Source organism: Stappia sp. (assembly GCF_040110915.1).
Lineage (GTDB): Bacteria > Pseudomonadota > Alphaproteobacteria > Rhizobiales > Stappiaceae > Stappia.
The window spans coordinates 2,278,360-2,332,686 of sequence record NZ_CP157793.1 but is presented as its reverse complement, the minus strand read 5'-3'; the positions used below and the strand labels follow the sequence as shown (position 1 = coordinate 2,332,686).

Genomic DNA, 54,327 nt, shown 5'->3' with positions numbered 1-54,327 from the left:
AGCCCGTAGTAGCGGAAATACTCGCGCACGGAGGGAATGAAGGCGCCGGCCATGCGCTCGCGCTGCAGGCGCAGCATCATCACGATGTCGGCGTCGGCAAGCCCTGCGCGCATGTCGTGGAAGACCTCGACGCCCATCTGGGCGATGCCGGCGGGCAGCAGGGTCGACGGCGCGACGACCTTGACCCGCGCGCCGAGCGCGTTGAGCAGGATGATGTTGGAGCGCGCCACCCGCGAATGCAGGATGTCGCCGCAGATCGCCACCGTCAGCCGGGCGATCTTGCCCTTGTGGCGGCGGATGGTGAGCGCGTCGAGCAGCGCCTGGGTGGGGTGCTCATGCGCGCCGTCGCCGGCGTTGATCACCGAGCAGCCGACCTTGCGCGCGAGAAGCTGCACCGCGCCGGCGGCATGATGGCGCACGACGATGATGTCGGGATGCATGGCGTTGAGCGTCGCCGCCGTGTCGACCAGCGTCTCGCCCTTCTTCACCGAGGAGGAGGACACCGACATGTTCATGACGTCGGCGCCGAGCCGCTTGCCGGCGATCTCGAAGGAGGATTGCGTGCGGGTCGAGGCCTCGAAGAAGAGGTTGATCTGCGTGCGGCCGCGCAGAACGGACTTCTTCTTCTCCACCTGCCGGCTGACCTCGACGGCCGCGTCGGCCCGGTCGAGCAGGGCGAGGATTTCGTGCGGCTGGAGACCTTCGATCCCGAGCAGGTGACGGTGCGGATAGGCATCCGCGAGGGGGGAGGTTTGTGCGCTCATCAAAGCCCACCCTATAGGCCGATCCCCGGGGGCGCTCAAGCGTCCGCGCGCGCTTTTCCCGCGATTGCCGTCCGGCGGGTGTGGCTTACAAGGTCAGGTACAGGGCAAGCGGCATGGTCAGGGCCGCCACCAGCGTCTGCAGGGTGAGGATTTCCGCCATCAGCTTGGCATCGCCCCCCATCTGCCGGGCGAGCAGATAGGAGCCGCTGGCGCTCGGCACGGCCATGGCGATCATCACCACGGCGAAGGCCGGGCCGGTGACGCCCATCAGGGTTGCGAAGCCGAAGCCGAGCGCGGGCATGACGGCGAGCTTAAGCACCAAAGAGCTGGTCAAGGCCGGGCCGGGCCGGCGCAGGGCGGCGAGATCGAGGCCGGCGCCCACGCAGACGATGCCGATCGGCAGCGCCGCGCTGCCCAGGATCTCCAGCGTCGACCAGGCGAAGCGCGGCAGCGGCAGGCCCGAGAGGTTGAGCAGCAGCCCGACGGCGGTCGACCAGATGAAGGGATTGCGCCCCAGATCGAGCAGGATCTTGCCCGGCCCCGGCGTCGTGCCGCTGGCGAAACGCGCCAGCACCAGCACGTTGACGATGTTGAGCAGCGGGATCATCGCCACGATGGCGACGGCGAGCAGCGCCAGCCCGTCGGCGCCGAGCATCTCGTCGGCGATCGCCAGCGCGACGAAGGTGTTCCAGCGCGTCGCGCCCTGGAACACGGAGGAATAGCGCGGCCCGTCGAGCCCGAAGACGCGCGTCAGCAGCGGATGGAGAGCGAGCGTCAGCGCCGCCATCGCGAGGATGGAGAGCATCAGGGTGACGCTCATCTCGAAGGCCGGCAGCGCCATGAAGTCCGTCTGCGCGACGGTCGCGATGATGATCGCGGGAAACAGCACGAAATAGGCGATGCGCTCCACGCCGCGCCATTGCTCGCCGGTGATCAGCCCCATGCGGGCGACGACATGACCGGCCGCGATCACCAGCAGGACGGGCAGAAGCGCGTTAAGCACACTGGTCACGGCGTCGGCGCCCCGTCCTCCTCCGCCGGGCCCGTGCCCGGAGCGGGCAGATTGGCCAGCCGGTCGAGAAAGCCCTGCAGGATGTAGGAGGCGGCCATCTTGTCGACGAGTTCGGCCCGGCGCGCGCGCGAGCGGTCCGCCTCGATCAGCGTGCGGGTGACGGCGGCCGTCGACAGGCGCTCGTCCCAGGCGGTCATCGGCAGGTCGGTGAGGGCGGAGAGATTGCGCGCGAAGGCGCGTGTCGCCTGCACGCGCGGGCCTTCCGAGCCGTCCATGTTGAGCGGCAGGCCGAGCACCAGGCCGCGCACCTCGTGCTTGCGGCAGATCTCCAGAAGCGCCTGCGCATCCACGCCGAACTTCTTGCGGCGGATCGTCTCCAACGGGCTGGCGATGGTGCGCGCGGCGTCGCAAAGCGCGAGGCCAATGGTTTTGGTGCCGAGATCGAGGCCGATCAGCCGGCCATAGGCGGGCAGGCGGGCGGCGAAGTCGTCGAGGGGAAGGAGGGCGGGCTGCGTCATCGGGCCGCTTTAGCACGCGCGGCCGGCGGTGAGTATCCCGATTCGCGTCGCGCCGGGTTCCGCTCAGCGCACGAAGATGCGCGTCAGCTCCGCCTTGTTGCGCACGCGCAGCTTGTTGAAGGCGGAGCGGATGTAATGGCGCGCCGTTGCCGGGGCGACGCCGAGATCCTGGGCGATCTCCTTGTAGGTCCGTCCGGTGGCATAGAGTTCGGCCACCACGTGTTCGCGCGGCGAGAGGTCCGACAGGTGCGAGCGCTCCTGCGCGCGCACCAGCGTCACCCCGTCCGTCTCGCGAAAGTCGAGCCGCAGCCGGCGGCCGCGCAGGTCGCGCCGGCGCGCCAGCGCGGTCATGACCGCCTCGGGCAGCCGGGGGCCGCGCCAGCGCGGCCATTCCAGGCTCATCAGCCGCGCGAAATGGTCCTCCGCCGAGAGGATCAGCCCGCTGGCGTCGCAGATCGCGCTGGCCCGGGGGCGCGCGTCCGCATCCGTGCTCGACACGCTCGTTTCCAGATGCCGGCGCCAGGTCTGGTGCAGCGCGGCGTGGAGATGCGGGGTCACGGCCTGCTTGAGGCGCCGTTCGGCCTCCGTGAAGGGCGCATGGGTGCGGTAGAGCGAGACGAAGGCGAAGAGCTCCAGCGCCGGCTCCGTGGTCTTGGTGCACAGCACGTGGTGGACGTCGTAGCCGGCGAGGGTGGCCTGCAACTCCGTGTAAGGCGCCAGCGCATCGGCGTTGAAGCAGACGGTGACGCCGGGGGCGCGCGTCGTCGCCGCGGCGATCGGATCCGCGAGTTTCACCCGCTCCCAGGAGCCCAGATAGCTGTCGGGCAGATTGTGCCGCACCTCGGTGTGCACGCTGACGCCGGAGGCCAGGCCCCACCAGGCCGCGTCGAAGGGCAGCGCGCCGGCGAGGAGCGCCAGCGCCTCCGCCTGGAACTGCGCGAAGGCCACGCTGTGCGACAGCCGATGCAGGGACAGGAGCAGGCCGCTCAGGTGCTCCAGATCTCCGATCGCCGGCGCGCTACCGTTCATATGTAGGGGTCCACATGGTCGTTTTTCTTGTTCCTCGTGATTTCTAGCATGTCCTCGTCAAATCCAGAAAGGGAGGAATGGAATGACACGGACGGGATATGTCTTTCACGAGAAATACATGTGGCACAACACGGGGCAGGGGGCGCTTTTCCTTCCCGCCGGCGGTTTTGTGCAGCCCGACATCGTGCACGGCGAGAGTTCCGACAGCAAACGGCGCATCGACGGGCTGATTTCGGTGTCCGGCCTCAAGCCGCATCTCACCATCCTGGAGGAGTTCGCGGAGCTGACCCACGACCAGCTCGCGCTGTTTCACACGCCGGAGTATCTGACGCGGATCAAGACGATGAGCGACGAAGGGGGCGGCAACGCCGGCGAGCTGACGCCCTTCGGGCCCGGATCCTACGAGATCGCGGCGCTGTCGGCGGCCGCGCCGCTGGTCGCCGGCCGGGCGATCCTCAAGGGAGAGCTCGACAACGCCTATGTGCTCAACCGCCCGCCGGGGCACCATGCGGAGGCCGATATCGGGCGGGGCTTCTGCATCTTCGCCAATGGCGTTCTCGCGGCGATGAACCTGCGCAAGGAATTCGGGGACCTGCGGATCGCCATCCTCGACTGGGACGTCCACCACGGCAACGGCGCGCAGAAGGCCTTCTACGACGATCCGTCGACGCTCGTCATCTCCATGCACCAGTATCAGAACTACCCGCAGGATTCGGGCTTCGTGGAGGAGATCGGCGAGGGCGCGGGGCGCGGCTACAACCTCAACATCCCGCTGCCACCGGGCTCCGGCCACGGCGCCTATCTGCACGCCATGGACACGGTCGTCGCGCCCGCCATCGACGCCTTCCGCCCGGACATGATCTTCGTGCTGTCCGGCTTCGATGCCGGGGCGACGGATCCGCTGGGGCGCAACATGGCGCATAGCGGCACCTACCGCGAGATGACCGGGCAGGTGATGCGCCTCGCCGACGCCCATTGCGGCGGCAAGCTGCTGGTGATGCACGAGGGCGGCTATTCGCCGGCCTACACGCCGTTTTGCGGGATCGCGGTCCTGGAAACGCTGTGCGGCCGCGCGAGCGGGGTGGAGGACCCCTTCCTGCCGGTCGTGTCCAATTTCGGCATGCAGGAGCTGCAACCCCATCAGGCCGACATGATCGCGCGCTCGGCCGAAATCGTCCGGCTGATCGGCGCCTGATCGGCCTTCGTCTTCAAGGGAGGAAACCATCATGACGGAAAAGCGCATTTCCGCGTTTGCCTGGTGCGTGCTGTTCGCGAACCTGGGGCTCATGCTTCTGCCGCCGGTGCACGATGTCTTCGTGCACGGCTCCATGCCCATGGCGCTGACCTATTTCTTCGGCAGCGGGCTCGTTCTCATCGCGTCCATGCTCGTCCTGCGGGCGCGCGATGCCCACGCCGGGGAGGAGTGAGCGATGATCGTGTTGGGATACGGGCTGGTGGCCCTGTTCTTCATCGGCGTGGTTGTCGTTCTGGAGCGCTCGCACCGGGGCGAGGGCGGCTTCTCGGAGTTCGCCGTGGCGGGTCGCTCCTTCGGGTCGTGGTTCCAGACCATGGCCTTTCTGAACACCTGGCTGCCGGGAACCATGTTCATCGCCTTCGCCGGGATGTCGGCCTCGGCCGGAGTGATGGGCTATTACGTCATCTCCTATTCGCTGATCGCGGTGCTGCTGATGTTCTACATGGCGGACCGGGTGTACGACTGGGGCCACAAGCTCAACCTGAAGACCCAGTCCGACTTCGTCGGCGCGCGCTACAATTCCGATACGGTGCGGGTGATCGCCGCCGTCATCGGGGTGGTGTCGATGTTTCCGTGGCTGGTGCTCGGGTTCCAGTCGCTGGGCCTCGTGTTCTCCTATCTGTCCTTCGGCCTCGTCTCGCCGAAGATGGCGGTCGGGATCGGGATCGCGGTGCTCGCGGTGCGCCAGATCTGGACCGTGCGGATGGGCATGCGCGGGATCGTCATCTCCGACATGATCCAGGGCACGTTCGCCTATGGTGTCGGCAGCGTGCTGGCGCTGGGCTTCATCGTCTGGCTGCTGTCGACGGGGCACGGCTTCGACAAGCTGCCGGCGGCCTTCGCCACCCTGCCGGGCGCGGGCAGCGATCTCGGGCCCTACTACTACGCCTCCATCGTCGCCACCGGGGCGCTGGGATCGTGGTGCTGGCCGGACATCTTCGTGCGGCTGTTCACCGCGCGCAGCGCGCAAACGGTCAAGAACTCCGCCTTCAAGGCCGCGCCGCTGATGTTCGGCTTCCTGGCGCTGCTGCTGACGGCGTCGATGCTCGCCGCCTCCCGGCCCGATGTGGCGGCCGCGCCGGACAACGTCTGGTTCCTGCTTGCCGCCAACGCGGGGCCGCTGGTGCTGTCGCTCGCCGGCATCTGCGTGCTCGCCGCCACCATCGGCAACATCAACGCGCTGACGCAGGCCGCCGGCGTGCACGCCGCCCAGGACATCTTTCACGTGAAGGGGGCGAGCGACAAGCGCATCACCCGCACCGCGCGCTGGACCATCGTGGTCACCACCGCGCTGGCCGTGGTCGGCGCGCTGGCGACCGCCGATCAGACGAGCGGTCTGCTGTTGCTGGCGCTCCTGGCCTATCAGGGCATCGTCCAGCTCGCCCCTTCGCTGTATCTCGGCATCTTCTGGCGCGGCGCGACCGCGGCGGGCGCTGCCGCGGGCATGATCGTCGGGGTGGTCGTGGCCGGCGTGCTGCAGGTCTATTATCCGGTCTCGATCCCGGAACTCGGCGGCCTGACCTCAGGCGTCGTCGGCGTGATCTGCAACACCGCCGTGCTGGTGGGCGTGTCGCTGATGTCCCGGCGCTGTGCGCGGGAGCGGGCGCGCGTCGACGGGCTGTTCGCCTGACGCGGACGGAACGGCCGCCGCGCGTGCGGCGGCCGGTGCTCCACAGGGCGGCGGGGGCATTGTCGCGGCGCGCGAACGCGATAGAGTGCGGACAGCCCATGCCGACCCAATCGGAGGAACCATCTCATGAAACTCACCTTTCTCGGTCATGCCGCCGCCCGCGTCGACATTCCCGGCGCCTCGATCCTCATCGACCCCTTCCTGAGCGGCAATCCGGCCTTTCCCGAGGATCTCAGCGTGGAGAGCGTTAGCGAGGGCGTGACCCACATCGTGCTGACCCATGGGCACGACGATCACATCGGCGACACCCTGGACATCGCCAGACGCACGGGCGCGCAGGTCACCGCGAACTTCGAGATCGCCATGTGGGTGCAGTCGCAGGGCCATGAAAACATCAACCCGATGGGCTGCGGCGGCTCCATCGACGTCGGCCCCTTCACCGTGTCGCTGACCCAGGCGCATCACACCTCGTCGTCGCTCGCCGGCGGCTGGCCGCCGGTCTACATGGGGCAGCCGAACGGCGTGGTGATCCGCGCCGAGGGGGAGCCGACGCTCTATCACATGGGCGACACGGATCTCTTCGGCGACATGGCCCTCATCCAGGAACTGCACGCGCCGAAGGTGGGCATCGTGCCGATCGGCGACCGCTTCACCATGGGCGCGAAGACGGCGGCCATCGCCTGCACCCGCTTCTTCGACTTCGAGACCATCCTGCCGTGCCATTTCGGAACCTTCCCGATCCTCGATGCGTCGGCAGATCGCTTCCTTGCAGAAATGGGCGCGCAGGCGGACCGCGTGAAGGTCACCGCGCCCGGCGGGGTTCTGGAGCTGTGACCGACATGTGAACTCGGCGGACGACCCGATGCAACCGGCTGGACAGGAGTTCAATGTTCTTGTAATGTTCTCGTCGTTGTCCAGCCGGAGAGCCCGTCATGCCGCCCGCCGCGTTTCGAAATCGCCTTGAGGATTATCTCGCCCGCCTGGCTGGCGGCGATCTCGACGGCGCCTGCCGGACGCATTTCGCGCAAGAGGTGCGGCTTGTCGACAATGGCGTGACCGTGGCGCGGGACCGGGTGTCGGCCTTGCGCAAGCTGCAGCCGGTCGCGCGCCGCTTCGTCATGCTGCGCGGAACGGTCGAGGACCTTGCCTGCGCGCCTGCCCGCGCGCAGGGCGCCGGCAGCGTGCGGTTCGTCTGCCGCTTCGAGGGTGTCGACGTCGACGGACGGCTGGTGCGCGAGACGGTGAGCTACCGCCAGACCTGGCGGGAGGGGCGAATCGTGGAGGAGCGCCAGACCCGCGGGGCCGGCATCGCGCCGGCCGCGAGCGATGGCAATGCGCCGGCCGCGATTGATGGCATCGCGTCGGCCGCGATCGATGGGGACGCGGCGCGTGCGCTACGTCGCGCGGGGCTCCGTCCGCGCCCCGCACGCGCACCGGGCATCATCGCGCAAAAAATCCCGGCCTGAGTTGCGGCGCGCGCTCGCGGCGGGCTCCCCGGCAAGCAATGGGGAGCAATGGGGCGCGATGGGGAGCCTTCGCCCGGCTCGCGGCGGGCTTTGGCTTGCGGGCGCCTTCGACCGGGTGATATAGGCCGTGCGACAGGCGGGGTGCGGGGCGCGCCCGCCGGCTTTCCTCATCGCCAGGGCGGGATGCCCGTTTTGGGCGATCCGGGGCCGGCGCGTGCCGAGCGTGGCCCGGCAGCCTTCCCGATACACATCCATCCAGGCGGGTCGCGCCGCGGCCCAACGTGCGGAGAGCGAGAATGTCCGTCGATATCGACACGGTGAAGCGGGTGGCGCATCTGGCGCGCATCAAGGTCACGGACGAGGAGGCCGGCAAGATGACCGGCGAACTCAACACCATCCTCGCCTTTGTCGAGCAACTCGACGAGGTCGACGTCAGCGGCGTCGAGCCGATGACCTCCGTCGTCAAGCAGGACATGAAGAAGCGCGCCGACGTGGTCGACGACGGCGGCTACCCGGACCGGGTCGTCGCCAACGCACCGGCGTCGGAAGACGATTTCTTCATGGTTCCCAAGGTGGTGGAGTAATCCATGGCCGTCGCGGTCGGCATCGCGGATCCGCTTGGCGCGGACATTCGGGCGCTGATCGACGAGTTGAACGCCGTGCTGTCGGCGCTTTCTCCGCCGGAAGCCTGCTACATGATGAGCGTCGAGGACATGGCCGAGGCCGACACCACCGTCTTCATCGCGCGCGACGCGGAGAGCGGCGCGGCGTTGGGCTGCGGCGCCTTGCGCCGGCATGCGGCGGGCACCGGCGAGGTGAAGCGCATGTACACGCGTCCGGCCGCGCAGGGGCGCGGGGTCGGCGGCCGCATCCTGACCGAGATCGAGGCTTGCGCGCGCGCCGAAGGTCTGGCGCGGCTGGTGCTCGAGACCGGCGACCGGCATCCGGCGGCCTGGCGTCTCTACGAGCGCGGCGGCTTCACGCGCTGCGGCCCCGTGCTCGACTATCCCGCCTCTCCCTATTCGGTTTTCTACGAGAAACCGCTCATTCCTCACGCCTGACGCGACAAGCCAGCGAGACACGTCATGACCGAGTTGTTGAACCTCACCCTTACGGATGCGCGCGACAAGCTCGCGGCGCGCGACATCAGCGCGCGCGAACTGACCGACGCCTATCTGGCGGAGATCGAGGCGGGCAATTCCGCGCTCAATGCCTATGTCGCGGTCACCGCCGACGTGGCGCGCGAAATGGCGGCGCGGTCCGACGAGCGGCTCGCCAAGGGCGAGGGCGGGGCACTCGAAGGCATTCCGCTCGGCATCAAGGATCTCTTCGCGACGAAGGGCGTGCACACCCAGGCCTGCAGTCACATTCTCGACGGCTTCCAGCCGCCGTATGACTCCACCGTCACCGCCAATCTGTGGGCGGACGGCGCGGTGATGCTCGGCAAGCTCAACATGGACGAGTTCGCCATGGGCTCCTCCAACGAGACCTCCTACTACGGGCCCGTCACCAACCCGTGGAAGAAGACCGGCTCGGACGCGGCGCTGGTGCCGGGCGGCTCGTCGGGCGGGTCGGCGGCGGCCGTTTCCGCCGCGCTGTGTCTCGGCGCCACGGCGACCGACACCGGCGGCTCGATCCGCCAGCCGGCCGCCTTCACCGGCACCGTCGGCATGAAGCCCACCTACGGGCGCTGCTCGCGCTGGGGCATCGTCGCCTTTGCCTCCTCGCTCGATCAGGCCGGCCCGATCACCCGCACCGTGCGCGACAACGCCGTCATGATGCGCTCCATGGCCTCGGTCGACGCGAAGGACACGACCTCGGTCGACGCGCCCGTGCCGGACTATGAGGCGGCCGTCGGCAAGTCGGTCAAGGGGCTGAAGATCGGCATTCCGGCCGAGTATCGCGTCGACGGCATGCCGGACGAGATCAACGCGTTGTGGCAGCAGGGCATCGACTGGCTGAAGGCGGCCGGCGCGGAGATCGTCGACATCGAGCTGCCGCACACCAAATACGCGCTGCCGGCCTATTACATCGTCGCGCCGGCGGAGGCCTCGTCCAACCTCGCGCGCTACGACGGCGTGCGCTACGGGCTGCGCGTCGACGGCGACAACATCGCGGACATGTATGAAAAGACCCGCGCGGCCGGCTTCGGCACCGAGGTCAAGCGGCGCGTGCTGATCGGCACCTATGTGCTGTCGGCGGGCTATTACGACGCCTATTACCTCAAGGCGCAGAAGGTGCGCACGCTGATCAAGCGCGACTTCGATCTCGCCTTCGAGGCCGGCGTCGACGCGATCCTGACGCCGGCGACGCCAGACGCGGCCTTCGCGCCGGGCGAAATTACCGATCCGGTGGCCATGTATCTCAACGACATCTTCACGGTGACGGTGAATATGGCCGGTCTGCCGGGGCTCGCCGTGCCGGCCGGGCTCAACGGCGACGGGTTGCCGCTCGGCCTGCAGCTGATCGGCCGTCCCTTCGACGAGGAAACGCTCTACAGCCTCGGCGCGGTGATCGAGGACGCGGCCGGCCCCTTCAGGCCCACGCGCTGGTGGTGAGCGGCGGGGCGGGCCGGCGGCGTTTGCCGTCGCCCGCCTCCCGCTGTCACGCGGGCGCGCGTTTCCAGGTCGCGGCCAGCAGGCCCGCGCCGATCATCAGCGATCCCCCGGTGCGGTTGACCAGACGCTGCACGGCGGGCTTCTGGATCGTGCCGCGCGCGGCGGAGGCCAGCAGCCCGTAGGCGGCGGCGTTTGCCGTGGCGAGCGTCAGGAAGGTCAGCTCCAGGATCACCATCTGGCTGAGGAGCGGGCGGGCCGGATCGATGAACTGCGGCAGGAACGCCACGAAGAAGACGATGCTCTTGGGGTTGAGCGCGGTGACCGCGAAGGTATGCAGGAAGATGCGGCCCGCGGGATCTCGGGTCGGCTGCGCGGTGTCCGTCGGCGTTACCATCGGCGCGGCCGGCGCGCGCCACAGCTTGATCCCCAGATAGACGAGATAGGCGCCGCCGATCCATTTCAGCGCGGTGAAAAGGGTGGCCGAGGTCGCGAGCAAGGCGCCGAGCCCCAGCATGGAGGCGGTCATGGCGGTGAAGTCTCCCGCCGCCACGCCGGCGACCGTTGCGGTCGCGACCTTGCGCCCGTGTCCGAGGGCGTAGGAGACCACCAGCAGGATGGTCGGGCCGGGGATGGCCAGCATCACGGCGGAGGCCGCCGCGAAGGCGAGCCAGGTTTCAAAGGTCATGGAGGGCTCCCGATCTGGTTGTCCCGACAGCCATCCACATCCGCGCGCGTTTGGCAAGACGGAACGGCCGCCCGGTCGCGGTTGCGACCGGGCGACTGCTTTCCTGTCTTGCGTCACCGGTTGTCGGGTTGCGCGCGCACGCGAAGCAGCCCAAGCCGCGTGATGCGGTAGGGGCCGCCGCCTTGCGACGCGATCATGCGACGCCGTTTCAGTTTGCGGAAGAGCGCGAGATCGAGGGCGGGCGCATGCCAGCCCTCGCGTGTCACGCAGTGCGTCTCGACGATACGGCCGGTGGCGTCCTTCTCGACGCGCACCACACCGCCTTGCGCCAGCAGGTGCAGCACCCGCTGTTCGGCTTTCGATATGTCCATGGGATGTCTTTGAAGTCTGGATGCACGGACCCCGTCGCCCCAGCCGGAAAACGCATGAGGCGTGCGGGTCGGTCTCTCAGGCCCGGGCGCGTGTCCCGGGCGTCAGCGGGCCTCTCGGCGCGAGCTGCGGATCTGCATCAAGTCTCCATCGATTGCCCGGATGAGATGCGTGTTCGCGCGTCTCGATGCAAGACGCCGCGCGGCCGCCTGCGGCGTTTGGCCCGCGCTGTGGCGCGAATGCCGCACAGCGCGCGCGGGGCTTGCGCGATTGCGGTTTTCTTTTTTCCGTCATGGCCCTAAAACCGGGGCATGACGCCTGAAGACTCGCTTTCCGTCCTGTTCGGCCTCGCCGGCCTCGTGAACCCCTTCGCGCTGCTGATCGGCGCGGTGCTCGGCTGGTATGCCGACAGCCGCAAGAAGCTGATCATCGCCGGCTTCGCGGCCGCCGCGCTCAGCGTGCTGCTCGATGCCTCGCTCAACATGGGCGGCATCGCGCCGGTCGGCGGCTATGAGGGCGGCCCGCTCGCCGTTCTGCCGTTCCGGTTCGTCGGTGCGGTGCTGATCGCCGGCCTCGTGCACGGCGCGCGCAAACGGATGCGCGGCGCGCGCTGATCGGGCTTCCCGCCCGGCATCCGTCCCCCAATCCTGCCGCCTCGACCATCCCCGCCGGGACACGGCGGCAAATGGCGGAAGACCCGCGCGTGAGCCCGGTTCCCGGAGCGGGGGCGGGGCACACGAAAGCCGTGCAGCAGCGGCCGACAGGCCCGGCCTGGTTTTTCGGCTTGCCGGCGGTGCAATCGCGGTTGTGAACATACCGGCCGGTCGGTATCCTGGCGACATGGAGACACTGAACGAAACCGGCGGGGCCGAAACCGACGGGGCCAAGAGCGACAGGGCCAAGAGCGGCAAGGTGAAGAGCGGCCAGGCCAGGACCGCTCCGATCAGGACCGCTCCGGTGAAGACCGGCCAGGGCAGGGCGGGGCGCGCCGCTGCGCCCAAGCCCGCGCCTGACTCTGCGCCCAAGTCTGGGTCGAAGTCCGGGTCGAAGTCCGGGCCGAGGAAGCAGCCGGACGTGGTCCGCCGCCGCCTGATCGAGGGGGCCGAGGCGCTGATCGTCACGCGCGGGCTGTCGGATCTGACGCTGGCGGCCGTGGCGGCCGCGGCCGGCGTGACCAAGGGCGGTCTGCTGCATCATTTTCCGTCGAAACAGGCGCTCGTGCGGGCGCTTTTCGCGGATTGTCTGGCCCGTCTCGACGCGGTGATCGACGCCGCGCTCGCACGTGACGGCGCGGCGCACGGCCGGTTCACCCGGGCCTATCTCGATTCGGTGGTGGAGGCGGATGCGCGCACCCGCGACGTCTGGGCGGCGCTGTCCATCGCGCTGCTCAGCGACCCGGCCCTGCGCGCCGACTGGTCGGACTGGGTGCGCGCGCGCCACGTCCGCCATGGCGCCACCGACGACGACCCGCGTCTGGCCGCCGTGCGCCATGCGGCGGACGGTCTGTGGCTCGCCGATCTCCTGCATGAGGAGGGCGGCGCGGCGGAGCGCGCCGCCGTGGTGGCCGCCCTGCGCGCGCTCACGCGCGCCAAAGATGACGACGACAAGGAGACGCGTGCGTGAGTGTTCCGTTTGGCGCCTATGCCGTGCTGGCCGTGGCCATCGTCTTCGAGGTGGTGGGCACCTCGTTCCTGCAGCAATCGCAGCAGTTCACCCGCCTGTGGCCGTCGATCGGCGTCGTCGTCTGCTATGTGGCGGCGTTCTACTTCCTGGGGCTGGCGCTGAAGACCCTGCCCGTGGGGATCGCCTATGCGCTGTGGGCCGGCCTGGGGATCGTGCTGATCTCGGCGATCGGCGTGGTCGTGTTCCGCCAGTCGCTGGATCTTGCGGCCTGGATCGGCCTGTCGCTGATCGTGGCCGGGGTCATCGTCGTGAACGTCTTTTCCAAGAGCGTCACGCACTGACCGCCGGTTGGTCCTTTGCTGCGGGCACCTGAGGGGCATCAACGCAAGACGCCGGCGCGGGGCCGGCGTCCGAAAAGCGTTTGGTGTGGCACACGCGCGGGTCTCAGCCCTGCGCGCGGGCGCTCCATTCGGCGAAGAGGTCGGCATTCGGGCAATAGTCCGGCGCCCGCGCCGCACCGTCCTGATGATCGTCCAGCCAATGGGAGCAGGCCTCGGGCTTCTCGCAGCCGAGGCAGCGCTGGGCGGCGGAGCGCAGCGTGTTGCCGAGCGTGACATCCGCCGGCATGCCGTCCGCCGCGCCCACCGTGCGCATCATCCGGCCCATCAGGTCCGCGCGCTCGTCGAACCGCTTCATCATGCCCATGGCTGTCTCCCTCGTGCTCGCCCCGGCCGCTGCGGCCGACTGTCGAGGGGCATCCTGAACCAGTTACAAATGAAACGATTTGAGCCAGATCAATTTCCGCGCGAAAGACCGGCGGTGCGCGCGAATCGTGTAATCTCCTGTCAAGGGGCAAGATCGGCCGAACCGTCGGAGCGCGATGTCGCGGGGACGTCAAATGTCACGGCGACCCCAATGTCGCGATGCCTCGGCCCGGTGTGCTTGCGGCGCGACCCGCTCCTGACAGGGATGCCGATCCAGCAAGGGAAAGGGAGAGCGCGATGGTGTCGCGTGTCTCGACACCCGCCGGCGTCGTCGCGGTGACGCCGACCACCCGGTTGCCGCCCCTCTCGGTCGGCGACGTCATTGCCATGCGCGTGGCCCGGCATCTGGGCGACGGCGTGATGCGGCTGATCTCCGGCGGCTTCCAGATGGATGTCGCGGGGCAGGAGATGTTCCCCGTCGGCGCCCGCGTTTCCTTGCAGATCGAGCGGGGGGCGGCGGGGCCGCGCTATCACCTGCGCGCCGATCCGGAGACCCCGGTCGCCCCATCGCGCGAGGCGGCGGCACTCGCCCGCCTGACCGGGCTGACGGCCGGGCTCGCCGCCGATCAGGATGGCTTCGCGCCGCTTTACGCCGGCCTGTCCGCCACGGCCGCCGCGGCGTCGGGGGCCGGTCGGACGCTGTCGCTTCCCCCGGCCCTGATGAGCGCGATCGCCGCCGTTCTCGGGTTCCGGATGCCGGCCGACGCCGGGCTCGACGGCGCGCGGCTGCGTGAGGCCTTGCGGCGGCTCGCGGGTACGGGCAAGGGCACGCCCGGGGCAAAGCCCGGATTGCTCGACCGGCTCGACGATCTCGACCGGGCCCTTGCGGCCCGCGCCGAGGGGCGCGACGCCGTGCCCCGGCAGGCGACCCCGCCGCCGCCGCCCGGGCTCAACCGTCATCCGCGCGGGCAGGCGCCGGAGGCGATCAGCACCGACCTTCTGGAAGCCCTGGGCGAGGGCGACGCGCGCGCCGTCGCGGCGCAACTCTTGGCGAAGTCCAAGGGCGCGACCGCGCGCGCCCGCCTTGCCGCGCTGGTTTCCGCCGGGCTGACCGGACAGGAAACGGCGGGTCTCTTCGATCTGACCCTCGATCTGCCGATCCGCGTCGGGCCGGAAACGGCCGTCCTGAGCCTTCAGATCGGCCGGGACGAAACGCCGCCGCGCGACGGAGAGCCGGCCCATCCCGCCTGGCGCCTGCGCTTCGGCCTCGATCTCGACGAGACGGGTCCGGTCGAGGCGGTGGTCGGGCTGGACGGCGCGCGGGTGTTTGCCACGCTGTGGGCGGAGCGGACGGAGACGCGCGATGCCTTCGCGGCGCGGCTGGCCGACCTGCGGGCGACGCTTGCGGCCCAGGGGCTCGAGGTGGTCGATCTCAAGGTTCTGGCCGGGCGGCCGAGCGACCCGCCGCTAGCCTCCGGCCGCTACGTGGATCGACGCTCATGAGCGCGGGCGAAACGGGGGGCGGCGGAAAGGGGAGCGGCATGCGCCCCGATGCGGAGCCGCTCGCCGTGGCGCTGCGCTACGATCACGCCGGGGCGCCGAGGGTGACCGCCCGGGGGCGGGGCGAGGCGGCCGCGCGCATTCTGGAGGCGGCGGCCGCCCACGGCGTGCCCATCGAGGAAGACGCGGCGCTTGCCGTTGCTCTTGCGCGGGTCGAGATCGACGAGGAAATCCCCCTCGAGCTCTACGAGGCGGTCGCGGCGGTGCTGCGCTTCGTGCTGGGCATGCAGCGATAGCTCCTTCGAAGTCCTGCGTTCGCGCGGCAATGTCAGGTGTCGTCGCGGTCGCGCGCGTAGTGATGCGCAAGCGGAAACGGCGGCAGCCAGCGCTCGCGGCGGATGGTCCACAGCTCATAGGTCGGCGTGAAGCGATCCGGCGCGTCGAATGTTCCCAGATGCAGCTCGATTTCCGCGCCGCTGCACGAAAACACCGAGGATCCGCAGCGGGGGCAGAAATGGCGCCCCTCATAGGCCCGCGTTTCGCCGGTGACCGTCACGGCGTCTTGCGGGTAGACGGCGGAGGCGTGAAACAGGGCGCCGTGGTGCTTGCGGCAATCGAGACAGTGGCACAGGCCGACCCGGTCCGGGCGTCCCGTCGCCACGATCCGCACGGCGCCGCACAGGCAGCCTCCCGTGTGATTTTCCATCCGGCATCTCCCGATACGGGCCGCAGGGGCCGCTTCATCTTCAGCCCGGACCCTAGCAGAAACTCACCGGCAGGCACCCGGTCGGGCGGGCGGCGGGGCCTTGCGGTGTCGCGGTCAATGCGGGATGGCGAGCGACAGGACGCCGACGAGGATCAGGCTGAGTGCCCAGACGAGATCCAGATTGAACCAGCTCCTGGAGAGAAACCGCAGTCCGAGCCAGCGGTAGACCCCGAGCGCGATCAGCCCGCCCGACAGCGTCATCGCGAGCGTATGGACGACGGCGACCACGAGGGCGAGGCCGGCATTGCCGGCCATCAGGGCGGCCGCCGCCGCATGGCCGGCGTCGGTTTCCACCGTCCGGCAGATGCCGAGGTAGATCGGCACCAGCATCAGCCCCGCGCCATGCGCCATGGCGGCGAGAAACGACCACAGCGCCAGCCGCGAGGGCGGCACGCGCGCCAGAAAGCGCGGATGGCGGCGGGTGATCAGCAGATACACCCCGAGCCCGATGACCAGCGCTGCTGCGGCGATCTGGATCTCGCGCTGCCACTCCGCCAGCACGAGCAGAACGGTGAAGGGAAAGAGCACCGCCGCCATGGCCGCCAGATGCCCGGCGGCGAGCGCGCCGAGCGCCCGCAGGAGACTGCCCGGCGCGCGCTCCATCAGCGCGGCCGACACCGCCAGCGGCCACCCCATGCCGGGGTTGACGCCGTGATAGACCCCGGAGACGACGACGGCGCCCCACAGGGCCGTCGCCGGCGCGATGCCCTCCACGCCCTATACCTCCACCGGACCGGACGCCGACCGCGCCCTCAGACGGAGGGGTAGCAGAAGCTGTCGGTCGAGCAGTCGCCGCCCTCCAGCCGGATCTGGTGGCTGCGATAGCCTTCGGGGAAGTCGACCCAGAAGTCCTCGGCCAGTGTCAGTCCGCCGTTCTCGCCGACATGGGCCATGACCATCGCGGCCCCGCGCTCGCCCGGATAGAACTGATCGTCCCAGGTGGAATAGAGCGAATTGGTCCAGTAAACTCGCTTGCCGTCGCGGCTGATCTCCACCATCTGCGGCCCGTAGCCGAAGGTCTTGCCGTTGGGGTGCGGGGTCTTCTTGACGATGCCGCCGATCTCGACCTTGCCCGCGAGCTTCGGGTTCATCGGGTCGGAGACGTCGTATTGGTGCATCTCGCCCGTGCCCCAGCAGGACACGTAGAGAAACCGGTCGTCGAGGCTGAGGTCGATGTCGGTCACCAGCGGCGGCACCGCGCCGAAGCCCTTGAGCAGGTCGGGCAGATCGTCCGCATCGGCCGGCTGCGGGTCGATGGTGATCGTCTTCTTCGCCTCGAAGCTGCCGTCGTCCTTGCGCCACCAGGTGAAGATCGCGCCCTGCAGGTTGGTCGTGTCCACCACCACGCCGACGAAGCCGTAGTCCTTGGCCGGGTCATGCGCCGGGCGGATTTCCAGCGCCATCTGGTGGTTTGCGCCGAGATCGATCGTCTGGACGTTGCGCCGCGCGCGCAGGTTCCAGAAATGGATCTTGTGACCGTATTTGTTGGACAGAAGATCGTCCGGCACGACGCCGTTCTCATATTGCGGCGGCAGGGCCCATTCGGAACTGACCATGTAGTCGCGCGGCAGGTTCCACCAGAAATCGTAGTGCTTTTCCTGCTGGCCCCGGTCCATCTCGTAACGGCCGAGGATCTCGAAGGTCTCGCAATCCATGATGAAGATGCCCGGTGGACCGTCGGTGCCGTCCGCGCCGCCGCCGCCCAGCGTCGAGACATAGATGCCTTCCGGACCGCAATGGATGGTGTGCGGGCGCGAATAGCCGGTCTTGGCGAAGACCTCCTCGGGCTCGATGATCTTGTGGATCTTCGCCGCGCGCGGCTCCTTCACGTCGATCACATAGATGCGCGAGGAGCGGATGCCCGGAATGATCAGGTAGCGGCGCTCGAGAAAGGCGTGGCCGGAGAGCGGAGACAGCGCGGAGGAGCAGGCGTTCCAGCCGAAATGGTGAAACTCGTCGCCCTTATTGGGCATGATCAGCTGATGCACGATCTGCCCGTAGGTGTCTGACGTGCGATCCACGTCGACGACGGCGAGGCCGTCGGGCTGCGATCCGTCCGGGCTCAGCATCAAGGTGAAGGCCAGCGTCTCCGGCGGGGCCTCCATGGCAAGCCGCGGCGTTGCGTGAAACGTCGGATCCGGTCTCAGGTTCATGCGGTCGCTCCTCCCCGTTGGCGGGCGCGTTCGTCGCCGTCTTGATTGCGCGCCAGAGCTCGAAAGCGTGCCACGGAAGTGTCGGGGCGGCAAACCATAAGGTTGCATGCCTATGCGGAAATTCAGCAGGAGATTGCTTGATGCGGGAGCGTCTCACGCCTTGCGGCGGGGGAAGGCGCGCCAGACCCGCAGATCCGCGACGACCTTGAGGAAGCCGGCGACCACGAGGGCGCAGAGCACCGCCTTGGACACCGTGCCCATCGTGCCGACGATCTGCACCGCATGCACCACGCTTCCGATCACGACGATGGCGACCAGCACGGTATGCGCGAGCCGGAAGACGCGCGGGCGCAGGCGCCGGCGCAGCAAGGCAATGATCGCGGCTCCAAAGAGCGCCCACATGGCGATGACGCCCCAGGCGGAAAACGGGGTCGGCGAGGCGAAGGACAGCGCGTCGATCACATCCGGAGGGCTCGTCAGCCACAGGCCCCCGACATGGACCGCGACGGCGGCGACCAGCACGCCGCCGACCCGGCGATGCACGCGCCGCCCCCGGGCCATGGGCAGACCGGGCAGGAGGCCGCCCGCGAGCAGCGGCTGCACCAGCAGCAGCGCCAGCGCCACCACGCCGGCGAGACCGGCGGCGATATAGACCGGATCGCGCCACGCCAGCAGCGGGCTCGTCGCGGCGACGACGAGCGGACCGCCGAGGACAACCGCGAGCCCGGCCCAGGCGAGGACCGCTTGCGCCCGCGTCACGGCTTCGCCTCGAAGATCGCCTTGGGAGTGGCTCCGGACAGGGGCATTGCGCGAAGGATCACGTCGGCTGCAGCACGAAATGCGCGCTCAGCCGCGTGTCGGCGGCGCTCCTCATCACCGGGCGCAGGAACACGGTCTTGAAGGCCTCGTCGTCATAGGCGAGGTGCCCGTGCGGCTGGCCGAAGGCGGGCACGATCTGCGGCATTTCCAGGCGGAATTCGCCGTTGGCGTCGGTGAGCGTGGCGCCGTGGCTGTGCGGGTCGCGCTCGTGGCCTTCGGTGGTATGCGCCCAGATCTGGATGCGCATGCCGGCGAGCGGGGCGCCGTCGCCGGCGCGCCGGACCGTGCCCGACATCCAGAAGCCGCCGCCGCCGATGCGCTCCACGATGGGCGCGCCGGGCAGATAATTGTTGGCCCCGCCGCGCATGGAGGGCGTCGGCGCCAGCCCCTTCGCCTGCGCCGGAACGCGCAGGCCGGAGGCGGTCGTGAGGGCGGCGCCGGCGGTCACGGCCGAGGCGATCAGAAAGCTGCGGCGAGTCGGCTGAAATCGGGTCATCTGCTGCGCTCCTGTCTGTCTCGTCACAAGGGCGGTGGCATGGGCGATCGATCCAAACGCGGATCGTCGCGCGCAAAACCGTCCATTCGATGACGCGTGCACGCGATATCGGTCCTGTGTCTCTACGCGATGCGGCGCGCAGCGGATGACGCCTCTTGCCAAGGCGGGCGGCTTGCCGCACCAATGGGCCGACCTAGAGCATTACTCATGACTACCGAGGCACTCGAAATGCTCTATGCTGTTGTTTTTACGCAATTTCGCGAGCGCAGAAGTCTCCAGCTCTTGCTGAAATTGCTCTAGCGAGGGACCCGCGAGATGCATGCCGCCACCAAGATCGTGATCATCACCGAGCGCTCCATCCTCGACGATGTGGCGGATCTGCTCGAGGCGCATGGCGCGACCGGCTACACCTACACCTCGGCCGGCGGCAAGGGCAGCCGGGGCAAGCGGCGCATCGACCGGGTGCCCCAGGTCGCGGGCATTCTGGAGAATGTGAAGATCGAGGCCATCGTGCCCGATCACGATGTCGCCGAACGGATCACCGAGGCGGTGGTGGAGGCCTATTTCGACAATTACTCCGGCATCACCTACGTCGAGCCCGTCGAGATCTTGCGCCCGGCGAAATTCAGGGTGTGAGCGCGCCGCGCCTCAAAACACCATCTCGGCAAGCGCGATGAAAAACGGAATGCCGATGCCGATGGCGATCGGCGTGCCCACACTGGTGGACGCGCCGATGTAGCTTGAGGGGTTGGCGCTCGGAATGCCGGCGCGCAGGGTTGGTGGGCCGGAGACATCCGACGAGGAGGCGGCGAGAACCGCGAGCAGGATCACGCCGCCGGGGCTGAAGCCCGTGGCCAGATGGATCAGATAGCCGAGCGCGAAGGCAATCAGTCCGTGCACCAGCGGCATGACGGCCGCATAGACGGCATACCATTGCGCGACCCGGCGCAACTCGTTCAGCCGCTGCCAGGCCTCCATGCCCATGATCAGCATCAGGAGCGATAGCAGCCCGCGAAACAGCGGGTCGTAGAAGGTCTCGAACACCCGGTCGGGCCGCGTGAACAGGCCGAGCAACAGGCCCAGCAGCAGCGCCGACAGGGCCGAACCCTGCAGGCTGTCCTTGACGATGGCCCACACGCCGCTGCGCTTGCCTTTCAATGTGCCGGCCTTTTCGGAATGCATGCGCGCCAACACGATGGCGAGCACCAGGGCGGGTATGTCCATGAAGGGATAGAGCGCGGGCACCCAGGCCTCATAGGCGATGCCGTCCTGCTCCAGCAGCACCATCGCCGCGCCCAGGGTCGAGGCGCTGACCGCGCCGAACAGGCCGGCGGTGGCGATCGCGTCGTCGCGCTTGATGCCGGGCATGCGGGCCAGGGTCACGAGCCCCAGAAGCACGATCCCCGCGCCCAGCGCCATCGCCGCAAGGGCCGGCAGGATCATGTCGGCCAGGTCCGCCTCGCGGATCTCCATGCCGCCGTTGAGCCCGATGCGCATCAGCAGCATGAAGACCGCGAACTTGTAGATCGCGTCGGGGATCACGAGCTTGGAGCCGAGCGCGGCGAGCAGAATGCCGCCGATCAGGAAGGCCAGCGTCGGAGACTGGAACTGCCCCAGAACGCGCAGGCCGAATTCGGCAAGAATGTCCATGATGCGCCGTTCGACCTCCGTCCCGCCCGCGTGAAACAGCCATAGCCTGCGGGGGCGGGCGCTGCAAACGATCTGAACGCCGCCGCGTCTGCGAACCCGGCGCGCCCCGGTTCAGACGAAGAGCGGGAAAGTGACGCCCAGCGACCAGGCGAGCAGCACGGCGAGCCCGAGCCCGGAGGCGAGCGGGCCGGCGCGTGCCTCGACCCAGCGGCCCATCAGTCCGAACACCAGGAAGAACAGCAGCACGATGGGGATGATGAGGACGAGAAAGAACAGCCGCTCGAAGGAGAGCGCCACCGCGATCCCCAGCGAGACGAGGAAGGCCAGACGGATCAGCGCGCGCTTCCAGAGCTTTGGATTGGCGTGCGCCATCGCGCTGTCGGCCAGCATGAAGGGCAGGGCACCGACCAGAAGTGCGGCGATGATCGCCAGGCGTCCGGCATGGGGCATGAAGCTCGCCAGATAGCGGTCGAAGGCAAGACCGAGGCCGAAGATCCCGTAGACCGCGAGCCCCGCCCCGGCGGCGAGCGCGAGCGGGGTGGGGCGGAGGCCGAGGTCGCCCCCGCCGGCGCGCAGGACGGCCAGTTGGAGCGCGCCGTAGATCAGCAGATGTACGGCGAGATAATCGGCGACGAGCACCGGCAGCCATCCGTCCGGCACCCAGACCGCGATCAGCGGCGTCGCGAGCGCCGGGAGGAGCAGCGCGGCGGCGAAGCGCTTGCCCGGCAGCGGCGCATGCGGCGGCGCGCGGTCCGGCAGAAGCGCGGCAAGCGGGCGCACCAGCAGCACGCAGCCGGCAAGCACGGCAAGGATCCAGATCCCGCGTGCGGGAACCGGCGGCGCCTGCGTGCGCGCAAAGGCGGCGTTGAGCCAGGCGACGGCCTCGGACACGGCGGTGCGACTGTAGAGCACGCCGACATGCTCCACATGGGGGGCGACGACGGCGCGGCGCACCACCGCGCCATTGGCCGAGCGCACCGTCTCGCCTTCCAGTGCGTTGGCGTCGACCATGCGCGCCGCTTCCAGCGCGAAGGCGCGCAGGCGCGGCTCCCAGGCACCGGCAATCATCAGCAGCCGCTCAGGGTGGGTCGCCGTCACGGCCTGCGAAAAGGGCGAGATCGCCACCACTGCGCCGATGCGCGCATCGCGCGCGGCGGCCCGCACGATGATGTCGGAGGCCATGGAGTGGCCGAGCAGCGCCACGCGCCCGTCGACGTCCGCGCGCGCAAGGCCGGCGGCCACGACGCGCAGGGTCTCGTCGATCAGAAGCTGGGTGGTGCCTTCGATGGAGGTGACATCGCCGGACATGGGCACGGGGTTGCGGCCGTGGCCCTCGAAATCGAAGGCGGCGACCACATAGCCGGCGCGCGCCAGAGCCTGCGCATAGGCCGCCATCAGCGGGCGCGAGCCGGCGAAGCCATGCGCCACGACCACCAGCGGAGCGGGACCGGCGTCCTGAGAGGCGTAATAGGTGACCGGCGTGTTGCCGACGACGGTGTCTTCGATGACGAGCCCCGCGCGCTGGGCTTCCAGCGCCCACACGCCGGCGCCGATCAGCGCCAGCGCCAGAAGCGCCATGGCGAAAAGCCCGATCCGTCGCGTCATTCGCCCTCCCGTCGTCCTGACATCGCCTTGGTGCTGCGGTCACCCGGTCTTGGTTCTGTCAGCCAGGGCGCGGCGGGCGAGCCTGTCGAGCGCCTGGAGGAAGCGGGAGCGGTCGGCCCTGGAGAAGGCCTTGCCGCCGCCCTGGAGGAAGGGATCGGCGGCGCGGATGTCCTGCATCAGGTCGCGGGTGGCAAGCCGGCCGCCGATGTTGGCGGCGTTGAGGATTTGCCCGTCGTGCTGCACCACGTGGGCGCCCGCCTTCACGCAGGCATCCGCCAGCGGCAGATCGGCGGTCACGACGACGTCTCCGGGTCCGCAGCGCGCGGCGATCCACTTGTCCGCCTCGTCCGGCCCGTCCGCGACGATCCTGAGCGTGATCAGCGGATGGCGCGGCGGGCGGATGCCCCCATTGCACACCAGCACGACCGGGATCTTCAGCCGCGTCGCGACGCGCTCCACCTCGTCCTTCACCGGACAGGCGTCGGCATCGACGTAGATCGTGGGGGACGTTTGGGCGGGCGTCGGCGCGGACGGGGCGTCGGAAGAGGAGGGCATGTCGGTCGCGGGTCGGTCGGTCAAGCGTGGGGTCCGTTGGTGAATCCGTTTTCCGCAGCCTAGCGGGGCGCGCGGCTCAAGGCACGCGGCAAAACGGCCTGTGCCACCGAAGGCAGGACTTGCGGCACCCGGGACGGGTGACGCGGTCGCCGCATCCGGCCCGATCCCGGGAGGCGGAGCGCGGCAGCCTAGTTGCGCATCTTGATGCCATCGTCCCAGCGAAAGCCCACGCCGCCGCCTTGCCAGACGCCTTCGCCGATGGGATTGGGGGCGTCGATGCGCACGTGCTGGGGCAGGCCGAAGCCCGGAGCAAGGTCCGTCACGCCCTTCACGGTGCTGCGGTGCATGATCCGCAGGCCCTGGCGTTCGGCCGGCATATGCGCCTCGGGGGCCGCGCGGTGGGCGACGGCGAGATTGTCGATGAAGACGCAATCGTTCTCGCGGTACTCGAAGGCAATTGCATAGCCATCCGTCAGCCCGGCATTCAGGATATCGTTGTAGGCGTGGCAGAGCTGCTTGAGGTCGTCGGCATGCAGAAGGCTGAAGGCATCCTGGTCGGGCAGTTTCTCGATGACCGCGCCGGTCATGCCCAGATGCAGCCAGATGCAGGCCTGCCCGGTGAGCGGGTGCTCATGCACCAGCGGGTGCACGACGCCCGAGGTGGAATTCACCGACGACAGGCGCCGCCAGCGGTCCTGTCGCTCTTTCGGCAGCGCCTGAAAGGCAAGCCCCTGATGCGCGAAATGCGTGCCGCCGCCGTTCTCGGCCGGACGAATGATGTGATAGCCCGAATGGGAAAACGTGGCGGGCAGGAAACTCCCGTCGTTGTGCCATTGCGGGCCAACATCGGGGATGCCGTGGCGCTCGTCGTTCGACAGGCGGAAGATGTGGCGGTTGCCGCCGGGCGTCTGCGGATGAACGCCATGGGTGCTGTGCAATTCCCGGCCGCCCCACCAGCAGCTGGCGCGCAGGAAATCCTCATGGCCGATCTGCGTCCCGTTCCTGAAAACGAGAAAGCCGCGACGCGCCATTTCCCGTTCCAGCACGGCGATCACTTCGGGTGAAGGGGCGTCGGGGGAGGACAGGTCGATCCCCGACACCTCGGCGCCGATGGGATCGAGTGCCCTGATCTCTCCGCCAGCGGCCGTCACGATGGCGGAAACGGCCGGATCTATCGGGGGGAGCGTTGTTGCATGTGTCGTCAAAGCCAACCTCCTTGGTCCTTTTGTAAAGGTAAGTAGAAGGCGGCCGTCTCGAAAGTGGTTCTTTTGAAATTCGCGAAAACTGACCGAGCGGCGGGGTCGCCGGGATCATGCGTTGAGCCGGTGCAGGACGTTGAGGCGACTGGCTGATCTTCTCTTCTGCTGCGCTTCCGGCCGGACGGGAGATCTGCATATGCGAACGTCGGGTTCGGGTCAATCCGCGCCCCGGCGCCCGCCGGCGTTGGCGCGGACTGACGCAAGTGTCTCTCGTGCCACCTTGGCGGCCTCTCCCTCTTGCGGCTTGCCGCGAGACCCGCGACCCACACATGTACGAAAATCCCGACCCGCGGCGGCGCTCCCGGCGTTTCGCGCGCGGGCGCTTGCAGACGATCCGGGCGCTGACGGTTGTGCTGGCGGAAAATGCAAAGCATGTCCGCTCCGATTGCGCCCACACTCGGTCTCACCGGTTCCCGATGGCAGCTTCGGATACTTGGGCAATGTCGTTTGAAAGAAGACGGCAACTGGCCGGTGGATCTTCGCGTTCCGGAATCGAAGGGGAGCGTTTCGGCGCGCCGCGTCGAGGCTTTTTCGACCTTTTCCCCCCGTGAAATCGCTGCCGCCGATGGTCCGGGATATCGGGCGAAGCTCAGACCTGGAGATGAAAATTGAAGATCAAGGCGGCACTTGCAGGCGTCGTGTTCGCGACGTCCGTTACAATGGCCGGAGGCGGTTTCGCACAGGCGAGGGACCTCACTCAGGCGGAAGCGAACGAGATCGCGGTCGAAACCTATCTCTATCTGTATCCGCTCATCACCATGGACCTGACGCGCAGGCAATTGCTCAGCATTCAGGCCGGTCCGGGCTCCATGGGCGGATACGAGAACTGGTTCAACAACATTCCCGCCTATCCCACGGCGGATGAAAAGTCGGTCGTGCGGCCGAACTTCGACACGCTCTATTCGTCGACGTTCCTCGATCTCCAGAAGGAACCGATGGTCATGTCCGCGCCCGACACCGACGGGCGCTACTACCTCCTGCCGATGCTCGACATGTGGACGAATGTCTTCGCGTCGCCGGGATCGCGGACCACGGGCACGCAGGCCGCGACCTTTCTGATCGCCGGCCCCGGCTGGAAGCCGGAGGACGGTGCGGATCCTGGAGAGGATTTTGCTGAAAAGCTCGGGCTTCCCGAGGACACCCAACTCATCAAGGCCCCGACGAACCATGTCTGGATCATCGGTCGGATCAAGACGGACGGACCCGAAGACTATGAGGCCGTTCACAAGATCCAGGCCGGCCTGAAGCTCACGCCGCTGTCGAAATGGGGGCAGACGGTTCCCCAGCCGACCTTCTCGCCGGATCCGACCGTCGACACGACGACGCCGCCGAAGAAGCAGGTCGACACGATGGCCGGCAAGGAGTTCTTCACGCGCGGCGCGGAACTGATGAAGGTCGAGCCGCCGCACAACACCGACCAACCGATTCTGGCGCGCATGGCCCGTCTCGGGTTCGAGGTGGGCGAGAGCTTCGACTTCGACGCGGCAAGCCCGGTCGTGCAGTCCGCGCTCAAGGACGCGCCCGTCACGGCGCAGAAGCTGATGGCCTGGAAGGGCCCGCGCATCTCGAATGTCGTGAACCAGTGGTCGATGGATGTCGAGACGGTGGGCGCCTACGGCACCTATTACCTCAAGCGGGCGATCATGACCCAGATCGGTCTCGGCGCGAACCTGCCGGAGGACGCCGTCTACCCGATCGCCATGACGGACGGCGACGGCAACGCGCTCGATGGAAGCAACGACTATGTCCTGCATTTCGATGCGGCCGACATTCCGCCGGTCAATGCCTTCTGGTCCGTCACGATCTACGACAACGACGGCTATCAGGTCGCCAACAGCCTGAACCGCTTCGCCCTTTCAAGCTGGATGCCACTGCAGAAGAACCCGGACGGGTCGCTCGACCTCTACTTCCAGCATGAGAGCCCCGGCAAGGACAGGGAAGCCAACTGGCTGCCGGCCCCGGACGGTCCGTTCAACGTGACGATGCGTCTTTACGCCCCGAAGCCTTCGGTGCTGATCGGAAAATGGGCCCCTCCGGCGATCACCAAGGTCGGTGAGAAGACCGCCGAGCCCCCGGCTCAAACGGCACAATAAGAGCCGGCCGAAGAGACTGCAGACGAGCGGATCCGCACGCCAGGCGTCGGATCCGCTTCCGTTCAGCCGGACCCTTTCCCCGGATGCGTCGCGATGAGAGAGAGACATGAAGCAGTTCATCCCCCTTGCCCTGGCCGGTTCCCTGCTCGCATCGGCACCGCTGCCGGCGCTGTCCGAAACCGCGTTGCCGGAAGGTGCGAGTGTCGCCAAGGACGCCAAGGCGCTTCGGGCCTTCGCGCCGAAGGACAATCCCGGGGGCGTCGACTTCGACGCCGCCGACCGGTTGGCGATTGCCAATCTGCTCTATGCCTATTCCTTCGCCTACGATAACCACGAGGCCGATGCCTGGTTCGAACTGTTCACGGACGATGCCGTCTTCGTCGCCGGGGTACCGGGTGCCGGGGCCGTGTCCTTTACAGGCGAAGGCTTCCGGACGTTCTGGCGGAAGCGGATGCAACAGTTCAGCAAATCCGGCAACCAGCGCAGACACCTGATGTCGAACATCCTGTTCCTGGAACAGACCGCCGACACCGCTCACGTCAGTGTCGCCGGACTTCTGACCAACGCCAGGGACGGCAAGGTCTTCACCGCAGTGTCCAGCCTCAACTATGAGGGCTGGCTGGTGAAGGAAGCGAACGGCTGGAAGATCCGGCGCTGGCATGATTTCCCGGACGCGCCTGTTCCAGAGAAGTAAAATCGTCACATCCGCTGAAGTCGGATGTATGACGTTCTTGAAGCGATATGTCCTTCCGAAGGTCGGGAGGGGATGAGCCGCGAATTCTGCGGGTCAATGGCGCGCCTTTGCTCATTTTCGATCCTCCGAAAAACACGGACTGCAGGAAGTCTGAGATCGTTTTTTACTTGATCTGCAGGATAAGAGATATGAGGATCCTTCTCGGGTTCTCCAATACACTTCCGGTACGAGGAGGCCGATGAGCAGTCGCGGGTCGATACCCTTCGTCAGGGCCAGCGGGTTCGGGCCACTGCCTTTGCTTTTCGAGCAAAGAGCCGGCGAACAGGCTCTCTGGCGCGTTTTCGAGAGGGCGGGGCTCCCCGTGGATGTCATCGGGGCACCGCAGACCCCGATTCCCCTTCCGGCCATGATCGCTCTGTTCGAACGATGCGGATACGAACTTGGCGACCGGACCTTCGGCCTGGAGATCGGGTTCGAGATGCGGAAGGCGTGGGGGTACGGCCTTTGGGGGCGCTATGGCGCCGAGGCGGACACGCTTGGCAGGGCGATCCGGCGCTACAATCTGACCTTTTGGGCCCATGCCTCCCATGGCAGGCTGGAGCTGGTTGAAAGCGGAACGCAGATGCTTTGGCGCCATGTCAAACGACGGCCCGGAGTGGTCGCGGTGCAGCATATCGATCACCTGATCGGCCCGATGATCATCATCGCCAGACAGTTTCTCGGGGCGGGCTGGTCGCCGGATCGGATCGAGGTTCCCTATCGGCGCGACAATGACGCCCACCTGATGGAAAACCGGGTGCAGGTTCCCGTCCGCTTCGGCTGCAAGGGAACCGGGATCGCCTTCAAGCCCTGTGATCTCGATGCCCGGCGGACGCCAAGAGCGGAAGAGACGTCAAAGATCATCACCTTGCGGGAAGTGGTCGCCGACAACGCGCTTTCCTGCGCCCCGGAGCCGGCGCGTGCCGTGTCGGCCATCGCGGCCCTTCGCCTTCTCGACGGACAGACGGATATTGAAGGCGCGGCGCGGATGGCCGGCCTCAGCGTTCGGAGCCTGCAGCGGCAGCTTCTGGAGAAGGGGTATTCCTACCGCGAGATCGTGTCCATTGCCCGAAACGCGCGCGCGGGCAGCCTTCTGCGTGAAACGAACCTGCCCATCATGGAGGTCGCCCTGCTGCTCGGCTACGAGGATCACGCGAGTTTCTCGAGAGCTTTCCGTCGCTGGAGGGGATGCTCTCCGTTGGAGTACCGGCGCTTGCGTCGGGCGGTTGCGTTGGCGTGAAATGCCAAGCAGGCAGAGCGCGTTGTTCCCTAAGACTACAGAGCGTCGGAATCCCGGAACAGGTTCGGGCCGGTCAAGGGGCGGCATCGACCCGAGACGCTGCGCTCCCCCGGACGCCGCGATCCGGGAGGATGACGCCCTCGCGATGCGTTGCCGTGAGCCATCGGATCCATGCGAAGCACAAGGACTTGCAAATGGGAACGCTGTCCGCTCGGTTGAAGACTGCCGCGATGCCGCGCATCCTCCTGGCAGGTTTCGGCTTTGCCGTTGCCGGACTTCCCGCGACGTCCGCGCTGGCGGCGGATCCGTCGACGACCGTCGCCGTCGTGCCCCACGAGGCGGACACGGTGCCGTCTCCATGGAGTGTCGAAGTCGCGCCGTATTTCTGGGGCGCTGGCATGTCGGGCAATGTCGCGTCCTTCGGAGCCCGGCCCGTCGATGTCGACATGGGCTTTTCCGATATTCTGAGCGATCTGCAGTTTTCGGGGATGGTCGCAACGGAAATCCGCAACGGTCCCTTCAGCCTCACCACGGATTTCTTCTTCCTGAAGCTGGGCACCGACGAGGTCACGCCGCGCGGTGTCCTTGCGTCGAATGTCGATCTCGACTCGTCCACGTTGTCCGCGACCGCGCTTGCCGGGTACACGGTGCTGGATCGAGGGAACATGAGGTTGGATGCGCTCATCGGCGGGCGTGTCTGGTCGGTTGAAAACACGCTCGGTTACACTGGCGGCCTTCTCGCAGGCCGGTCCTTCACGGATTCGGAGACATGGGTCGATGCCATGGGCGGGCTCAAGGGACGCATGGACGTCACCGACCGGATCTATCTTACCGGGACCGCCATAGCCGGCGGTGGCGCATCGAATTTCGGCTGGGACATCATGGGAGGCGTTGGCTATGCGTTCTCCGAACATATCTCGGCGGTTGCCGGCTATCGGGCGCTCGGTGTCGACTACAAGAACGTCGCCTTCGATTTCGACGTCACCGTCCAGGGGCCGATCGCCGGCGTTTCCTTAAAGTTCTAGAGCCGGCGTCAGCTCTTGATGTTTGTGCGGGCGTTCGACCGTGTCGCGCCGCCCGCCGCGGTGCGCCCGCGCGGGAGGAGATCGCAAAGACCTTGCCTGCACCCGCTTTCCGCACTCCCCCCTTGCGGGGAGGGCAAAGACCCACTACCCACTCAGTCACGCGTTCAAGACAGGCCCGCTGGCCGGATTTTCGCGCGCGTGCGCGAGGGTTCGCAACAATGGGCGACAGGCAGGACTGAAACGGCATGAGCATCGTCGACACCCGCACCCCCGACCCCAAGAAATTCATCAAGGGCGCCACGGGCGACTGGGAAATCGTGATCGGCATGGAGGTGCATGCCCAGGTCACCTCCAACGCGAAGCTCTTTTCCGGCGCCTCGACCGAGTTCGGCAAGGCGCCCAACGCCAACGTCAGCCTCGTGGACGCGGCGATGCCGGGCATGCTGCCGGTGATCAACGAGGAATGCGTCAAACAGGCGATCCGCACCGGGCTGGGCCTGAAGGCGGCGATCAATCACAAGTCCGTTTTCGACCGGAAGAACTACTTCTACCCCGATCTGCCGCAGGGCTATCAGATCTCGCAGTTCAAGCAGCCGATCGTCGGCGAGGGCGAGATCCTGCTGGACATGGCCGACGGCGAGCAGGTCAGGGTGGGCGTGGAGCGCCTGCATCTGGAGCAGGACGCGGGCAAGTCGATGCACGACCAGCATCCGACCATGTCCTTCGTCGACCTCAACCGCTCGGGCGTGGCGCTGATGGAGATCGTCTCCAAGCCCGACCTGCGCTCCGCCGACGAGGCCAAGGCGTATCTTGCCAAGCTGCGCACCATCCTGCGCTATCTCGGCACCTGCGACGGCAACATGGACCAGGGGTCGATGCGCGCCGACGTCAACGTCTCGGTGCGCGCGCCGGGCGGCGATTTCGGCACCCGCTGCGAGATCAAGAACGTCAACTCCGTGCGCTTCGTCGGTCAGGCGATCGAGTATGAGGCGCGCCGTCAGATCGGCATTCTGGAGGACGGCGGCACCATCGATCAGGAGACGCGGCTGTTCGACCCGGTCAAGGGCGAGACGCGCTCCATGCGCTCCAAGGAGGAGGCGCACGACTACCGCTATTTCCCCGATCCCGACCTGCTGCCGCTCGAGTTCGATCAGGCCTATGTCGACGCGCTGGCCGCCGGTCTGCCCGAGCTGCCGGACGAGAAGAAAGCCCGCTTCATCAAGGACTACGGGCTCACCGCCTATGACGCGGACATTCTGATCGTGGAGCGCGCCTCGGCCGATTTCTTCGAGGCGGTGGCCAAGGGGCGGGACGCGAAGCTGTCGGCCAACTGGGTGATCAACGAGCTCTTCGGCCGGCTGAACAAGGAGGGCCTGGCGCTGTCCGACAGTCCGGTAAGCGCGGCCCAGCTCGGCGGGCTGGTCGATCTGATCACCGCCGGCACGATTTCCGGCAAGATCGCCAAGGACCTCTTCGAAATCCTGTGGACGGAGGGCGGCGACCCGGCGGAGATCGTGGACGCGCGCGGCATGAAGCAGGTCACCGACATGGGTGCCATCGAGGCCGAGGTCGACAAGGTGATCGCCGCCAATCCGGACAAGGTGGAACAGGCCAAGGCCAAGCCGGGCCTGCTCGGCTGGTTCGTCGGCCAGGTGATGAAGGCGACCGGCGGCAAGGCCAACCCGCAGGCCGTCAACGACCTGCTGAAGGCAAAGATCGGCATCGACTGACGCCGCCGGCGTCCGCCCGCCTGTCATCATCCCGTAACGCACAGGCCTTACCCGGCTCAGCTTGAGGGTTTGGCGGCTGAACGGGAGTCGACGGCATGATCACGGGCGAGGCACAGGCGGGCAGGGGCGAGCTGATCGGCCAGGCCGTTCATCGCAACAAGGCGCTCACGCGCGACGGCGTTCTGGAGCGCCTGTTCACCTGGGCCTTCAAGGGGCTCGTCTATCCGCAGATCTGGGAAGATCCGGAAATCGACATGGACGCGCTCGACATCGGGCGCGACCACACGGTGGTCGCCATCGCGTCGGGCGGCTGCAACGTGCTGTCCTACCTGACGGCCGATCCGCGCGCGATCACCGCCGTCGATCTCAATCAGGCGCATGTGGCGCTCACCCGGCTGAAGCTCGTCGCGGCGAAGACCCTGCCGGATTACGACGCCTTCTACCGCTTCTTCGGCAAGGCCGACGAAAAGGCCAATGTCGACGCCTATGCGCGCCATCTGCAACGGCATCTCGACGCCGAAAGCCGCGCCTATTGGGAAAAGCGGGATATCACGGGCCGCAAGCGGATTTCGCTCTTCGCCCGCGATCTCTACCACCACGGCCTGCTCGGCTATTTCATCGGTCTGGGTCACACGGTCGCGCGACTCTACGGCATCAACCCGAAGAACCTTTTGAAGGCCCGCTCGCTCGACGAGCAGCGCACCTTCTTCGATACGGCGCTCGCACCGCTCTTCGACAAACGCATGGTGCGCTGGGCGACGTCGAAACGCGTGTCGCTCTACGGCCTCGGTATTCCGCCGGCGCAATATGAGGCGCTCGCCTCCAGCGGCGACAACGGCATGGCCGGCGTGCTGCGCGAGCGGCTGGAGCGGCTCGCCTGCGATTTTCCCCTGTCGGAGAACTATTTCGCCTGGCAGGCCTTCGGCCGGGGCTACGCGGGCGACGAAAGCGGTCCGCTGCCGCCCTATCTGCGGCGCGAGCATTTCGAGACGATCCGCGAGCGCGCCGACCGGGTCACCGTGGTCAACCGCTCCTTCACCGATCATCTCGCCGGCCAGCCGGACGGCAGCGTCGACCGCTACGTTTTGCTCGACGCGCAGGACTGGATGTCGGACGAGGTGCTGAACGCGCTGTGGGCGGAGATCACCCGCACGGCGGCGCCGGGCGCGCGCGTCATCTTCCGCACGGCCGCCGAGCCGAGCCTGCTGCCCGGCCGGGTGGTGCCGGAGATCCTCGGCAAATGGCGCTATGACGCGGCCGTCTCGCATGCCTGCACCAACAAGGACCGCTCCTCGATCTATGGCGGCTTCCATCTCTATATCCGCGAGGGGGCATGAGCCTCGAGCGCTCGGGACACGGATCGTCCGCCCCGGCGGACGGCCACGGCGATCTGATGGATCGCATCTACCGCTGGCAGAAGCCGATCTACGACGCGACGCGCAAGTACTATCTGCTCGGGCGCGACCGGCTGATCGCGGAGCTCGATCCGCCCCCCGGCGGCACGGTGCTGGAGCTGGGCTGCGGCACCGCGCGCAATCTCATCAAGGCGGCGCGGGCGCACCCGCACGCCCGCTTCTACGGCATCGACATTTCGGCCGAGATGCTCGATGCGGCGCGCAAGGCGATCGCGCGCGCGGGCCTGTCGCAGCGCATCGCTGTCGCGCAGGGCGATGCGACGGAGTTCGACGCGCAGGCGCTGTTCGGCGTTGCGGCCTTCGACCGGGTGTTCCTCTCCTACGCGCTGTCGATGATCCCGCCCTGGCAGGCGGCGATTTCCGCCGGGGCGGGGGCGCTCGCCCCGGGCGGACGGCTGTCGGTGGTGGATTTCGGGCAGATGGAGCGTTACCCGGGCCTCCTGCGCGCGCCCTTGCGGGCGTGGCTCGCGGCGTTCCACGTCGCCCCGCGCGCCGGTCTCGCCGAAGCGCTCGCCGACGTGGCGCGGGCGCGAGACGGAACGGCGGACAGCAGGGCGCTTTTTGGCGGCTACGCCGTCTACGGCACCATCCGGCGCGGGCCGCGCCGCGACGCGCACGACATCTGACGCGCGCGCCGGACGCGCCGGCCCCAGACGTGGCCACGAGACGCGACCTTCAATCATCAGGGATACAATCATGACAGGGACATTGCGTGCGGCCTCCGCCGTGGCGGACACGCACTGTGCGATCGAGCCGGCGTGCGAGGCGGATCTGCCGGCCTGTGTGGCGCTTCTGGCAGCCCATGCGGTCGGGACCCGGGTGGGCGCCGAGGCACCCGATCTCGCGCCCTATCTGGCGGTCTTTCGCCGGATGGCGGCGTCGGACAGGGTGACGCTTTATGTGGCGCGGCTTCCGGGAATGGAGCCGGGCGAGATCGCCGGCATGTTCGAACTGACCGTGCTGCGCGGGTTGTCCTTCGCCGGGCGCCCGCGGGCGCAGGTCGAGAGCGTGCATGTGGAGGCGCGGTGCCAGCGGCGCGGCGTCGGTCAGGCGATGATGGCGTTTGCGGAACAGCGCGCACGGGACCTCGGCTGCGTGCTGGTGCAACTGACCTCCAATCGCGAGCGGGCGGGCGCGCATGCCTTTTACGCCGCGCTCGGCTACGACAGCTCGCATCTCGGCTTCAAGAAGATGCTGTAGGCGGGCCTGCAAGGTGTGAGGCGGGCGCCCGTTGCACGCGCGACGTCATGCCCTAAGTTGGGGAGCGACGGCACGGGTGCCGGCCTCCGGGCCGGGTGTCCCGTGCGCCTTCCTCGCGCCCGGCCGATCAGCGCGCCGGGCCACCGTCCTTCCGGGGCCGCGCGCCCACCAAACCGTCAGGATGCACGCGATGACAGCGACCCAGACCAAGCCGATCGAGCTCTACTACTGGCCGACGCCGAACGGCTGGAAGATCACCATCATGCTGGAAGAGCTCGGCGTTCCCTATGAGGTCCACTACATCAACATCGGCAAGGGCGACCAGTTCGCGCCCGAGTTCCTAAAGATCGCGCCCAACAACCGCATGCCGGCCATCGTCGATCCGGAAGGGCCGGACGGTCAGCCGATCTCGGTCTTCGAATCCGGCGCCATCCTGCAGTACCTCGGGCGCAAGTTCGGCCGCTTCTATCCCGCCGACGAGCGCGAGCGGGTGAAGGTCGAGGAGTGGCTGATGTGGCAGATGGGCGGCTTCGGCCCGATGCTCGGCCAGAATCACCATTTCCGCCGCTACGCGCCGGAGAAGATTCCCTACGCCATCGACCGCTACCTCAACGAGACGCATCGGCTCTACGGCGTGCTCAACGGGCAGCTCGAGGGGCGCGATTTCGTTGCCGACGACTATTCCATCGCCGACATGGCGATCTTCGGCTGGGCCAACAGCTGGGAAGGGCAGGGGATGGACCTCGCCGCTGACTTCCCCAATGTGTGGCGCTGGTTCCAGGCGCTGAAGGCGCGTCCCGCCGTGGAGCGCGGGCTGGCGGTCGGGCGCGAGGAACGCGGGAAACACAATCTCGCAGAGGACAAGGCCGCGCAGGCCGTGCTGTTCGGCCAGCGCGCCCGCTGAACACGTCGGGACCGGGGTGGCGGGACGCTCAGCGCGCCCGCCGCCACGTCTCGCTCTCGCAGATCCGGAAGGCGAGGCGGACGCAGCCGCGCACCGTCAGCCGGTCGGCGTCGGCGCGTGTCACCGTCGCCTCCGCGCTGAAGCCCCGGCGCGGATCGTAGACCCGCCCCTTGAGGCCGCCCTCGGCCGGCTGAAGCCGGAACAGCACGGCGAGGCCGAGGATCTTGCGGTCGCGTTTCGCCGGGTCCCGGTTGTTCACGTCGCGTGTCGTCTCCACGGTCTCGCCCGGGGGCGGGGGAAAGTCCACGATCCGGCCGCAGGCCGAGGATCCGCAGTCGCTGATCCGCACGGTCGCGCCCGCCGGCGTGCGCCAGTCGCCGGCGACGGCGGCGAGATCGGCCGAGGCTGCGCTCGTCATCGCGAGCAGCGTTGCCGCGCCCACACATCCGACGCGCCAGGTCCTTGCGACGTTTCCACCGCATCGCCCGGCCGCCTGCGCCCCTGTCTTGCCCTTCATGTCCCTCTCCCGAAATGAAGCTCGCACGCGAGAACTGCACGGTACCGTGAGCATTGCGGCGGAATGCGACACGGGCGAGGCGGTCGAGGGCGGTGCGGCGCGAAAGCGGCCAGGTGCGCCGCTTTCTCCGCCGTGCCTTCGCGGCCGGCCGGCCTATTTCACCCGGGCCCAGGTCTCGCCCTTGCAGAACAGCCCGCCGAGCACACAGCCCTCAAGCTTCAGCCGGTTGGGACCCTCCAGCGTCATCACCCCGCGATAGGTCTTGCCGTCCTCCGCGTTGTAGACCTTGCCCTTCCATTGACCGGCCTTGTCCGACGGCGTCATGCCGAGCACCGTGCGGGTGCCGACCAGCGAGCGGTCGCGCTTGGAGGGATCCGGGTTGTTGACGTCCTTGCGCGGCGTCTTCAGCCAGACGAGCGTGCCGCATAGCGACGCGCCGCAGGGCGCGATGCGGATTTGGGAGCTGCCGCTCGGGCGCTGCCAGGTGCCGGTCGCATCGGCGGCGCGACCGGGGGCAGGGGCCAGCGCCAGTCCGGCGGCGACGGCAAACAGACAGGCAAGCTTGAGTCGGATCATCGGCGATTTCCTCCCGCATCGACTTTTTCATTCCCTTTACGTAAACGGAATCTAACGGGGTTGGCCGCGCGTGACCAGCCGTGACGTTGGGGCATCTGCGCGAAAAATACCGCCCGCTCATTCGTCCGTCATTCCCGCCGTCGTTCCCCTGACAGGGGCGACGGGAAGATCGGAAGTTCTGCGCTGGTGAATCAAGCGTTACGGGCGCGGGAAATTTTGAGTCGAAACAGCATTGATTTTGTGACTCTTTTCGCCCGACTTCGGTGAACGCGCGGTAAAGTTTACCGGAAATTTTGAGTCTGTTTGCTCTTCGTTAAGTCAGAATTTTAAGGCCCTCTTCAAGAGGCGGCGACACACTCAACTCACGAAAGGCACGGAACAACAACGACACGCCGCGTCTTTCCCCGAACTCGTCTTTGCATCCGATCGAAGACTTGCGTTGAACGGAAGATGGAGTGTGACATGGCTCGATTTGAACTTGCCAATCCCGAGATGGCCGCGATGGGCGGCCAGCGTATGGGTCCGGAAATTCTCTTGCAGATGGGTCTCGACTGCGCCTGCGGTCGCCACGGAGCGACTGACCTTGTCGCCGCGCACAAGTGGTTCAATCTGGCCGCGATGCAGGGCAACGCGGATGCAGTACGTCACCGCCGCGAGATCTCTGGCGAGATGAGCCGCGCCGAAATCGCCGAGGCGCAGCGCGCGGCCCGCGAGTGGCTGACCCTGCAGTGATCGGACTGGCGCCCGCTTCGGCCCGAGGGCCGCTTTCGCCAATCCCGTTTTCCACCGGTCACGGCCCTACGTGAGGCCGCGCCGCGCGCACGCCGTGACCGGTCATTTCCGTTGTTCTCAGAAGATTGCAGTCTCCGTTTCCGCCGGCGTTTCGCCGGCCTCGTTTGCCCCGATGCGGCGCCTTGCGCGTCTGCGGTGGAAAGCCGCCGCCCTTGCGCGGTGCATCCTCCGTCGCGAGGAAATCCCCGCCTCGATCCCGTCGGACCCGCCCGCCGGACGGGAGCCAGGATCGCCGCGTTTTCGCCCGGGCGCGGCCGCCTCGGCACGTCTCGGCGTTGACGCAACCTTGAATTGTTAAAGGTGGCGCACTGCACTCGCGATGGTTGTATATATGCGTTGCGCACGGAGAGGGGCATGGTCTTGCGCGCTGTCTGTCGTCGCGTCCGGCGTGTCGTTTGCCCGCGGACGGGCCTCGATTTGATGTGGCGCGCGGCGGGCCGTCCACCGGTTTTCCGGGGCCGAGGCAGATGGCGCGACGGCGCGCGTCCGGCATGCAACGATGGCGGGGCGTGCGCTCCCGGGATGCCGTTTTCGCGACGTCTTGTGCCTGCCTCGAGCGCGCTCCTGTGTCTGCTCCTGGTCGCCGCCTGCGTGTGGGCACCGGCGCCGCGACACCTGTCGGAGGGTCTTGCGCCCTGGCTGGGCGGTGGCATTGCCTGGCCGGTTTGCGCCGGGCGCGATCGCGCCGCGCGGGGCGTGACCTGTATCGTCGACGGAGATACCTTCTGGCTGTCCGGCGAGAAGTACCGGCTGGCTTGCGTCGATGCGGTGGAAATATCCGAGCACGACGGAATGGCGGCACGCGGTGCGCTGGCGCGCCTGCTTGCCGCGCCGCGCGCCCGCCTTGTACGGTCGGGGCGGAGCGGGCGTTACGGTCGTGATCTGGTGCGCGTGGCCGGGCCGGATTGGGACGCTGCCGCCGAACTGGTGCGTTCGGGTCTTGCGCAACCGGTCGACTATCGCTCAACGCGCGCCTTCTGCCGGACGACAGTGTGATGCGCTCCGGCCGCCGCGCCATGATCTTGCCGGCCGAAAGAACAGGCCCTTCCCGGCAAAGGTCCGGCCCGACCGGCACGTGGCCGCGGCGGCGCTCCCACAAGAACGCGTCCATCCGCATGGGCTGAGCGACCGAGGGGCGGTCCTTTACGCGCCTGCGATTCGACCGCCGCGACACCCGGTCGGGCGGCACGCTTCGGCGTGCCCGACGACCGCCAGGGCAGTGCCGTCTCCGGTTTCGCCGAAGCGTTTGTCGGTTCTCCGGAGATGCCGGTTCACGAGAATGCCGGGCCGGTCCGCTGTTGCGTCCGACAAGACCCGCGCCGCACGTGTCTTCTGGACGCCGGAGGACGCGTTTCGATGTGGATTTGTCGCTGCCCCCTTGTGTCGCGCGCGGATTCCGCCTATCAGACCGACAGACGGAGAGGTGGCCGAGTGGTCGAAGGCGCTCCCCTGCTAAGGGAGTAAACGGGAGACCGTTTCGAGGGTTCGAATCCCTTCCTCTCCGCCACCTGACCTTGTGAAAGCGTTCTCCCGATCCGGCTGCGGCCGGATTTTTCCGTTGTTTTCGAGGGTTATGCTGGTGGGGCTGAGCACTGGCCCCTGTGCCAAGAGCCCCGGAAGCGGTCTCTCAGGACCGATATTCTCCCGACCTCATGACTGCGCGGATTTGGTGAATTGCGCGTAAGCGATTGAAAATATTGAAATAAAATACAACAGACGCGAAGTTGGATCCCAGTAGCTCTTGCCTGAGATGTCCCTTGCAACCGAGCTTCCTGTGTCAATCACGAGGCACAAGATCCCAGAAGTATGGGTCCCGATCGGATAGAGTCTCCACATCGAGGGGAGGCAGTCCCGTCAGATCAACGTTGAAACGAAGATCCGAGACCCTGGGTGGAAGTGAACCACGAACCGCTGGTATCTCACGCAAATCGAAAAACTGTAGAGAGCTGGAAGCTAGTCGATGATCGAAGGTCACTCGCAACGCCTCTGACGTGTCGGTACCCAGCGTCGAAGCAACGACATCATGCAGTTTCAGCACGAGCCCTGCGTCTCCCGAGATACGAGCCTCCGTTGCGACAATAAGGTCTTCGATTGAGGTACCGGTCGGAATCCGCTCGACCATAAGTGACGCGACGATTGCGTGGGTGTTGGGAGGTGGATTGCACTGGTCGTAAGAAAAAGCATGCTTACGGAGCCGGCCCGCACTGCTCTTAACATCCATACGGACATCACCTGCGGCGAAATCGAATCGAGATGTCTCTTCAACACGCCATGCAGCAACTGATCTTGCGGGTGAACGACTATTTGCAATGACGAACATCTCGCCGAACAGCCCATTTAGCGAACGAACAGGTGGCTTTCTGATGCTTTGAAAGATCGAAGCAAGTCGCCTCACTGCTGCGGCGAGCGCCAAGCGCGATGGGCAGCCACCCAAATGTTGGATTATTATTCGGCAAACCGAAAAGAAATACTGGACCGTCTCCTTCTGCGATGATCGGCAGCGGATAACAGTAAACTGTCCCTCCCGAGGGGGCTCGCCACCGTCTGCTATCTGGCAGACGAGTTCGAACTGCGCTTCGAGATTTTCAAGCCGTATCGGCGGCGGCTTACGTCCCGTCCCCTTCGCTGTTTCAACCAGCAGGCATGCCATTCCAGCCATGTCCTTTCCCACGAAGTAGGCGCCTTGGTCTGGAATGGGTCTGACCGCAAATTCGAGACCATTGTCTGGGCCTCGCTCCGGGACCAATATTTCGTCGTATATCCGGAACAAGTCAGTGATGGTCATGCCTGCTGAACCGGCTGATCCTGATTGATCCAGCCGGTAGCCAAACGGGCCGGAACCCAGACAGCGAGCACCGGCACGTTCTCACAAACCACAGCACCGTCTCGGGTCAGATCAAGAGTGTGGATCTGGACGGTTACCTGACCGTTTTCGCGAATGGCACGGTCGCCCGGATAGACTTCGCCGCGTCGCGCGGGCGGGTTCACTGGTGCTTGACCTTGGAAGAGGTTGGTAACCTCGCCACTCTGGTCTATGCCGCGCTCGCGTCCAGTCCCGGGGCTCATCCTGTAGACTGTACAAAGCTCATCTGGATCGCTCTCCAGCGCGCGACTCAGCTGGAGAAGGAGTCCGGTGATCTGCTGGGAGTCCCGCGAACTTGTGATCCGCAGTGGAATGAGTAGCCGCTCCATTACGTCCCGCAGAGACAGGTCTCTAGCAACCTCATGCCTTTGTGTGTCAGTGCGGTCAGGATGGCCTTCATCGCTGACGAAGGCCGTTGCTTCAATAAAACCTGAAACAGTTAGTCGGTTGGCCTGAAGCACCGGATCGGTGGGCAGAACAACGCGCGGGGCAACCCAGTCATCTGAAAAGCGTCCACGAATATAGTCAAACTCCAAGACGTTCTGGCGGCACGGTCTAAGCGCGTTGTCTAGGACAAAGGCTCGCTTCCACTCATTCAGTGAGAGTCCACGGTCCCGAATGTCCTCAAGTTGCCGACGCATGTCCTCTTCATGCTCGACATAGCGTTCGAAGGCACGGTGAGTGCCCTGTTCCAAATAGACACGGCAGAAGCCGAGATAGCTGCGCTTATATCCGAAAAAGCGTGCTCGCTGCTGCACAGTATCTGCATTACCGACGCCGATCCCGCGCGGCATGTACGTTACCGTCAATCCTTCGACGGTGAACCCGCGATCCATGGCCTGCCCACCGACGAGGATCCAACCGTACGCGCTCCCCCAATCCACGTCAGGTGTGCGCCCGCCCCGCGCGTTTACTTCAAGGAGGCGGGTCCGGCGGAACGCAAAACGGAAAGTTGGTACTAGGTCCGAAAACTGAGGAAGGCTGTTACCCACAGTCTGCAAAAGGTCTTCATAGGCTCCGCGCAACTCTTCTATGAGTTCCTGCTTGTCAGGATCTGAATCCGGCAATCCAAGAATACGTTTCCATTCCTCGAAAATATCACGGACCCAGTTATAGTACTCCTGATGCTGCGCAGTCAGATGCGACGGGTGCACAAGCATGGAGCGGTTTCCACGATTGCCGTCCTGCATAAGACCGACCGCGACGCCAACCATGAAAATTCGGAGTGCTTCGAGCAGCGAGTCCGGCGGCTCCGGAAGGGGATTGGTGTTGGTTGGCACATCAGCGGCCGGAATCGTGCGAACAAGCCTTGGATTAGTAACAAAAAAATCATGCCCACCCACGTAAGAATCGCCTGGCGTCAAGACTTCAACGAAGTTTGGGGAAAGTGAATCTACAATACTCACAAGGAGAGGTGCCTGTGGCGTAGCCGTATATTGCAGATAACTGTGAAGAGGCAGCGTATCACGCAAAGCCATCAAGCGGCGGTACGTCGTGCTTTCTTCACCTTGAGCAACCTCCGTGTTGAGGCTTGCTTGGTCCGCCTCATCGTCGATGATGAGCACCGGCACCCCTTGCATCCCCACTGCCTGCAAGAGTTCGGTCAAGTTCCCCATTCGCCGATGGTGTTTCAGTACAGTTACCAATACGGTCATCTTGTACTCGTCGGGGGTGTCATCGTCTCGCCAATCGTCGAAAACGTCGCGCAGAGTCTGGATAGTTGAGTCTTCTCGCTCAGGGTTTTGAAAGTGGATCCAACTGCGCGCTCGATCTGGGTCGTCTAACCGGAGATCCCGGCGGACGCGCCCCGTGGACTGATCAAGCAGCGGATTTGATGTACCTGCCACAATTATGACCATCTGGAAGCCGTTGTCGCGGGCAAGTGCGGCAGCAGTTTCGAACGACATGGTCTTGCCGCTTTGAACGTAACCAACAACCAAGCCCGTGTCTTGACCGGCAAAATCTTCAGGTGAAACCCCGCGACCCAATATGGAAGCGGCAGCATCCCGAACACTATCTCGGCTCACTTCAGGTACGACGTGCTCCAGAAAATCAGTAGTTTCATCTCCAACTACTGGCTGCCATCGAATTCCGGGTACTTGATGGTTCACGGCCCGGATTATCAGCGGCACGTCGTCAGTCATGAAGCACCTTCCATTGTTACGCCTCGGAGAGAGCGAAGTTAATGATGTCGTTCACGTTGCGCCGGATTGTCCCTGCATGGCGCACACCAGAGTCGCGGGCGACAACTTCGGCGAGAGCGAGTGCCGCCGCAATTCTCAGTAAGGCCTCAATATCCTCGCTATCTGTCTGAGCAAAGCGCACCATGAAGGGATGGGCAAGCGAGACCCTGATATCGAGGCTACGTGGTTGCTCCGTCGAAGCAGCAACATCGCTAAAGACAAGCCACTGACTTTCGGCTGGATCCTCTGTCAGTTCGATATTGATCCGCCAGTCTTTGTCGCGAAAGCGAATGTCGAATTGCTTTCGAGCAAGCGTTCCCGCGTGGGGAAGCTCCTCTCCAGGAGCGTCGACTGGAGGCGCATCTGAAAGCCCAGGCAAAGCGGCGGGAAGTCGTTCTTCGATGGCACGAGCGGTGTTGTCGACCGCCTGGCTCGCCGTATCCGAGAGTTGCGCTCGAGCAACCCGCACACGATAACCCTCAGCCTGCTTGAGCAGGGGCAGATCATCGCCATCCAAGTGATCGCGCAGCAACTCGAGAAATGGCTGTTCATTATCATCCCATCGAAAGCCATCTTTTGTATGGCTTACCTCAAAGCCCGTCAGATGCAACTCCCCGAACAGTCTCTGGTAACGGTAGCTGTTTGAGCTCCCGAAAATAAAAGCAGGTCGATACCCCTCATCCCCGCTTCCCTGAATGACGCGGCCCCGTCGAAATAACGAAAAACCCGCTTTCGCCGTATTTGCCTTTTCCCGCAAGGCCGCAAAGCCATGCACGGACAGGCCATCCCCAAAATCAAAACGAATTTCTTTTCGCCACGTCCTTTTTTCTCCGTGGCTATCTCGAAAGTAGGGCGCTTCGAGGATCGCAGGTTGCTGTGGTGAAAGAACTTCACCGTTAAACCGCAACTCAAGATCACCCTCGCGAATAAAAACGCGATAAATATCAGTTAAGTGCTCCTTGAGCTTCCCCACGGTACGGCCAACTGGAACATGGAAAATGTTTTCAAGGACTACCTCAGTGTAGTGCTTGCTTGAAGTTTCCTCCCTTTCAACGATCTCAAGCTCTTCAATGCCATCATTCACAATATTTTCGATTTCGAAGCGCACGGTACGAGCTCGTGGCTCGCCAAATGCAGAAGTGCGTACTTGCCACTGCGGGGCGAACCAGCAAGCGGCGCTTTTCATGCCCATTCCAAATTCAGCGAGGCCGCTGCGATCAGTCGGAATGGCTGCTGCACGAAAAGCACGTCCGAACTCGGATACAGCTATGCCGGCAGCGTTGTCTCGGATTGAAATACGCGCGGGAGGGCTGGGATCGATATCGATGTTGACGACGAGCTTGTAGGACTCGCCGTGGTGGCTCCGCAGCGCATCACGGTTCCGGGAGAAACTCTCAACTGCATTGTCAACGAATTCTGCAAGTGCGTACCACGGCTTGTAGTTCAGGTGGCGCAGGACTGCGAGAACGCTGACCCCCGGACGAATATCTACTTTGTTCACTGACATCCAGCGTCCCTTCAAACGATTGCTTAATTCAAGCCGCTGGCTCTAGCTCGTCTTCCGCCTTACCATTCCGTTGATGCTGTGACGTCTCCGTTTCGGCTTGGAAGTCAGGATGCTCTGCCTCGGGAAGCAAGGCCCTCGCTACTGCTGCGACTACATCGACATTGACTGCGTTTCCAAGTGCCTTGTACGCCCTCGTCTGATTGTCGGGCAGATGCTCTAGGTCGCCCATACTTTGAAGACGCGCACATTCTCGCATGGTCATGTAGCGACGTTCCCACGGGATGACCGGGACTTGACTAGTTGTAAGCGCAACCAATGATGGTGCAGCGGTAGGGCGTTTCGCCCGTATGCCAGATGCGCGGAACTGGATCACGGTCTGCCACAAGTCGCGAGGGCCGCCTTTCCAGTTCCATTCCAATTTTTGAAAGCTGGGCGCAAAACTCTCGATCATTGGAAGCCAGCGATTGATTATGCTCTTATGACGGAAATAAAACTCTCGGTTTTGCCTGATGAAATTCTGTTTCCAAGCCGGAAAATTATCCACTTCGTCAATGGAGTAAGCGGGAAGCGCTCTTTTTGTTTCGTCTTCATCCAGGCCAGCAAGCGAGCATCCGAGCGCTCCATTGTATGCTCCCATGCGCTCAAAGCCGGTCGCATACGGCGTTGAGTCTGTGTACGGATAGGTTGCGCCAAACTCCATTGCCCATATTGGGAACGAGGGAAGCGCCTCGCTCTTTGGAAGTGCATCAATTAGGGCTTGCCAGGTTTCCAAATACTGAATGAATCGTGGGCCGAGTGGTCGGGCTTCTTCTGGATCTTTATCGAGTATGTTTCTTATACTGATTTCGTCGAGTTGGTGGGTCGGTTCGGGCCATGAAAAATTGTCCAATCCTGTGCGAGCGCCGACGATTATCGCCCGCTCACGCACCTGCGGAACACCAAACATGAAGGGCGATAGCTTGCAGCTATCGACCACATACTCGAGATTTTCCAACCTCATTTTTATTCGCTCCCAAGTCTTGCCGCCATTATGCCGAAGCAGATTGGGTACGTTTTCAATCATGATGTAGGTGGGCTTATGTTCATCAAGAATTTTCAGAACATAGTCGAAAAGGTCGCCCCACTGCGGACAATCAAATCCCAATTGCTCCCCGGCTTTTGAAAATGGCTGGCATGGAAAGCCAGCGCACAAAATATCGTGGGGCGGCACGCGATCTATGGCCTGACGGATATCGCCATGAGGGCGTATACCATAGTTTTTTTCATACAGGTTTGCGAGTTCTCCGTCGATTTCAGAGGCAAATACACAGCTATGGCCCATATCATTAAGGGCCTTGTGAAAGCCTCCCAATCCCGCGAATAGATCAATAAACGTCAGCTTCGTCATAAATTATTTATCCAAAGGAAGCGTCAGTTGGCGCGCAGCATGCTTTTCCAGAAGATCTTTTATCGCCACGTTTACCACGTATTGGAGTGATAGCGCAGGACGGTGCCCCTCGGCCAGGGCCCGGAGTGCCTCGTAGTCTGCTTCCTCGAGCGTCACCGAGAAGCGCTTCTTGCCTCCGGGCATCACCACCTCCACCAATTTGCACCAAGATGAACCAAGACGAAGCCTTTGTCGATATTAGAGTGCGTCTCGGTCGTTGCTGGTGGTTCACGAGGTGCAGGCATCTCAGCCTAGAGGGGGAATGATTCATCATGTTAGAGAAACCTGTCCGTTTGGTCACACCAATGGGTCGTGAAGGGCTCCAACAGCTGCGTCAGTGTCACCTCCGGCCCCTGCTTCCCGTCCAGGATCGCCACAACAATGTCGGGCGAAAGCAGCGTCAGCCGTAGAACGCGGGTCATGTAGGAGGGAGCGATGCCCTCGCGCTCGGCCAGTTCGGCGATGGTGGCGAACTCGCCGGACTCCAGCATCCGCTTCCAGCGGAAGGCGCGGGCCAGCGCCTTGACGAGTGTGCTGTCCGCGCGCCGCGGCTGTTTAGCGCCTTCCGGCAGCTGCATCTCCTTCCGCCCGCCGCGCTTCACGACGCGGAACGGTACGTGGAGCGTCACGGTGTCAGGTATCAGTGCCCCGCGTGTCATGCGGCCGCCTCGATGTCGCCGGCCAGCATCTCGCGGGCCAGACCGCTGAGCCCGTCGACGCGCAGCCGGACGTTGAGCCCGTCCGTGCCGATGTCCACGCGCTCGACCAACAGCGCCACGACGCGCGCCTGTTCGGCAGGGAATAGCTCGTCCCATAGCGGGTCAAGCTGTTGCAGTGCTGTCCGGGCGTCGGCCTCGGTGACGTCGTCGGCGTGGCCGCGTGCCGCCTTCCACGTCCCTGCGACGATCTCCGGCTGGCGGAACACGGCGCGCAGCTGGTCGATGACGGCCGCTTCGATCTCGCCCGCGGGCACACGGCCGACCGGGCATGACCCGGCACCATGCTTCAGCACGGTCTGGCTGACATAGTAGCGGTATAGTCTGTCGCCTTTGCGGGTGTGCGTCGGGGAGAAGGCCGCGCCGTCCGGCCCGAACAGCAGCCCCTTCAACAGCGCCGGGGTCTCGGCGCGAGTCCGCATTGCCCGCTTGCGGGGGCTCTCCTGCAGGATCGCATGGACACGGTCCCATGTCTCGCGGTCGATTATGGCCTCGTGCTCGCCCGGATAGCTCTCGCCTTTGTGCACCGCTTCGCCGATGTAGGCGCGGTTGTTCAGCATCCGGTACAGGTACTTCTTGTCGATCCGGTTGCCGCGCGGCGTGCGGATGCCGCTTTTCGCGACCTCCCGGGCCAGCTCCGTGCCTGAGCCGATCTCGAGGAACCGTTCGAAGATCCAGCGGACATGCTCGGCGTGCCCATCGTCGATCACCAGCTTCCGGTTCTCGACACGATATCCGTAGGGCGGTACTCCACCCATCCACATGCCCTTCTTCCGGCTGGCGGCGACCTTGTCGCGGATGCGCTCGGCCGTCACCTCCCGTTCGAACTGCGCGAAGGAGAGCAGGATGTTCAGCGTCAGCCGCCCCATGGACGTAGTGGTGTTGAACGACTGCGTGACCGAGACGAAGGTGACGCCGTTCCGATCGAACACCTCGACGAGCTTGGCGAAGTCGGCCAGCGAGCGGCTCAGGCGGTCGATCTTGTAGACCACCACCACGTCGACCAGCCCGTCCTCGATGTCCTCCAGCAGGCGCTGCACGCCCGGGCGATCCAGCGTGCCGCCGGAGATGCCGCCGTCGTCGTACTGATCGCGGACGAGCACCCATCCCTCGGAGCGCTGGCTGGCGATGAACGCCTCGCACGCCTCCCGCTGGGCGTGGAGCGAGTTGAACTCCTGCTCCAGCCCTTCCTCGGAGGATTTCCGGGTGTAGATAGCGCAGCGCTGCTTGCGGACGATCGGCTTCGTCATGTCCGCGCCCTCCGGTTCTTCAGCCCGAAGAACACCCAGCCGTTCCAGCGCGTGCCGGTGATGGCGCGCGCGATGGCCGACAGCGACCTGTAGGGCCGCCCCTGCCATTCGAAGCCTTCCGCCGTGACGGTGACGACGTGCTCGACGCCCTGCCATTCGCGGATCAGCCGCGTGCCGGCGATGGGCATGGTGTCGGCGCGCATCCGGCTCTTCTTTCGGTCGCCACCGTCGAGCTCTTCGCCCAGCCGTTCCAGCCGCCGGATCGTCTCCGGTTTCAGCCCACCATAGGCCAGTTCCTGGATGCGGTAGGCCAGGCGGGATTCAAGGTAGCGGCGGTTGAATGGCGGTGGTTCGCTGTCGAACAGATCACGCCATTGCGCCTTCAGCTCCGGCGTCGTCGCGGTCTTGAGCGCGGCCAGGCGCGCGGGGATGGGATCGTGGGTCGTCATGTGGGTCTCCGGTGAGTTGGAGTTGCATGACGGCATACGCTCGCCGGAGAGTGTAGGCGAATTTCTCCATTATCGTCAGGAGCTTCGCCCCGTTCTCGCAGCCGCAACCGGACCAACCCAAGCGCCAGCAGGCCGCACAGCTCGGCGCGGCGTTCGGCGGGGGTCATCTGGTCGGGCGGCAGTGGATTGGGGCGTTTCATGAAGGGCGGTTCCGTGAGGTCTCGCCCTTCTCCTACTCACCGCATTCGCGAACCGTCCCATGCGGCCGGGACAGGCACGGGTGGAGGCGCCACGGACTCGACTCCCGGTTGTTCTGTCGGGTAGAACATTATCAGAACACATATCGCGCTCGCGCGGTGAATCGGCATCATCGCTTCGGCCAATTTCGGCAGCGCATCGCATCGCGCAAGATGAAGCGGATCGCCGGAGCGGCTTCGGGCTTTTGCCCGTCCGCAGGACCTTCAGGACCAAGAGGAGATCATATGCCGAAGAGGATCAGAAATTTCGTCGATCGCGCTTTTTCGAGAACCGTGGATATCGAATTGCTCCACCGTCTGCTGAGCCCCTATCTCGGGCAGATCGATTTCAATTGGCATGACCTTCCCGACGATGACAAGAAGCGGCGCGAGATGATCTTCAATCTCTTCGCCAGGGCGGATACGCAGTTTCCGGCCAAGCTGCAGTTCGCCCTCTACAACATCTCCACCCTGTCGACCGATGCCGGCGCCCGCATCATCCAGGAGATCGCCACGGAGGCAGGTGTCGACGTCCTGGCGCCCCATCGTGTCGAAGGCGGCGACGATGACCTGCGCTTCACCCCTCGCTTCATTGCGCTGGTTACTTGGCTGGATCACGGGGCCATCTTCGACAGGGCGCTCAGCGCCGCGGCGTTCCTCGCACATTCCTCCAAGCTCGAGCGCGATGCCGACCGCGAGGATGTCGAGCCGCGGCATCACGAGGCCGGTGTTCAGAATGAATTCACCGAGGCCGTGCGGCGGCATTTCGCTAGCCGCTACAACGGCCACTATTGCGATGTGCGGTGGTTCGAGGAGGAGGATCTGCTGCGGGTCCTGATCCTGCATGGCTCCAAGCCGGAGACGAAGAACGTCGACCAGGAGGGGACCGAGGATACGCTCAAGTTTCGCGAAATCGTCCAGTCGACCATCGAGTATGATCCCCGACAGGGATCCATCGCTGTCGGCTCTAAATCGGCCGCCGATGCCAAGAAGCTGGTCAAGCTGTTCGGAGAGCACGTCCTGGGAGACAAGGACATCTTCGAGGCGTCGGCGAAGGAGCAGCTCTACACGCTCGAGCCGCTGCAGAAGTTGGGCGCCGCGTTCAAGTTTCACTTCGACCCCGATGGAGACATCACGCATGTCGCCTTGCGCGAGGTGCGCGTCGACGAGGCCCAGATCACGACGACGGGGCGTCTGCGCCGCTCGCCATGGTTCCTCACGCTTGGCGATTCCCAGAATGCCCTCAAGCGTTTGAGGGACGTAGCGTCGGACCTCGACATCGCCGACCTGCGGATCGTGCATGCCAAGATCGATGTGACCATCGAAATGGACGACGCGGAGGTGGTGGTTCCGGTGACCATCCGGCCGCCGCGCACCGTCAGCATGCGCGACCATTCCCATGAACGGCTCATCCTCGAGATGCTGGAAGACAATGACATTCGCAAACGCCGCGGAACTGGTCAGGCTGCTGCTGCGGCAGAGTGATCGTCAACCGATCCGCGCCGTCGGCGCGGCCGACCTGAAGCCATACGAGCCCGGGGTCGTCCGGTCGCTTCGCAACCGTGGGATCCTCGTGGAGCGGGAGGATCTGCGCGACGACGGCGCTGCGGTCTTCCAGATCGTCGACGATGGGCTGGTCGTCGTCGATCCGGAAACCGGCGAGTGCGAACGCTACGAAGATGCGCTGGATGTCCAGACCTTCGACATCGACATCGCCGCGCTCTGCCGCGCGATCCGCGAGCAGTCGGGGCTCGGCGGGCCCGGCCCGACGGCGCTCTCGGTACGGGTCTGGCGACTCGGCAGGCACGAGGGCCACAATCGCGCTGCAGAGGTCTGCCTCGTGCGGCGGCTGCGGGAGGACACTGCGCAGGAGATCGTTGATCACGTGCGCGGCGCTATAGACGACGAAGCCCCCGTCGCCCTGATCAGCCTCGGCAATTCCGATCTACCCACGGGGATCGCCCGCCAGCTCGAGCCTATGCGCATGACGGTGGTCCGTGCCGAGGACCTGCTGCGCGACGATCCTGCGCTTCCCTTCGCGCTCGAGCTCGGCCGGATCCGCGTGCCTACGGGACCGAAAGCGTCGGATGCACGCCTCCAGATCGACCGTATCGGTCGCCGTATGATCTTCGAGGGCATCGAACTCGACGTCGAACCGCGGGACTTCGACGCGTTCGTAATGCTCGCGGAGGAGGCGGTGGCTGCTGGCGGCTGGGTGCCAAAGGACAGTCTCGCGGCCACGCTGCAGGCCAGCACGGGACGAGAGAGCAATCCCGAACAGGTCGACCGCTGCTTAAATCGGCTACGCGATGTCTTCCGGAAGAACACGCGTCTGAACGCGGTCCCGAGCAACGGGTTCATCGAGCGGAAGTCCAAGGTCGGCGCTCGACTCGCTCTCGCGTCGTCCGAGATCGCGTTCATCGCCTAGACCCGTTCTGCGGCGCCGGGAGGTTTTCGGGAGGTTTTCAGGAGAAGTCCGAGAGATAAACGATTTCAGCATGTTGCACGGTCGGGTCGTGAACGGAAACGACCAGGATCGAACGACATGCACCCACCGATTTCCCCCTCCGACCTTGCCACGCTGATCGACGAGACAGACGTCGCGGCGCGGCGTCTGCACCGCAAGCTGGCGCTCCCCGCCGCCGATCTCGACGATCTCCGCCAGGACCTCCTGATCGATCTGATCTGCCGGCTGCCGGGCTTCGACAAGCGCCGCGGCGCCATCGGCGCCTTCGCCAACATCGTGCTGCGCAACCAGTGCTCGCGGATCGCGATCCGGCACCACCGGCAGCGCCAGGTGCAGGGCGGCACGATGCTCTCCCTCGACGCGCCTGTCGCTGGCAGCGTCGAGCCGCTGGGCTGCCTGTTGGCGGAATCGGACGGGCTGGCCGCCTGGCATGGCCAGGACCGTAACACGCAGGCTGACATCCAGACCCGCGAGGCCGTGCAGTCCGCGCTGGCGCGGTTGCCCGAGGCCGACCGCCGGTTCTGCTGCGCGCTGGCCCATCGGTCAGTGACGGCGCTGGCCGCCGAGGGCTTTGGCAGCCGCTCGGCACTCTACCGGCGCCTCGCTGATCTCCGTCAAGTCCTTACCGCCTACGGGCTCGGTCCCTCCTGGGACGATCTCGCTGCGGCGTGAGTAGAGGCGAAAGGAGGAGATCATGTTCATGGGCAACACCCCCTTCATCACCGTCCGCACCAGCCGTCCGCTCAGCGAGATCGAATTCTGTGCGTGGGTGGCGCAGGCCGCGCCTGGCGACCGGCTCGAATACCATCGCGGTTTCCTCGTGCTCGACATCTTCCCGATGCTCGGCCGCCTCGCGGACCGCGAGCGGGAGGAGTTGTCGCGGCTCGGATCGCGCGCCTTCTGGGCCGCCGAGCAGGGCCTCGTCCACCTTGTGCAGGAGCGCGTGGGCCCCGACCGCTTCGCCTACATCGCCGTCACGCGCCCCAAGCCCAAGCACGCCGCCGCCTCGCTGTCGGCGCTGCTGCTCGAGGAGCAGGCGGCGTGACCTTCCCCATCCAGACCCCATTCGCCGATCACGGAGACCCGTTCATGCCCTGGCCGAACAACAGCCCCACGCCCGAAGACCTGCCGGGCATCCCCGACGCCGACCTCGCGCAGTTTCCCGTCGAACTGCTCGCCATCCTGCAGCGCGAGACCGATGAGGCGCTGAGGCGCGCCAAGGCGGCAAAGGCCCGGCTCGATGCCGCGCTGACCATCCGCTACGCCACGCGCGCCGCCGAGGAACGACAGGCCAGGGCCAAGGATACCGGTACGGTCCGCTTCGACGACGGCGATTTCACCGTGGTGGCCGATCTGCCGAAGCGGGTGGATTGGGACCAGGAGCGGCTTGGCGAAATCGTCGAGCGTATCCGAAGCTCGGGCGACGACCCCGCGCAGTATGTCGACATCGCCATCAAGTTGCCGGAGCGCAAATACGCCGCCTGGCCCGAGAACATCCGGGCGGTGTTCGAACCCGCGCGGACCGTGCGCACCGGCGCGCTGAAGGTCGAGCTTCTGCCGCAGGGAGGCGCCGCATGAGCCTCCGGATCGTCACCGCCGACGAGCGGCTGCGCGAGGCGCAGGGCAAGACCACCATGGCGCTGTTCGGCCCGAGCGGCGCCGGCAAGACCACGCTTCTGAAGACGCTGCCGGCCGAGGAGACCGTCTGCCTCGATCTCGAGGCCGGGCTGAAGTCGGTGCAGGACTGGCGCGGCGACAGCCTGCCGATCCGCCGCTTTGCCGACGCCGTGGACATCGCCTGCCTGATCGGCGGGGCGAACCCGGCGGCCCAGCCCGACGAGCATTTCTCGGAGGCGCATCACGCACATCTGCGGGGACAGCACCCGGACCTCGCCGCGCGGCTCGACGCCAAGCGCATCGTCTTCGTCGACAGCATCACCGACCTCACGCGCCAGGCGATGGCCTGGGCCAAGACCCGGCCGGAAGCGATGTCGGAGCGCACGGGCAAGCCGGACACGCGCGGCGCATACGGGCTGCTCGCCCGCGAGGTGATCGGGCTCCTGAAGCACCTCCAGCACGCGCCCGGCCGCACGGTCATCTTCGTCGGCATCCTCGAGCGGATCACCGACGAGATGAACCGGCCGATCTGGCAGCCGCAGATGGAGGGCGGCAAGGCCGCGCGCGAGCTGCCCGGCATCGTCGACCAGGTGATGACCCTCGGCCTCTTCAGCCCCGAGACCGGCCCCGACGGCGCGACCGCCTGGCGGCACGACCCCGAGAAGGGCGAGACGCGCCGCCTCGTCTGCCGCTCCGGCAATCCCTGGGGCCTGCCCGCGAAGGACCGCTCGGGGCGCCTCGACCTGACCGAACCGGCCGATCTCGGCGCTCTCCTCTCCAAGATCAACCACGCACCGAAAGGATGAACGAGATGACCTTCGACATGAACGACGTGGCGCCGCAGCAGTCCGGCGACCTGATCCCCGACGGCACCTTCGCCAAGGTGACCATGTCCATCCGCAAGGGCGGCACGGACGGGGCGAGCGAGGTGGATCGCGGGCTGCTGAAGCCGTCGAACCAGCCCGGCAGCGACGTGCTGATGCTCGACGCCGAGTTCACTGTGGCCGAGGGACCGCATGCCCGGCGCAAGTTCTGGCAGAACTTCACCGTGCAGGGGGGCAAGCTCGACGAACAGGGCCAGTCGATCGGCTGGAAGATCTCCAAGAGCCAGTTCCGGGCCATGATCGACAGCGCGCTCGGCCTGAACCCCGAGGACATGAGCGAGGCGGCAAAGGCGAAGCGCGTCCTGCGCGGGCTCGCCGATCTCGACGGGATCACCTTCGTCGCGAAGATCCAGATCGAGCCGAACCGCAACCCCGCCTACAAGGACGCCAACAAGCTCGACCACGTAGTGCTGCCCACCGCGCCCGAGTGGCAGAAGGTGATGGTCGGCGAGACGGTGCCGGCGCAGCCATCGAACAAGCCCCGGCCGGCCGCCGCGCCCGCGCAGCCCGCAACCCCCGCCTGGGGCCAGCCGCAGCCGGCCGCGGCGCCGTCCGCGCCCGCATGGTCGTCGTCGGCCGGCCAGCCCGCCAGCCAGCCTGCCGCCGAGCCCGCCGCGCCGAAGGCCGCGGGCGGCCCGGCCTGGCTCAACCCGTGAGCCCGGACGAATGGCAGGCGTATGTCACCACGGAAGCGGCCCTTGCGATGGGGCGCTGGCTCGAGGCGCGGGGGCGGCTCGACCGCCCCATCGCGAGCCTCACCCGGCGCGATCTGGAATGCATGGCCTCGAACGCCATCAGCCGCTTCATCGTGCTGGCCTCCGAGCGCCGAACCGCCGCGCCGGACGAGGAGGAGCGAAGCGCGCTCGACCTGCTCCTGATGGGCTGACCCGCGCCGAACTCGGCCGCCGCGTGCCCTGCGCGCTTTGCGGTCGGCGGGAGGCCCGGGGCTTCGGCTACTACCACGGCCTGCGCTGGGACCGCCATCCCCATCACCGCTTCTGTTCGATGACCTGCCTCACGGCGGGCTCGGCCAACGCCAAGAGGAACCACGGCATGATCGACAAGACCGACATGGAAACCCGCGCGATCCGCGAGGCGCGCCGCGAGCTGGCCGAGGCACTGACGGAGATGGGGCTGATGGAGCCCTTCTTCGACCGGCCGGCTGAGGACATCGACCGCCTGATCGAGGCCTGCGTCGACGGGTTTCAGGCGTCCATGCAGCGCCAATCCGACGCCGGCGATGTGCCGTTCTGAGGGGGCGCGGATGCTGGTCGATCTCAATCACCGCTCGGGCTGCGTCTACGGCCGCGCCGCGGACGCGCCCCCGCCGCTCGGCGCCCGGATCAACACGCTGCTCGATGACGCCCTCGTGGCCGAGCGCGCTGGCCAGCGGCCCCGCGACTACCTCGGCGCCAGCCGGATCGGTGAGCCCTGCGCGCGCCGCCTCGTCTACGAGGTGACGCACACGCCGCCCGATCCCGGCAAGGAACTCGAGGGGCGCAGCCTGCGCATCTTCGCCGCCGGCCATGTCTTCGAGGATCTCGCCATCCGCTGGCTGCGGCTCGCCGGGTTCGACCTGCGGACCCAGACCCGCGAGGGCGGCCAGTTCGGCTTCGAGACGGCGGGCGGTCGCATCCGCGGTCATGTCGATGGCGTCATCGTCACCGGCCCCGAGGTGGACATCGACTGGCCGGCGCTCTGGGAGCACAAGGCTCTGAAGGCGTCCTCCTGGTCGGACACCGCGAAGAAGGGCGTCCGGCTCTCCAAGCCCGTCTATTTCGGGCAGATGCAGATCTATATGGCCTACATGGGCCTCGGCTCGGCGCTCTTCACCGCGCTGAACAAGGACAGCTGCGAACTCTACCACGAGCACGTCCCCTTCGAGCCGGCGACCGCGCAGGAGCTCTCCGACAAGGCGGTGGCCGTGCTGCGCGCCGCGGACTCGGGCGAGCTGCTGCCGCGGATCGCCACGCGCTCCGACTTCTATCTCTGCCGGTTCTGCCCGTTCTCGGCGAGCTGTTGGGGTGAGCCGCGTCCCGGAAACGCTCCGGTGGAGCGTTTCAGCGGCGAACGGCCGGAGGCCCGGGC

General features: G+C 66.1%; 61 protein-coding genes and 1 tRNA gene (2 of these 62 cut by a window edge). 36 read left to right on the top strand and 26 right to left on the bottom strand.

Annotated elements, in window-relative coordinates:
- The 4 genes from ABL312_RS10315 to ABL312_RS10300 form a co-directional block, all read right to left on the bottom strand.
- Window positions 1-764, bottom strand: partial view of an aspartate carbamoyltransferase catalytic subunit gene (locus tag ABL312_RS10315; protein ID WP_349361304.1) — the 5' portion only. Its footprint begins 202 nt before the window's first position; only the first 764 of its 966 coding nucleotides appear in the window; its start codon is at window positions 762-764; its stop codon lies beyond the left edge, outside the window.
- Between the two features lie 85 nt (window positions 765-849).
- Window positions 850-1,776 (bottom strand): AEC family transporter, encoded by a 927-nt coding sequence (locus ABL312_RS10310; protein ID WP_349361303.1) that lies wholly within the window; start codon window positions 1,774-1,776, stop codon window positions 850-852.
- Window positions 1,773-2,294, bottom strand: coding sequence for a Holliday junction resolvase RuvX (gene ruvX / locus ABL312_RS10305; RefSeq protein ID WP_349361302.1), 522 nt, complete (start codon window positions 2,292-2,294; stop codon window positions 1,773-1,775). Before ruvX ends, ABL312_RS10310 begins: the two co-directional genes overlap by 4 nt.
- A 63-nt stretch (window positions 2,295-2,357) precedes the next feature.
- Complete coding sequence (locus tag ABL312_RS10300; protein ID WP_349361301.1) at window positions 2,358-3,323, bottom strand: helix-turn-helix transcriptional regulator; 966 nt, start codon at window positions 3,321-3,323, stop codon at window positions 2,358-2,360.
- 82 nt (window positions 3,324-3,405) lie between these two features.
- Here ABL312_RS10300 and ABL312_RS10295 point away from each other — a divergent pair, with 82 nt between their 5' ends.
- The 8 genes from ABL312_RS10295 to gatA all read left to right on the top strand — a co-directional run bounded on the left by ABL312_RS10295 (window position 3,406) and on the right by gatA (window position 10,232).
- Window positions 3,406-4,518: a class II histone deacetylase gene (locus ABL312_RS10295; RefSeq protein WP_349361300.1), complete on the top strand. Its 1,113-nt coding sequence runs from the start codon at window positions 3,406-3,408 to the stop codon at window positions 4,516-4,518.
- A gap of 31 nt (window positions 4,519-4,549) precedes the next feature.
- The gene (locus ABL312_RS10290; RefSeq protein WP_349361299.1) at window positions 4,550-4,750 is read left to right on the top strand and encodes a hypothetical protein; all 201 of its coding nucleotides are present in this window, start codon (window positions 4,550-4,552) and stop codon (window positions 4,748-4,750) included.
- A 3-nt stretch (window positions 4,751-4,753) separates the two neighbouring features.
- Window positions 4,754-6,208, top strand: coding sequence for a sodium:solute symporter family protein (locus ABL312_RS10285; protein WP_349361298.1), 1,455 nt, complete (start codon window positions 4,754-4,756; stop codon window positions 6,206-6,208).
- Between the two features lie 126 nt (window positions 6,209-6,334).
- Window positions 6,335-7,042 (top strand): metal-dependent hydrolase, encoded by a 708-nt coding sequence (locus ABL312_RS10280; RefSeq protein ID WP_349361297.1) that lies wholly within the window; start codon window positions 6,335-6,337, stop codon window positions 7,040-7,042.
- A 98-nt stretch (window positions 7,043-7,140) separates the two neighbouring features.
- Window positions 7,141-7,674 carry a hypothetical protein gene (locus ABL312_RS10275; protein ID WP_349361296.1) on the top strand — a complete coding sequence of 178 codons (534 nt, stop codon included), beginning with the start codon at window positions 7,141-7,143 and terminating at the stop codon, window positions 7,672-7,674.
- A gap of 296 nt (window positions 7,675-7,970) precedes the next feature.
- On the top strand, window positions 7,971-8,258 hold the full coding sequence (gene gatC, locus ABL312_RS10270) for an Asp-tRNA(Asn)/Glu-tRNA(Gln) amidotransferase subunit GatC (RefSeq protein WP_349361295.1): 288 nt from the start codon (window positions 7,971-7,973) through the stop codon (window positions 8,256-8,258).
- A gap of 3 nt (window positions 8,259-8,261) precedes the next feature.
- Entirely contained in the window at window positions 8,262-8,735 is a 474-nt protein-coding gene (locus tag ABL312_RS10265) for a GNAT family N-acetyltransferase (protein ID WP_349361294.1), read from the top strand.
- A gap of 24 nt (window positions 8,736-8,759) precedes the next feature.
- Window positions 8,760-10,232: an Asp-tRNA(Asn)/Glu-tRNA(Gln) amidotransferase subunit GatA gene (gene gatA / locus ABL312_RS10260; protein WP_349361293.1), complete on the top strand. Its 1,473-nt coding sequence runs from the start codon at window positions 8,760-8,762 to the stop codon at window positions 10,230-10,232.
- Between the two features lie 46 nt (window positions 10,233-10,278).
- Here the strand turns inward: gatA and ABL312_RS10255 are convergent, their stop codons facing one another.
- Both ABL312_RS10255 and ABL312_RS10250 read right to left on the bottom strand, forming a co-directional pair.
- Window positions 10,279-10,917: a LysE family translocator gene (locus tag ABL312_RS10255; protein ID WP_349361292.1), complete on the bottom strand. Its 639-nt coding sequence runs from the start codon at window positions 10,915-10,917 to the stop codon at window positions 10,279-10,281.
- Between the two features lie 113 nt (window positions 10,918-11,030).
- Window positions 11,031-11,288, bottom strand: a complete 258-nt coding sequence (locus tag ABL312_RS10250) for a YjhX family toxin (RefSeq protein WP_349361291.1) — start codon at window positions 11,286-11,288, stop codon at window positions 11,031-11,033.
- 309 nt (window positions 11,289-11,597) lie between these two features.
- Here ABL312_RS10250 and ABL312_RS10245 point away from each other — a divergent pair, with 309 nt between their 5' ends.
- From ABL312_RS10245 to ABL312_RS10235, 3 genes are all read left to right on the top strand, one after another.
- A complete protein-coding gene (locus ABL312_RS10245) occupies window positions 11,598-11,900 on the top strand; it encodes a phosphatidylglycerophosphatase (RefSeq protein ID WP_349361290.1) in 303 nt (100 codons plus the stop codon).
- Between the two features lie 460 nt (window positions 11,901-12,360).
- Window positions 12,361-12,909: a TetR/AcrR family transcriptional regulator gene (locus ABL312_RS10240; RefSeq protein ID WP_349361289.1), complete on the top strand. Its 549-nt coding sequence runs from the start codon at window positions 12,361-12,363 to the stop codon at window positions 12,907-12,909.
- A gap of 23 nt (window positions 12,910-12,932) precedes the next feature.
- Window positions 12,933-13,250 (top strand): multidrug efflux SMR transporter, encoded by a 318-nt coding sequence (locus ABL312_RS10235; protein ID WP_374730205.1) that lies wholly within the window; start codon window positions 12,933-12,935, stop codon window positions 13,248-13,250.
- 103 nt (window positions 13,251-13,353) lie between these two features.
- Here the strand turns inward: ABL312_RS10235 and ABL312_RS10230 are convergent, their stop codons facing one another.
- A complete protein-coding gene (locus ABL312_RS10230; RefSeq protein WP_349361287.1) occupies window positions 13,354-13,614 on the bottom strand; it encodes a DUF6455 family protein in 261 nt (86 codons plus the stop codon).
- 296 nt (window positions 13,615-13,910) lie between these two features.
- Here ABL312_RS10230 and ABL312_RS10225 point away from each other — a divergent pair, with 296 nt between their 5' ends.
- Complete coding sequence (locus ABL312_RS10225) at window positions 13,911-15,116, top strand: flagellar hook-length control protein FliK (protein ID WP_349361286.1); 1,206 nt, start codon at window positions 13,911-13,913, stop codon at window positions 15,114-15,116.
- 38 nt (window positions 15,117-15,154) lie between these two features.
- Window positions 15,155-15,409, top strand: a complete 255-nt coding sequence (locus ABL312_RS10220) for an EscU/YscU/HrcU family type III secretion system export apparatus switch protein (RefSeq protein ID WP_349361385.1) — start codon at window positions 15,155-15,157, stop codon at window positions 15,407-15,409.
- Between the two features lie 32 nt (window positions 15,410-15,441).
- Here ABL312_RS10220 and ABL312_RS10215 read toward each other — a convergent pair whose 3' ends face one another.
- From ABL312_RS10215 to ABL312_RS10195, 5 genes are all read right to left on the bottom strand, one after another.
- A complete protein-coding gene (locus ABL312_RS10215) occupies window positions 15,442-15,819 on the bottom strand; it encodes a GFA family protein (RefSeq protein WP_349361285.1) in 378 nt (125 codons plus the stop codon).
- Between the two features lie 114 nt (window positions 15,820-15,933).
- Window positions 15,934-16,593 carry a hypothetical protein gene (locus tag ABL312_RS10210; RefSeq protein ID WP_349361284.1) on the bottom strand — a complete coding sequence of 220 codons (660 nt, stop codon included), beginning with the start codon at window positions 16,591-16,593 and terminating at the stop codon, window positions 15,934-15,936.
- 38 nt (window positions 16,594-16,631) lie between these two features.
- Window positions 16,632-18,032, bottom strand: coding sequence for a selenium-binding protein SBP56-related protein (locus ABL312_RS10205; RefSeq protein ID WP_349361283.1), 1,401 nt, complete (start codon window positions 18,030-18,032; stop codon window positions 16,632-16,634).
- A 153-nt stretch (window positions 18,033-18,185) separates the two neighbouring features.
- Window positions 18,186-18,791 (bottom strand): ferric reductase-like transmembrane domain-containing protein, encoded by a 606-nt coding sequence (locus ABL312_RS10200; RefSeq protein WP_349361282.1) that lies wholly within the window; start codon window positions 18,789-18,791, stop codon window positions 18,186-18,188.
- Between the two features lie 58 nt (window positions 18,792-18,849).
- A complete protein-coding gene (locus tag ABL312_RS10195; RefSeq protein WP_349361281.1) occupies window positions 18,850-19,347 on the bottom strand; it encodes a twin-arginine translocation pathway signal in 498 nt (165 codons plus the stop codon).
- Between the two features lie 315 nt (window positions 19,348-19,662).
- On the opposite strand from ABL312_RS10195, the gene ABL312_RS10190 reads away from it, so the two are divergent.
- Window positions 19,663-19,983, top strand: coding sequence for a P-II family nitrogen regulator (locus ABL312_RS10190; RefSeq protein WP_349361280.1), 321 nt, complete (start codon window positions 19,663-19,665; stop codon window positions 19,981-19,983).
- Between the two features lie 12 nt (window positions 19,984-19,995).
- On the opposite strand, the gene ABL312_RS10185 is transcribed toward ABL312_RS10190, so the two are convergent.
- The 4 genes from ABL312_RS10185 to ABL312_RS10170 all read right to left on the bottom strand — a co-directional run bounded on the left by ABL312_RS10185 (window position 19,996) and on the right by ABL312_RS10170 (window position 24,362).
- Window positions 19,996-20,997: a sodium-dependent bicarbonate transport family permease gene (locus ABL312_RS10185; RefSeq protein ID WP_349361279.1), complete on the bottom strand. Its 1,002-nt coding sequence runs from the start codon at window positions 20,995-20,997 to the stop codon at window positions 19,996-19,998.
- Window positions 20,998-21,108: 111 nt separating this feature from the next.
- Window positions 21,109-22,602, bottom strand: a complete 1,494-nt coding sequence (locus ABL312_RS10180; RefSeq protein WP_349361278.1) for an alpha/beta fold hydrolase — start codon at window positions 22,600-22,602, stop codon at window positions 21,109-21,111.
- A 39-nt stretch (window positions 22,603-22,641) separates the two neighbouring features.
- Window positions 22,642-23,157 (bottom strand): YaiI/YqxD family protein, encoded by a 516-nt coding sequence (locus tag ABL312_RS10175; RefSeq protein WP_349361384.1) that lies wholly within the window; start codon window positions 23,155-23,157, stop codon window positions 22,642-22,644.
- Between the two features lie 188 nt (window positions 23,158-23,345).
- Complete coding sequence (locus ABL312_RS10170; RefSeq protein ID WP_349361277.1) at window positions 23,346-24,362, bottom strand: TauD/TfdA family dioxygenase; 1,017 nt, start codon at window positions 24,360-24,362, stop codon at window positions 23,346-23,348.
- A gap of 713 nt (window positions 24,363-25,075) precedes the next feature.
- On the opposite strand from ABL312_RS10170, the gene ABL312_RS10165 reads away from it, so the two are divergent.
- The 9 genes from ABL312_RS10165 to ABL312_RS10125 all read left to right on the top strand — a co-directional run bounded on the left by ABL312_RS10165 (window position 25,076) and on the right by ABL312_RS10125 (window position 34,756).
- On the top strand, window positions 25,076-26,509 hold the full coding sequence (locus ABL312_RS10165; RefSeq protein WP_349361383.1) for a DUF1254 domain-containing protein: 1,434 nt from the start codon (window positions 25,076-25,078) through the stop codon (window positions 26,507-26,509).
- A 106-nt stretch (window positions 26,510-26,615) separates the two neighbouring features.
- Window positions 26,616-27,203 carry a nuclear transport factor 2 family protein gene (locus ABL312_RS10160; RefSeq protein ID WP_349361276.1) on the top strand — a complete coding sequence of 196 codons (588 nt, stop codon included), beginning with the start codon at window positions 26,616-26,618 and terminating at the stop codon, window positions 27,201-27,203.
- A gap of 361 nt (window positions 27,204-27,564) precedes the next feature.
- Entirely contained in the window at window positions 27,565-28,482 is a 918-nt protein-coding gene (locus ABL312_RS10155; RefSeq protein WP_349361275.1) for a helix-turn-helix domain-containing protein, read from the top strand.
- 194 nt (window positions 28,483-28,676) lie between these two features.
- Window positions 28,677-29,507, top strand: coding sequence for a hypothetical protein (locus tag ABL312_RS10150; protein ID WP_349361274.1), 831 nt, complete (start codon window positions 28,677-28,679; stop codon window positions 29,505-29,507).
- 245 nt (window positions 29,508-29,752) lie between these two features.
- Window positions 29,753-31,237 carry an Asp-tRNA(Asn)/Glu-tRNA(Gln) amidotransferase subunit GatB gene (gene gatB / locus ABL312_RS10145; protein WP_349361273.1) on the top strand — a complete coding sequence of 495 codons (1,485 nt, stop codon included), beginning with the start codon at window positions 29,753-29,755 and terminating at the stop codon, window positions 31,235-31,237.
- A 95-nt stretch (window positions 31,238-31,332) separates the two neighbouring features.
- Window positions 31,333-32,574 (top strand): DUF3419 family protein, encoded by a 1,242-nt coding sequence (locus ABL312_RS10140; protein WP_349361272.1) that lies wholly within the window; start codon window positions 31,333-31,335, stop codon window positions 32,572-32,574.
- A complete protein-coding gene (locus ABL312_RS10135) occupies window positions 32,571-33,278 on the top strand; it encodes a class I SAM-dependent methyltransferase (protein WP_349361271.1) in 708 nt (235 codons plus the stop codon). The genes ABL312_RS10140 and ABL312_RS10135 overlap by 4 nt, the downstream gene beginning before the upstream one ends.
- Window positions 33,279-33,348: 70 nt before the next feature.
- Complete coding sequence (locus ABL312_RS10130; protein ID WP_349361270.1) at window positions 33,349-33,852, top strand: GNAT family N-acetyltransferase; 504 nt, start codon at window positions 33,349-33,351, stop codon at window positions 33,850-33,852.
- A gap of 190 nt (window positions 33,853-34,042) precedes the next feature.
- On the top strand, window positions 34,043-34,756 hold the full coding sequence (locus tag ABL312_RS10125; RefSeq protein ID WP_349361269.1) for a glutathione S-transferase N-terminal domain-containing protein: 714 nt from the start codon (window positions 34,043-34,045) through the stop codon (window positions 34,754-34,756).
- A 28-nt stretch (window positions 34,757-34,784) separates the two neighbouring features.
- Here the strand turns inward: ABL312_RS10125 and ABL312_RS10120 are convergent, their stop codons facing one another.
- Window positions 34,785-35,273, bottom strand: coding sequence for a DUF2147 domain-containing protein (locus ABL312_RS10120; RefSeq protein WP_349361268.1), 489 nt, complete (start codon window positions 35,271-35,273; stop codon window positions 34,785-34,787).
- Between the two features lie 153 nt (window positions 35,274-35,426).
- On the bottom strand, window positions 35,427-35,849 hold the full coding sequence (locus ABL312_RS10115; protein ID WP_349361266.1) for a DUF2147 domain-containing protein: 423 nt from the start codon (window positions 35,847-35,849) through the stop codon (window positions 35,427-35,429).
- A gap of 462 nt (window positions 35,850-36,311) precedes the next feature.
- On the opposite strand from ABL312_RS10115, the gene ABL312_RS10110 reads away from it, so the two are divergent.
- The 3 genes from ABL312_RS10110 to ABL312_RS10100 all read left to right on the top strand — a co-directional run bounded on the left by ABL312_RS10110 (window position 36,312) and on the right by ABL312_RS10100 (window position 38,148).
- Window positions 36,312-36,581 carry a hypothetical protein gene (locus ABL312_RS10110; protein ID WP_349361265.1) on the top strand — a complete coding sequence of 90 codons (270 nt, stop codon included), beginning with the start codon at window positions 36,312-36,314 and terminating at the stop codon, window positions 36,579-36,581.
- Between the two features lie 603 nt (window positions 36,582-37,184).
- Complete coding sequence (locus tag ABL312_RS10105; RefSeq protein WP_349361264.1) at window positions 37,185-37,637, top strand: hypothetical protein; 453 nt, start codon at window positions 37,185-37,187, stop codon at window positions 37,635-37,637.
- 421 nt (window positions 37,638-38,058) lie between these two features.
- A tRNA-Ser gene (locus tag ABL312_RS10100) sits at window positions 38,059-38,148 on the top strand.
- 270 nt (window positions 38,149-38,418) lie between these two features.
- Here the strand turns inward: ABL312_RS10100 and ABL312_RS10095 are convergent.
- From ABL312_RS10095 to ABL312_RS10060, 8 genes are all read right to left on the bottom strand, one after another.
- Entirely contained in the window at window positions 38,419-39,426 is a 1,008-nt protein-coding gene (locus ABL312_RS10095; RefSeq protein WP_349361263.1) for a PD-(D/E)XK motif protein, read from the bottom strand.
- The gene (locus ABL312_RS10090) at window positions 39,423-41,648 is read right to left on the bottom strand and encodes a Z1 domain-containing protein (RefSeq protein WP_349361262.1); all 2,226 of its coding nucleotides are present in this window, start codon (window positions 41,646-41,648) and stop codon (window positions 39,423-39,425) included. Before ABL312_RS10090 ends, ABL312_RS10095 begins: the two co-directional genes overlap by 4 nt.
- Window positions 41,649-41,664: 16 nt before the next feature.
- Window positions 41,665-43,194: an ATP-binding protein gene (locus ABL312_RS10085; RefSeq protein WP_349361261.1), complete on the bottom strand. Its 1,530-nt coding sequence runs from the start codon at window positions 43,192-43,194 to the stop codon at window positions 41,665-41,667.
- Window positions 43,195-43,222: 28 nt separating this feature from the next.
- Window positions 43,223-44,581 carry a DNA (cytosine-5-)-methyltransferase gene (locus ABL312_RS10080; RefSeq protein WP_349361260.1) on the bottom strand — a complete coding sequence of 453 codons (1,359 nt, stop codon included), beginning with the start codon at window positions 44,579-44,581 and terminating at the stop codon, window positions 43,223-43,225.
- Window positions 44,582-44,584: 3 nt separating this feature from the next.
- Window positions 44,585-44,764, bottom strand: coding sequence for a hypothetical protein (locus ABL312_RS10075; protein ID WP_349361259.1), 180 nt, complete (start codon window positions 44,762-44,764; stop codon window positions 44,585-44,587).
- 131 nt (window positions 44,765-44,895) lie between these two features.
- Window positions 44,896-45,249 carry a hypothetical protein gene (locus ABL312_RS10070; RefSeq protein ID WP_349361258.1) on the bottom strand — a complete coding sequence of 118 codons (354 nt, stop codon included), beginning with the start codon at window positions 45,247-45,249 and terminating at the stop codon, window positions 44,896-44,898.
- Window positions 45,250-45,275: 26 nt separating this feature from the next.
- Window positions 45,276-46,586, bottom strand: a complete 1,311-nt coding sequence (locus tag ABL312_RS10065; RefSeq protein ID WP_349361257.1) for a recombinase family protein — start codon at window positions 46,584-46,586, stop codon at window positions 45,276-45,278.
- Window positions 46,583-47,035: a DUF2924 domain-containing protein gene (locus ABL312_RS10060; RefSeq protein ID WP_349361256.1), complete on the bottom strand. Its 453-nt coding sequence runs from the start codon at window positions 47,033-47,035 to the stop codon at window positions 46,583-46,585. The genes ABL312_RS10065 and ABL312_RS10060 overlap by 4 nt, the downstream gene beginning before the upstream one ends.
- A gap of 482 nt (window positions 47,036-47,517) precedes the next feature.
- Here ABL312_RS10060 and ABL312_RS10055 point away from each other — a divergent pair, with 482 nt between their 5' ends.
- The 10 genes from ABL312_RS10055 to ABL312_RS10010 form a co-directional block, all read left to right on the top strand.
- Entirely contained in the window at window positions 47,518-48,756 is a 1,239-nt protein-coding gene (locus ABL312_RS10055; RefSeq protein WP_349361255.1) for a hypothetical protein, read from the top strand.
- Window positions 48,704-49,699: a hypothetical protein gene (locus ABL312_RS10050; protein ID WP_349361254.1), complete on the top strand. Its 996-nt coding sequence runs from the start codon at window positions 48,704-48,706 to the stop codon at window positions 49,697-49,699. The genes ABL312_RS10055 and ABL312_RS10050 overlap by 53 nt, the downstream gene beginning before the upstream one ends.
- A 117-nt stretch (window positions 49,700-49,816) precedes the next feature.
- Window positions 49,817-50,410, top strand: a complete 594-nt coding sequence (locus ABL312_RS10045) for a hypothetical protein (protein ID WP_349361253.1) — start codon at window positions 49,817-49,819, stop codon at window positions 50,408-50,410.
- A gap of 22 nt (window positions 50,411-50,432) precedes the next feature.
- Entirely contained in the window at window positions 50,433-50,783 is a 351-nt protein-coding gene (locus ABL312_RS10040; protein ID WP_349361252.1) for a hypothetical protein, read from the top strand.
- 44 nt (window positions 50,784-50,827) lie between these two features.
- Window positions 50,828-51,316 carry a hypothetical protein gene (locus ABL312_RS10035; protein WP_349361251.1) on the top strand — a complete coding sequence of 163 codons (489 nt, stop codon included), beginning with the start codon at window positions 50,828-50,830 and terminating at the stop codon, window positions 51,314-51,316.
- Complete coding sequence (locus tag ABL312_RS10030) at window positions 51,313-52,161, top strand: ATP-binding protein (protein ID WP_349361250.1); 849 nt, start codon at window positions 51,313-51,315, stop codon at window positions 52,159-52,161. The genes ABL312_RS10035 and ABL312_RS10030 overlap by 4 nt, the downstream gene beginning before the upstream one ends.
- 5 nt (window positions 52,162-52,166) lie before the next feature.
- Window positions 52,167-52,895: a hypothetical protein gene (locus ABL312_RS10025; protein ID WP_349361249.1), complete on the top strand. Its 729-nt coding sequence runs from the start codon at window positions 52,167-52,169 to the stop codon at window positions 52,893-52,895.
- On the top strand, window positions 52,892-53,125 hold the full coding sequence (locus ABL312_RS10020; protein WP_349361248.1) for a hypothetical protein: 234 nt from the start codon (window positions 52,892-52,894) through the stop codon (window positions 53,123-53,125). The genes ABL312_RS10025 and ABL312_RS10020 overlap by 4 nt, the downstream gene beginning before the upstream one ends.
- 23 nt (window positions 53,126-53,148) lie before the next feature.
- Window positions 53,149-53,493, top strand: coding sequence for a DUF6511 domain-containing protein (locus tag ABL312_RS10015; RefSeq protein WP_349361247.1), 345 nt, complete (start codon window positions 53,149-53,151; stop codon window positions 53,491-53,493).
- Between the two features lie 10 nt (window positions 53,494-53,503).
- Window positions 53,504-54,327: the 5' portion of a hypothetical protein gene (locus tag ABL312_RS10010; protein ID WP_349361246.1), read on the top strand. 4 nt of this gene lie beyond the right edge of the window; 824 of the gene's 828 nt are visible here — the first part of the coding sequence; it begins with the start codon at window positions 53,504-53,506; its stop codon lies off the right edge, out of view.

What these genes read in the sequence shown, in the direction of transcription:
- ABL312_RS10110 (WP_349361265.1), top strand. Translation starts at nt 36,312, where the DNA reads ATGGCTCGATTTGAACTTGCCAATCCCGAGATGGCCGCGATGGGCGGC.
- ABL312_RS10220 (WP_349361385.1), top strand. Translation starts at nt 15,155, where the DNA reads ATGCGCCCCGATGCGGAGCCGCTCGCCGTGGCGCTGCGCTACGATCAC.
- ABL312_RS10095 (WP_349361263.1), bottom strand. Translation starts at nt 39,426, where the DNA reads ATGACCATCACTGACTTGTTCCGGATATACGACGAAATATTGGTCCCG.
- ABL312_RS10160 (WP_349361276.1), top strand. Translation starts at nt 26,616, where the DNA reads ATGAAGCAGTTCATCCCCCTTGCCCTGGCCGGTTCCCTGCTCGCATCG.
- ABL312_RS10115 (WP_349361266.1), bottom strand. Translation starts at nt 35,849, where the DNA reads ATGATCCGACTCAAGCTTGCCTGTCTGTTTGCCGTCGCCGCCGGACTG.
- ABL312_RS10080 (WP_349361260.1), bottom strand. Translation starts at nt 44,581, where the DNA reads ATGACGAAGCTGACGTTTATTGATCTATTCGCGGGATTGGGAGGCTTT.
- ABL312_RS10175 (WP_349361384.1), bottom strand. Translation starts at nt 23,157, where the DNA reads ATGCCCTCCTCTTCCGACGCCCCGTCCGCGCCGACGCCCGCCCAAACG.
- ABL312_RS10125 (WP_349361269.1), top strand. Translation starts at nt 34,043, where the DNA reads ATGACAGCGACCCAGACCAAGCCGATCGAGCTCTACTACTGGCCGACG.
- gatC (WP_349361295.1), top strand. Translation starts at nt 7,971, where the DNA reads ATGTCCGTCGATATCGACACGGTGAAGCGGGTGGCGCATCTGGCGCGC.
- ABL312_RS10255 (WP_349361292.1), bottom strand. Translation starts at nt 10,917, where the DNA reads ATGACCTTTGAAACCTGGCTCGCCTTCGCGGCGGCCTCCGCCGTGATG.
- ABL312_RS10150 (WP_349361274.1), top strand. Translation starts at nt 28,677, where the DNA reads ATGGGAACGCTGTCCGCTCGGTTGAAGACTGCCGCGATGCCGCGCATC.
- ABL312_RS10055 (WP_349361255.1), top strand. Translation starts at nt 47,518, where the DNA reads ATGCCGAAGAGGATCAGAAATTTCGTCGATCGCGCTTTTTCGAGAACC.
- ABL312_RS10050 (WP_349361254.1), top strand. Translation starts at nt 48,704, where the DNA reads ATGACATTCGCAAACGCCGCGGAACTGGTCAGGCTGCTGCTGCGGCAG.
- ABL312_RS10185 (WP_349361279.1), bottom strand. Translation starts at nt 20,997, where the DNA reads ATGGACATTCTTGCCGAATTCGGCCTGCGCGTTCTGGGGCAGTTCCAG.
- ABL312_RS10130 (WP_349361270.1), top strand. Translation starts at nt 33,349, where the DNA reads ATGACAGGGACATTGCGTGCGGCCTCCGCCGTGGCGGACACGCACTGT.
- ABL312_RS10030 (WP_349361250.1), top strand. Translation starts at nt 51,313, where the DNA reads ATGAGCCTCCGGATCGTCACCGCCGACGAGCGGCTGCGCGAGGCGCAG.
- ABL312_RS10195 (WP_349361281.1), bottom strand. Translation starts at nt 19,347, where the DNA reads ATGACCCGATTTCAGCCGACTCGCCGCAGCTTTCTGATCGCCTCGGCC.
- ABL312_RS10165 (WP_349361383.1), top strand. Translation starts at nt 25,076, where the DNA reads ATGGCCGGAGGCGGTTTCGCACAGGCGAGGGACCTCACTCAGGCGGAA.
- ABL312_RS10025 (WP_349361249.1), top strand. Translation starts at nt 52,167, where the DNA reads ATGACCTTCGACATGAACGACGTGGCGCCGCAGCAGTCCGGCGACCTG.
- ABL312_RS10040 (WP_349361252.1), top strand. Translation starts at nt 50,433, where the DNA reads ATGTTCATGGGCAACACCCCCTTCATCACCGTCCGCACCAGCCGTCCG.
- gatA (WP_349361293.1), top strand. Translation starts at nt 8,760, where the DNA reads ATGACCGAGTTGTTGAACCTCACCCTTACGGATGCGCGCGACAAGCTC.
- ABL312_RS10085 (WP_349361261.1), bottom strand. Translation starts at nt 43,194, where the DNA reads ATGTCAGTGAACAAAGTAGATATTCGTCCGGGGGTCAGCGTTCTCGCA.
- ABL312_RS10215 (WP_349361285.1), bottom strand. Translation starts at nt 15,819, where the DNA reads ATGGAAAATCACACGGGAGGCTGCCTGTGCGGCGCCGTGCGGATCGTG.
- ruvX (WP_349361302.1), bottom strand. Translation starts at nt 2,294, where the DNA reads ATGACGCAGCCCGCCCTCCTTCCCCTCGACGACTTCGCCGCCCGCCTG.
- ABL312_RS10075 (WP_349361259.1), bottom strand. Translation starts at nt 44,764, where the DNA reads ATGCCCGGAGGCAAGAAGCGCTTCTCGGTGACGCTCGAGGAAGCAGAC.
- ABL312_RS10065 (WP_349361257.1), bottom strand. Translation starts at nt 46,586, where the DNA reads ATGACGAAGCCGATCGTCCGCAAGCAGCGCTGCGCTATCTACACCCGG.
- ABL312_RS10300 (WP_349361301.1), bottom strand. Translation starts at nt 3,323, where the DNA reads ATGAACGGTAGCGCGCCGGCGATCGGAGATCTGGAGCACCTGAGCGGC.
- ABL312_RS10060 (WP_349361256.1), bottom strand. Translation starts at nt 47,035, where the DNA reads ATGACGACCCACGATCCCATCCCCGCGCGCCTGGCCGCGCTCAAGACC.
- gatB (WP_349361273.1), top strand. Translation starts at nt 29,753, where the DNA reads ATGAGCATCGTCGACACCCGCACCCCCGACCCCAAGAAATTCATCAAG.
- ABL312_RS10180 (WP_349361278.1), bottom strand. Translation starts at nt 22,602, where the DNA reads ATGACGCGACGGATCGGGCTTTTCGCCATGGCGCTTCTGGCGCTGGCG.
- ABL312_RS10285 (WP_349361298.1), top strand. Translation starts at nt 4,754, where the DNA reads ATGATCGTGTTGGGATACGGGCTGGTGGCCCTGTTCTTCATCGGCGTG.
- ABL312_RS10135 (WP_349361271.1), top strand. Translation starts at nt 32,571, where the DNA reads ATGAGCCTCGAGCGCTCGGGACACGGATCGTCCGCCCCGGCGGACGGC.
- ABL312_RS10280 (WP_349361297.1), top strand. Translation starts at nt 6,335, where the DNA reads ATGAAACTCACCTTTCTCGGTCATGCCGCCGCCCGCGTCGACATTCCC.
- ABL312_RS10120 (WP_349361268.1), bottom strand. Translation starts at nt 35,273, where the DNA reads ATGAAGGGCAAGACAGGGGCGCAGGCGGCCGGGCGATGCGGTGGAAAC.
- ABL312_RS10250 (WP_349361291.1), bottom strand. Translation starts at nt 11,288, where the DNA reads ATGGACATATCGAAAGCCGAACAGCGGGTGCTGCACCTGCTGGCGCAA.
- ABL312_RS10265 (WP_349361294.1), top strand. Translation starts at nt 8,262, where the DNA reads ATGGCCGTCGCGGTCGGCATCGCGGATCCGCTTGGCGCGGACATTCGG.
- ABL312_RS10090 (WP_349361262.1), bottom strand. Translation starts at nt 41,648, where the DNA reads ATGACTGACGACGTGCCGCTGATAATCCGGGCCGTGAACCATCAAGTA.
- ABL312_RS10035 (WP_349361251.1), top strand. Translation starts at nt 50,828, where the DNA reads ATGCCCTGGCCGAACAACAGCCCCACGCCCGAAGACCTGCCGGGCATC.
- ABL312_RS10205 (WP_349361283.1), bottom strand. Translation starts at nt 18,032, where the DNA reads ATGAACCTGAGACCGGATCCGACGTTTCACGCAACGCCGCGGCTTGCC.
- ABL312_RS10290 (WP_349361299.1), top strand. Translation starts at nt 4,550, where the DNA reads ATGACGGAAAAGCGCATTTCCGCGTTTGCCTGGTGCGTGCTGTTCGCG.
- ABL312_RS10295 (WP_349361300.1), top strand. Translation starts at nt 3,406, where the DNA reads ATGACACGGACGGGATATGTCTTTCACGAGAAATACATGTGGCACAAC.
- ABL312_RS10225 (WP_349361286.1), top strand. Translation starts at nt 13,911, where the DNA reads ATGGTGTCGCGTGTCTCGACACCCGCCGGCGTCGTCGCGGTGACGCCG.
- ABL312_RS10230 (WP_349361287.1), bottom strand. Translation starts at nt 13,614, where the DNA reads ATGGGCATGATGAAGCGGTTCGACGAGCGCGCGGACCTGATGGGCCGG.
- ABL312_RS10045 (WP_349361253.1), top strand. Translation starts at nt 49,817, where the DNA reads ATGCACCCACCGATTTCCCCCTCCGACCTTGCCACGCTGATCGACGAG.
- ABL312_RS10245 (WP_349361290.1), top strand. Translation starts at nt 11,598, where the DNA reads ATGACGCCTGAAGACTCGCTTTCCGTCCTGTTCGGCCTCGCCGGCCTC.
- ABL312_RS10275 (WP_349361296.1), top strand. Translation starts at nt 7,141, where the DNA reads ATGCCGCCCGCCGCGTTTCGAAATCGCCTTGAGGATTATCTCGCCCGC.
- ABL312_RS10140 (WP_349361272.1), top strand. Translation starts at nt 31,333, where the DNA reads ATGATCACGGGCGAGGCACAGGCGGGCAGGGGCGAGCTGATCGGCCAG.
- ABL312_RS10190 (WP_349361280.1), top strand. Translation starts at nt 19,663, where the DNA reads ATGCATGCCGCCACCAAGATCGTGATCATCACCGAGCGCTCCATCCTC.